Consider the following 57671-nt stretch of genomic DNA (forward strand, 5'->3'; position numbering starts at 1 on the left):
GGTTGGGGGGGGGGGTTGGGGGTGCGGGGGGGGGGGGGGGGGGGGAGGGGGGGGGGGGGAGGGGGGAGGGGGGGGGGGGGCCCCCCCCCCCCCCCCCCTCTTGCCATGTCTCGACTAGTACGTGCGCATGGGGGCGCCGAACATCTGCGCCTCAATGGAGGTCGGGGAGCACCACAGGTAGCGCTCCTTCTGGCCCTTGCGGAGCATGGCGATCATGTCGTCGTGCAGCATCTGGAGCCATTGCAGCACTTCCTGGTTGACGCGGATCGCCGAGCGGGCGATCTGGGCCTCTTCGGCGGTGAGCCGCTGCAGGACGGTCATGTGGGCCTCGCCGGTGAGCTCGTCGGCGTAGTTGGTGAGGCGGGGCAGGACGGTGAGCTGGGTGCGCCAGGGGCCGAGGACCGGCTTGGTCTGAGAGCCGCGCTCGCCCACGTCGTAGACGTACAGGGCCGGGGAGTGCTGGCTGGCCTCGACGGTGACGGGCTGGTCGCCGTGGAGGACGGCGAGGCGGTCGTTGCGGCCGGTCGCGGTCTCGCCCAGGCCCTGCCATTCCTGCGGGCGGGTCGTGCAGACCGCGACGCGGGTGCCGATCGCCAGGGCGCGGAAGACGAGGAGGCGGGCGAGGTACACGCCGCCGATGAGGTTGATGCGGGTCTCCTCCGGGCGGAAGAACGGTGCGACGACGGGCACCTGCTCGGCGTCGCGGCCGATCACGAGGCCCGAGGGCGGGCTGGCGGAGGTCATGAGCTCCAGGGCCCGCGCGGTCGGGATGACCGGGGAGGGCTTGATCGCCTCGATGGGGCGGCCCGCGTCGCTGGCGGTCTCGACGGCGCGGTCGGTGACCGGGAGTCCGTAGACGGTGCCTTCGGTGGGTCCGGCCGAGACCGAGCCGACGCCGAACAGGCCGGCGGAGGTCGGCAGGGAGCTGACCGGGCCGCCGGTGATCGGGGCCGCGCCGGAGTACGGCATGCCCGAGTACGGCTGGGCCGAGGCGGGTTGCGCGGAGAACGGCTGGCCCGAGATCGGCTGGCCGGACACGGGCTGCGCCGAGACCGGGGAGACCGAGGGGGCGCTGACGGGCGCGGCGGAGACCGGCGCGACCGACGGTTGGGACGGCATCGGCGGCTGCGACTGCTGGGGCGGCGGCGCGGGCGGCTGGTACTGCGGCTGCTGCGGCCGGGGCGGTTGCGCCACAGGGGGTTGCGGGGCCTGCGGCTGCGGGACCGGAGGCGGGGTCGCCCGGGCCTGCTGCGGCGGCTGGGCCACCGGGCGCTGCGGCTGCTGGTACTGCGGCGGCGAAGACGGTTGCGGCGCTTGGCCTTGCGGGGGCGAGGGCGGGCGCATCTCCGGCGGGCGGGGGGTCTGCTGCTGCGGGGGCACCGGCGGCTGGGCGTGCGGGGGCTGCGCGCCGCCTCGGGCGCTCGGCACCTGCGGCTGCTGGGGCGGGGCGGCCGGGCGGCCTTGCGGCGCGGGCGGCTGCTGGCCCTGGCGCGCGGAGCCGTAGACGGCGGGCTGGCCGGGCTGGCTGCCCGTGGGTCCGCCACCGGGCTGGCCGTAGACGGCGCCTTGCTGCGGGGGCTGCGCGCCGCCGCGGGCGCTCGGCGGCGGTGTGGCCGCACCAGCGGCTCCGGCGCGGCCGATCTTGGCGGTGCCCGACGATTCGTCGTCGACAGCGCGGCGCTTGCCGCCCTGCTGCTCTTCGTCCTCGTCGGAGTGGCGGCCGGAGTTGCCGGCACCGCTGCGGTACGTGCCCCCCTGGTAGGTGCCGCCGCCGTACACGTTGCCGTTGCCGTTGTTGCGGTCGCTCATCGGGGGCCTCCTCCGGTCGGGGCGGATGCGTAGGCGGCGGGGCCGTGCTCGCCGTCGAGTCGCTGCAGGCGGACGCCGAGCTGGTCGGCGACGTTCAGCAGCTGGTTCTGGGCCGACTCCCACGAGGACTGGTCGAGGGCGAGGCGCACGATCCCGTCGACGGCGAGCTGGCGTCCGGTGACGCGGCCGTCGGGGTTGACCTTGCCGTTCGTGCCCGCGGTGACCACGGTCGAGACGGTCACGAACGCGGCGGGCACGCCCGAGAGCGCGTCGCCGGTGCGGTGCAGGGAGGCGGCGTCGGTGGGCCACTTGGTGATCCGGTACGAGACGTGGCGCAGGCCGTCGGCGTACCAGTGGTTCCAGTCCTCGGCGGTGCGCTCGCCCGGGACCGGCGCGAACGCGACACCGAGCGACTGCGAGACCGCTTCGCGCACGCCCTCGGCGTCCAGGATGCGGTTGGGGACGCCGACGTTGCCGAGCAGCTTGCTCACGCGCTGCGAAGTCGAGGCCAGCGCCTTGTACACGCCGTCGACCTCGCCGCCGCGCTCGGCGGTGGCGTCGCGGGCGTCGCGGGCGCCGAGGCGCACGGCGAGCCAGGCCTTGTGGTGGACCACGGCGGGGTAGTCGCCGAGGAGCTCCCGGTAGGAGCGGGAGGCGGGGCTGTTGTCGTAGGCGCTCAAGCCGACCGGGGTGGTGTGGCCGATGAGCTGCACGGCGGTGACGGGCACGGAGGTCTCGTCGAAGAGCCGCTCGAGGCGTTCAAGCGGGATGGCCTTGGTGCCCTCGTCGGTGCTGCCGATCTCGATGACGGAGAACCAGCCGCCGTTGTCGTGGCCGATGCCGACGTTCTCGTCGCGGTCCTCGATGCCGGTGATGCCCAGGTCGGGGGCGATCCGGTGGAGGACCTCGGTGAGCTGCTCGGGGTCGAGGGCGCGGATGCGCCGCTTCATGCGCGACTTGAGCGGCCAGGTCTGGTACCACCAGTAGTCGCCCTTGCGCCAGAACACGATGACGAGCACGATGAGCGCGACGCCGCCGCCTGCGGCGCCGGGGATCATGCCGAACGCGAGGCACGCCAACGCGAGCGTGAGCGCCAGCTCGATCGTGATGAGCTGCGCGACCGTGAGCGGGCCGAGCCTGCCGGTCGAACGGGTCGTGAACACGACCGACTCGCCGGGGGCCGGGCCGTTGCCCTGCTGGGCTTGCACGGACGCGGTGCCGCGAGCTTGCTGTTGGGCCTGCAGCATCGTCATGGGCGACGTCTCCAAGATGAAGGTGAGTGGTCGTATCCATCGTATGCGGACGAGTCCACTGCTTGGTCCCCCGCCCTTGCGGTGTTTCGCGCCGATACGGGTGGACCTGCCCGCTGGTATCGCGGCGTTAGACTGACCGGGTGCGATTCCTCCCGCGTATACCTCTCTATTCCGCTGCTGTCGCGATGGCGACCGCCGGAACCGTCCTGCTGGCCACCACTCCTGTTCAGGCGCAGCAGGACGGGTGGGAAGACCTGCCGATGGCGCTCGAGGACGAGCGCGGCCCGTGCTCGACGGTCACCGAGGGCAGCGAGCCGCTGAACCAGCGGCCCTGGGCGAAGAACTTCATCGGGCTCGAACAGGCGCAGCAGTACAACCGCGGCACGTTCGAGACCGGCGACAAGAAGGGCCAGCCGGTGGTCATCGCGGTGATCGACTCCGGTGTCGAGGCCACCCGCGACGACGTGTTCGGGGGCCGTCTCATGGACGGCTACGACTGGTGGGACGCCGATGCCAAGGGCCAGTGCGATTCGAGCGGCCACGGCACGGCGGTGGCGGCGATCGCGGCGGGGAGCCCGATGGGCACCCCCGGCAACGAGGACTTCATCGGGGTGGCGCCGGAGGCCCAGATCCTGCCGATCCGCGTGTTCAGCGGTGACAGCAAGGAAGGCGGCGACGCCAACAAGAGCAAGGCCGTCGGCCTCGCCATCATGGAGGCGGTGGACCACGGGGCCGACGTCGTCAACGTCTCCTCGGTGATGATCCAGGGCCCGGAGCTCGCCGAGGGCGTCGCGTACGCCATCGAGCACAACGTGGTCGTCGTGGCGGCCTCGGGCAACGAGACCAAGAACATGGACGACGACTCCATCGAAGACGACAAGGAGACGTTCTACCCGGCCAACTACCCGGAGGTCATCGCGGTCGGGGCGCACAACCCGGCCGGGAACTGGTACGAGAAGACCAACTTCGGCAACAACCTCGACCTGCTCGCGCCCGGCGCGGAGGTCGCGTTCCCCTATGCGGCGGGCGACTGGCTGGACGACTCCGGCACCAGTTACGCCGCGCCGTTCGTGGCCGGCGCCGCCGCGCTGCTGAAGGGCCAGTACGGGGCCGAGGCGACTCCGGCGTGGATTCAGCAGCGCCTGCAGGAGACCGCGATCCACCCGCCGAACGAGTTCAACATCTACCAGGGGCACGGCATCCTCAACGTGGCGGCGGCCCTGACCGCTCCTTACGTCGCGTCCGAGGTCACCTCGACGACGGTGACCGAGACTCCGACCGACGAAGCGAGCACCGCCCCCATCGCCGACGAGGACCGCGACTCGATCGCCGGACTCGACCCGGACTTCGACCCGCTGCGCACCGAGAAGGCGATCGCCTGGGCGAGCGTGGGCGCCGCGATCCTGCTCGCCACGCTGGTGCTCGTGCTGAAGAAGATCGTGCCGAAGGGCCGGGGCCGCAAGTGGCGTCCCGGTACCCGCAAGCAGGACATCGTGCCGGTGAAGGCCGCGATCGAATAGCGAGCTGAAGCGTTGAAGGGCGGGACCGGTCCGATCCCGCCCTTTCGCATTGCCGCTCGCACCCCGCGCCGTTCACGGGAATGCAGGGGCATGAAGAAACCCGGGTCGTCCTCGCGGATTACCCGGGTTTCCTGTCGTCTTCGAGCTCGGGGAAGCTGCTACCCGCCGAAACGAGAGGCGTTCGCGGCCTCGGTCTCCTGGTAGCGGTTCTTCGCGTTGTCGACCGCGCGGCCGACGGCTTCGAGGATGTCGTTGATCTTCTCGAAGGACGCGTCCCACTGGGCCTTGGCCTCTTCGTAGGCGGCCTTGTCGGCGCCTTCCCAGTCGAGGGCGTCGAGCTGGGTGCGGAGGTCGGCGAGCGTGCTGGTCATTTCACCAGACTGCGACGCGATCTCAGCAGTTGCCGCCTCGAGCTCCTCGTAGCTCATAGCAATACGAGAACCCATGGTTCACCTCTTTCCTTAACGTTGGGGGAAGTTAGTTAGAGTTCGCCTTCGAAGGAGCTGAAGTCCGACTGCGACTCAGCGTCCTGCTCGGCCTGCTGGGCGGCGGAGGAGTCGAGGCTGTCGGCGATGTCCTGGAGCGCGTCCAGGAGCTTCGCGGCCTCGGTGTCCCACGCCAGCATGACGTTGGCGAACGCGGCGGCGCCCTGGCCGGTCCAGGAAGCGGCGAGCTCGTCGCACAGGGCCTTCAGGCGGTCGAGGTTACCGTCGACCGCGAGCTTGGCGTTGACCGTGTCAGTCGCTGCTTGAGCGACTGTTTCTGTGTCCATTGCGACACCGGCCATATTTCACCTCCAAGTGATTAACCGGGGCTGAGGCGCTAGAGACCTAGGCCTGCAGGGGTATCCCAGTGAGTTTTTGATCGATTCCGCAGTCACCATAACCCGTCCGTGCAAACTCACCGGGTTGGCGGTGCGTCTCTGAGTTTACAAGCATTGCGACCGGCCGTGTATCCCCACTTTGTGCCAGCTCCGCTGGCAGTCTTCCCCCGATCGGGTGAGCTTGTGGGGCCGGTCGTTCGGTTGCGGCGCAAGGGGTGCGCAAACCGGGGCAACCAGGGTGAACGGTCGGTCAGGGGCACGGGTCGCGGATGTCGCCGAAGGCAGGGAACGTCCTGTGGGCGGCGTGTGTCCCGTACTCCCGCTTTCGTGCCATGCGGGACGACCTGTTCGGTCCGGGTGGCCGCAGCTCGGTATGCTGGTCTCAGCACAAATCGAGCGACCGTGCCCGCCGCGCCACGCCGAACGGCTCGGGTCGATATCCCCCCCTGAAAGCCCGATCTGCACCGAGGTGATGACGTTGTTGGATGACGGCGGCTACTCCGCTAGCTACGACGCGAGCGAAGGCCTGTACACGGTCACGAACTCCGCGACCGGCCAGACGACTCAGATGACCGAGGAGTCCTTCGACGAGTTCATCACCAAGATGGGCACGACGATCGACGACCTCGGGCTCTTCCGCAACCGGATTCTCGAGGGCACCGTCGTCACCATCCGCGAGAGCTGGAACCAGGACTACCTCAGCATGGGCGCCATGCAGGAGGTCGACGCCCTCAACCTCAGGCTCGGCGGCTTCGACGACGCGCTCGAGCTGCAGGAGGCGTACCGGACGGTCTTCTACCCTTCGCGCGCAGAGCAACTCGACCGGGTCGTGCACGGCCTGGACACGGGTCGCGTGGTCAGCGAGGACATCAAGACCAGCTATCTGGAGAACGACGGCAACGTCTCGGCGGACGTCGTGAACATCCAGGGCGAGTTCGACAGCAAGGGCAGCAGCATCACGTCCGGCGACGTGGACGAGGCCCGCTCGGAGAACGAGCGCGGCAACGACATGCCGGCCACCGGCAACGAGACCGGTTCCGACTCCGACGAGCAGCCCCGGGTGCTCTAGTCCTCGTTCACCGCTGAAGACCTGACCCCCTAGGAAGGAGTCGAAGATGGTTGCCAAAGGCAAAGGTGTCGACTACTACAAGAGCACCTATACCCACCAGCAGCTCTGGGACATGCTCCACGAAGGCGACGACTACGAAGTCGAGCGTGCGGGCTCGATCTGGGTCTCTGCTGCGAGTGGTATGAAGGCCGCGCGCGAGGAGTTGACCACTCACGTCGACTCCCTTCGCCTGCAGTGGACCGGCCCCGCCTCGGACGAGTTCCACGGCCGCATGGAGCTCGTCAAGCAGTACAGCGTCGAATCTGAAGACGGAATGAAACAGGCTGGGGAGAATAAGATTCCCTACCTCGCCAATGCACTCAAGTCCGCTCAAACGAGCTCCGAGTCGTTGAACCCCGCCTACATCGACGAATACGAAGACTGGGTCGAGAGCAAGAAACAGGTCGATCCGGCTAGCGCTGAGGCACAGTCGAAGAAGACGCAGTGGCAGCAGGAATACCAGAACGACCTGAATGTCAAGCACCAGGAAATGGCTCAGATCGTTGCAGACCTCGGTGACGAGTATGCGCGCGCACGGGAAGAAGACTTCGGTGAGCTCCCGTCTCCGCCTCCGAGCGACATGCCTGGCAACAACACGTACACGAAGCCGACCGGCGGCGTCTTCTCTGAAACCGCGTTGAGCGGGTCGGACTCGACGGGCAGCATGCCTGCGGACCAGGCTGCCGACCTCGACGGCGACGGCTTCGCTGACTCTCCCGACGACCTCGACCCGGTCGACGCCGGTTGGAACCCGGGTTCCTACGACGACGTCGACACGAACGTCACCGGTGGTGGTCTTGCCAGCGGCGGCATCCTTCCGGGTGGCGGCGGTGGCGGGTTCTCGACCGTCGGCGGCACCGGCGGTGTCGGCGGCTCGACCATTCCTGGCGGCGCGGGGCTTTTCGGTCCCTCACAGGGCGGCTCCGGTTCGACCGGTGGCCGCGGCGGTGCCGGTTCCAGCCCCGCGCGTGCGGGTGCGAACGGCAGCAAGACCGGTTCGAGCCCTGCCCGCTCCGGCGCCAACGGCCCGCGCGGCGGGAACACCGGAAACCGGCTCTCTTCGTCCAGCCGCAACGCGATCGGCCGTGGCGGCAGCGGTAATGGCCCTCGTGGTGGCACCCGCTCCGGATACAACGATGATGACGACGAAGAGATCTACACCCGCGAGACCTGGCTGCGGGAGGACGATGTCGACTGGAGCCAGAACAACGTTCGTCGCGAGGAACTCGACGACGACGATGACGAGTAAGAACCCTTAGTCGGGTGAGTGAGGGCGGATGGCTGAGCCATCCGCCCTCACTCATTCGCCCACTAGAGAAGCGGAGGGGCCCATGCGCACAGTGCATGGGCCCCTCCGCTAATGCTCTACTGCCTGTTTGGATCACTCGGTCGCCAAGGTGCGCCCTGGTCAGGACCGCTCGGCGGCGGGTTGAATCCCTGCTGCCCGCGAGGGGGGCTGCTGTAGCCCTGCGGTCCAGGTGGCGGACCGCCATAGCCCTGGCCGCCTCCCATCTGGGGAGGACCTCCGTATTGCTGCTGCATCGCGGGCGGTTGCTGATATCCGCCTGGAGCGGGCCCGTTGTTCGGGTTGAACGCTCCGGGTTGTTCGGCGGCTGCGGCACTCTTTCGGCTGCGACCACGGAGGACGAGCCAGACAGCGATCGCTGCACCGACGAGGACTACCGCTGCTGCGACCACAATGATGGCAGAGAGGTTCGACTCTTTGTTGCCTTCTGCCCCAGTCGATGCCGGACCTCCTGATGCGCCTCCGGCCTCGGTCTCCGCCGGTTCCTCGGAGCCAGCGTCATCCGGTGATGCTCCGCTAGCACCAGGCTCCCCCATCGGGTATCCAAGCGGGTTCTCCGAAACCTCCTCGATGCCTTCGGCATGAACGGCCTGGTCGGCGTTCACAAGCCCGTACCCAACATCTTCGCTTCGGGCGCCACTGCCATCACCAGCAGTCTGGATCATGCGCTGGATTACGTTGCTTGCATCGAGTTCCGGATGAGCCGACCATGTCAGAGCCGCAACGCCTCCGACAATCCCCGCACCCATCGAGGTTCCGCCGACCACATCAGCGTAGAGCTCAGTGTTTCCCAAAGTGGGGTCCTGCGGTACCGGCGCAGTCATCTCATCGGCAGGGGCCGCTAGAACAACCTCTGGACCGGTGGTCGTGTTCTCGTACCAGATCTCACCGCCGCGAGTTGTGCCGGTAACGGCGACAACACCCGGGATCGCTGCGGGGAACGCCACTTCCTCGGCAGGATCGTTACCTGCGGATGCAACAATGATTGCGCCTTTGTCGATGACGTACTGAATGAGTTCACGGTCATCGTCAAATACAGTGCCGTAGAGACTCCATGGAACAACTAGAACATCGGCGCCGTTGTCAACTGCCCATCTGAAGGCATCGGCATCATAGACACCGACAAGATCGTTTGCGCCCGTGCTCTCACGCACTGGCATGATCGTGGCCTCAGGAGCTGCCAGCAATACTCCGGCTGCGACAGCGGATCCGTGGCCATCCGTGTCGCTGCGCCCGTCCGTTTCGTCGGAGAAGCCGGTGTAGCCAGGCAGGATGTCTTTGTCATCGAAGTACGGGTGGTCGCCGATCCCTGTGTCGACGACCGCAACGGTGATGCCTTTGCCCTTGGTGGTGTCCCAAGCCGCAGGTGCCTGGACAAGCTCGGGAACCCAGGCGTTGTCGGCTGCATAGGTGTCGTCCTGGGCGAGAGCCGAGCCGGGGGTGGCTGCGATGACGGCGGCCGTGGCGATGGCGGCGAATCCGGCGCCGAGGGTCAAGCGGGAGCTGGATCTGCGTAGCGCTGGTTGGGGTTTCGGAGGGATTGGCGTGAGAGGTATGGCCATAGGGTGAGACCCCTTCCGTGTGCCGGTCGTTACAGCGCGGTCCGCACTGTCCCACAAGATACCGGACCAACCCCAAGCCCACGAGACCGGTTGATCTGGGCACTTGCTGCGGTCTCCCCGGCCGCTAGCAGGCAATGCCTTCACATCAAGCTAGAGCTCAGCCTGGCGTAGCGCCTCTTCGTACTGCTTCCGCTCGAAGACGAAGGGCCCCAGGTCTGAGAGATCCCAGGTCGGCCGATGCCCGTTCCGGAACCGGCTCCATGTCACCGAAGTCCCGGTCACCTCTGCATCAGCGACGAGCGGCCAGCAACCCCAGTCGCCGCACCCACAGCCGAGCAGAACCGTGTCGCCGTCATCGAAGTTCGAGAGTGTCGGCTCGCCGATGAAGTGGCGACTCGGCCAGAGGATGTCGTCCGCCGCGACCAGACCCTCGTACGAACCCGCTAGGTCTGGGTTTCCATCCGCAGTAGCGAACGGCAGCTCAACTCGCCGGGCACACTGTTCAAGCGGCACACCGTCAACCCAGATCCCCACCACCCGAGACGGCTCATCGGCAAGCAGCCGCTCAACTACCTTGAACTCGACGACGTTCATGTGCGCATCATATGAGCAGCAGATGTGCCACAGCAGCACCCGTGCGTGCGGGGGCCGGCCCCATGAACTGCCGGAGGGCTAACTCTGGAAGCAGCTCTGCGTCGTAGAGCCGCTGGAGCGTTGATGGAAGCAGGTCTGTCTCAATCCAAGCCGCAACAGACTCAGGCGGGATTACACAACCGCTCGCCAAGCCTCCCGTGCAGAGCTCGGCGGATCCCTTGAGGCTCATGGTGATGTGGTAGAAGACGATCACTTCTCCCGCGCGCATCATGACCTTGAACTGTGGGACGTGGTCCCACTCCGGGTCCGCGACCATGATGGCTTCATCCCAATCTCCGTTGAGATCACTCGCCTGCTCGGATTCGGGGAACGGAAGGCGCAGACGATAGGAGTCGGCACCAGCGTCGTTCCAGTACTGGAATGCGCCTTCGGCATCGTCAGCTGAGGTCCAGGTATCCGCGGTCGAGAGGACCGTGATCGTTTCCTTCTCTGCGTCGTTCTCGAACCGTGTGAGGTACTGGGCACAAGATCCTGGCTCAGACTGCTGAGCGGTTCCAGCGTCATAGCCGTGATCAGTGGCAAGTTGCCCTGCGGAGCCTGAACCGAGAATCTGGCATAGATCCTCATGCTCAACTGGGCTACCGAAGTCCACTGGCCCCACGCTGTCCGACGATTCCGTGGCCCCGTCGTCCGGGTCGACTGTCGGCTGGCAGCCAACCAGACTCGCGATGATCAATGCGGCGCCAGGCAGGATCAGGGCTGCCTTGAGAGTCGATCGTTCAATGAATCGCATTGTCAGTCAACGTACCCGGGGATGAGCTGGCAGGTGATCTGACTGCTCCAGTCTTGTGCGGCCTCATCGAGGTAGTCGGAGGCCGTCAGGTTGCGCATGTCGTAAAGGTTGTTCAGCAGGTCGTCTGCTGCGGTCAGGAGGTCGTCCCGCACCTCGGTCACGAGCTGGGTCGTAGGGATAGTGCCGTAAGTCGGCCAGATCTTGTCCATCAGCCAGTCGATCGGTCCATTGCTCTTGTCGACTACCTTCCCGTCTGAAGTGACCTCGAAGTAGAAGTCATGCACAGCGAGAGCGTCACCCAGGTACGGAACACGGCCCACCAGGATCTTCCCGATGAAGCGCTTGGTCGCCTCCGTCGCATAGTCCTCGCGGGAAGTGGCCACCTGAATGCCTTCGTGAGCCTGGGCGATGGCGTTGTTCAGAGATGACATGGCCTTGCCCTGCTCGATCGCTTCTTCGTGTGCGCTTCGAACCAGGTCTGCGAGGATCTGCCGGTGATTCGCGGCGGCTGGATTGAGCTGCTGGCCGAATACTTCGTAGCAGGCATCAGCGTCGTCGCCTTCCCAGTTGTCGAAGAGTTCAGCCACTTCCGCGAACTCCTTGTCTTCGTGCGCTTCGATCAGGTTGTCGATCCCCTCGGAAAGCTTGTTGAGATGCGGCAGGGCGGCAGCAATCTTCCAAGTCTGGCACTGCTCGAAGACAAGCTCGTATGCCTCTTTGACTGCGTCAAGGTCAGCTCGTGTTGCCTCCTTGGCATACGACTCGATGAAGTCGTCATCGGCAGAAGTCGAGACCGTCCACCCATCTCGGACCTCTGACGGGCAGTAGGCATCGGTATCTTGGGAGATCTCGGTCGGCATGTAAAGCTCAAGTGCACCCGACCATCGGAAATAGCCACTGACCTGCTGGGCGGCGGAACCGGGCATGGTTCGACTCTCCCACCCACCTCCGTGCTCAGTGAAGGTGCCGTCCTCCTTGTCCGCGCTGATCTCCTTGGGATTCTTTAGCAGCGTGTAGGCATTCGGGAAGAGCTCCACCCCTTTCGAACGGCGGTGGGCCTCAAGGAAAATCGGCTCAAGTGACTCGATGGCGTTGAGGATCTCCGGCCGGTTCGGTACATCGTCGAACGAGTAATCGCCTGCCATTGGGTATGTACTCCGTTTCAGACCGGTTCAGGGGCATCGTCGTTGGCCGCGGACTGCTGCGCTTGCTCGAGGATTTGCGCTTCTTCCTCAGCCTTCTGGTCGATGATGGTCTCGCGGTTGGCTTCGAAGTTCGTTTCGAGGTCATCCAGGGCCGCATTCAAGTCGACAACAGCGTCCTGCTCGTCTTCCTCGTAGCCATCGGCGATGGTCACGAGTGCCTGGCCCATCGCGTTGATGCTAATTGGCGTTTCATCGACCGCGCTCTTGAAAAGGTCGAAGAGTTCGGCCCAGGTCGCGCCGTTCGGGTGGGTACCGAAGAGGTCATCCTTGAAGGTAGACAACGACTTGGCGGAGGGGCCAAGGACCTCATAGCTGGCGGCGATCGCCGGGCATGCTTGTGATCCGATCACACGGATGTCTTCAGGGGTGTATTCGCGACTCATCCTGTTCTTTCATGTAGGCGGGCGACCCTTTACGGGGGTATGGCAGCTCTGCCAGGATTGTGAATTTTGATCATGCTACAAGACAAACGCTCTCGATGAGGTACACGTGAACCAACCACCAGGATCGCAATCGGCGAGCCCCCGCGAGGCAGTTGGGGACACGCCGGGGGGTTGGGGTTGACATTTGCCGGGTAAGGGCCTCAACATGAAGTTCGCGGGCATGTCGAATGTTCGACAGCCCGCGAGCCAAGTTCATATGGAAGTTTTCGCAAGCCGCCCGGTGGCCGAAAGTTTGGTCACCGAAAGCCACCGGGCGGCCCCTTGTACCGAAGGAGTCGCCTCCTATGGCGTTTACGACCATACCTTCTTCCGGGCTGTCTGGGAACAGGCATTCCGGGGCTATTTCCGGGCGCTGGCCTGGGGATTCACCCTGCCCTGCTTCCGTTGAGGCGGTGGGTTCGCCGTCTCCTGGGGCCTACCGGTACGACCCTTCGAGCTACGACCCGACCATCCCGGATTCGGATCCCCGATCGCCCCGATACGAGCCGCCGCACCTGCGGCACCAGCCCGGGGATACCTGGGTCATCGATCGGAACCGACCGCATGATCCGCTCGATCCCGGGCCTTACGGCTCGCCTGGGTGGTACCCGGATGAGCGGACCGGGCGGCACCGGCGCGGGGAGTTGCCCGATGCCCCAGAAGCTCAAGCGCCGCAACCAACTAGGGTGCCCGCGGGCGCGAAGCCGGTTCGGCCACCATCGGCGACTAATGAGGAACCACGACCCATCCGGCCGGTGTTCAGGCCCACCCCGGAGCGCAAGTCCGTACCACCTGGGTTCTCGGCCGACCCCTCCCCCGAGGAGGCCGAGCCGGAACCGTCCGAGCCGCCGCGCAGGTACCGGTGGCAGGGCTCTGCCGAACAAGACCAGTACAACTTCGGGAAGCTGCGGGAGGATGCCTGGGCCGAGTTCCTTGAAAGGTCCCAAGAACTCCACGATGCGCACTTCGAGCCCTCGACCTTCCTCCGGGAACGGCTCGCGCTGGCGTTCCAGCGGATCGGGAGGTTCTTCCTGCGGGTCTTCGGGGTTGTCGGGCGGTCGGCGGATTGGGAAGAGCCGGGGGCAGGCATCAAACCCATCTCGCACCGGCTTGCCGGTCGGCCGAAGCGTAAGCCGTCGCCTGGGCCTGGGCTTGGCGGGAACCCACGGCAGGGGGCGCGGCGGACGCTTCCGATGAGCGAGTTCGTGCTCGACTGGGAGCGGCATTTCGATGCTGCCCAGGCGTTCCGTGAGGCGGTGACGCCGTGAGCTTCGTTGCGTACACCGCGACGGTGCAGGTCGACGGGCGGCGGCTGCATTACGAGGTGATGGTGCCGCAGGCGCGGCTGAGGGTCACGCTCGCTGATCCGTGGGAGGAGTCCGAGGTCATCGGGTCGGTGATCTACCTCGATAGTGACGCGCCGGGCCTGCGGGTCGCGGCTCCTCTGCAGATCGAGTGGGCGACTGCGCATTCGGAGACGATCGTTGCTGAGGCGGTTCGGGTTTGGGCCGCTGTGACCAGGGCTTGCAACGGGTAGTGGTCCGGGCGGGCGGTGGCACCGCCCGCCCGGGTCAGACTGTCTCGCACCAGGAGTCGTAGCCGTCGCGCCAGAGGGTGTCTTCCGGGTCGGTGGGGGCGTTCGGGTCTTGGTTGGGCCCGATCATGTAGTCGCCTGCTTCGTTGACGACCAGGTAGAGGCCGCTGGTGGTGAGCGGGCATTCGAGGACGACTTCCGCCCCCGAGGATGCGTCCACGGCCGTCACGCGGGCGAGGCCGACGTGGCGGGTCAGCAGGGCGGTCTCGATCGCGGAGTAGATGGCGGGCCCGTAGGACGAGACGGCGGCCTGCGGGTATTCGATGATCTCCCAGCGGTTGTCGTCGCCCAGGGTGAAGCCTTCAACGTCGATGTCGTACTTGCGCAGGCCGAACGGGCAGCCGAAGGTTTCAGGGCCGTCCGGGTTCGCCATGCACTCGTCGAGGTAGGCGGTGAGGCGCTCATTGAGTTCCGGCTCGGAGCCTTCGGCGGGCGTGAAGCCTTCGAAGGCGGCGGGGAGGTGCGGGAAGTCGGTGCCGTCCTCGCTGACCAGGCGTTCCCCTAGGGCGAGCAGCGGTTCGGCGTCGTAGGCGAAGGGTGCGGGGGGATCGGGGTAGAGCTGGTAGAGCCCGGGGAGCAGCGCGAAGTCCCGGCTTTGGTAGGGGTTCAGTTCGAGGGGGACGGTTGCGCCGTTGACCTCTAGGTAGGGGACGGGCAGCGCGTCGATGGAGAGGGTGGCGAAGGGGTCCTCTATCTTCCATCCGTCCTGGTGCTCTTCGAGGTCGAACCAGGTCGTGAGCTCGGTGCCGTTGGGTCCTTCGACGGTGGCCCAGACGTTCGCGGTCTGGACGAACGGCGACCAGGAGTGCAGGCCGAGGTCCAGGATCTCCCAGTCCGAGCTCATCGCCTCGGGGACGAGGAAGTCCTTCGCGCCGTTGGGATCGCCGGTCGTCCAGTCGAGCGCCGCTTCAACCTCGCCGGATCGGGAGGCTTCGAGGAAGGCGCGGACGGCCTCGACCGGTTCGGCCGCTTGGCCGTCGGTGTTGATCCACCGCACCGTGTAGATGCCCGCAGCGAGGGCGAGGATCAGGGGGACGGCGATCGTGATCCGGCGGCGGGTGCGGGCCTTCATCGGCACGTCGGGCCAGCTCTGGGCGGCGCGAGGATCGGGCGGGACTCGGCGGACGACCATTGGGATTCCTTGAGCGGGTGGGGTTTTCGGGGACTGCGACTCACCGTACTGCGGCGCATCCACCCGGTTGCGGACGGTTTTTACGATGAGGCGGTGAACCCCTCGCCCGAGCCCGTTGCACCCGCGCGTCGCCGCCTTCCCGACTGGGCGTTCGCCGTCGGGCTGGTCCTTGCTTCGCTAATCTTTCTTCTTTCTCCCCTGTGGACTGTTGAGCCTTCGTGGTTTCAGGAGCCGAAATCGAGGGAGACGTCCGAGCCGGAGCAGCCTGCGGAGCTCGCGAACTTCCTGCCGCTGGCGGACGTGCGGCCCGGGGAGGAGCCGCCGGAGGCGTCGGCGGTCGCCGTCGAGGAGTTCGGGTATGACGCCTCGCTCGACGGCAGCGGACTGGTCTGGGGTGCGGCGCTTCGGAACACGCACGTCGAGTACGCCGTGAGGTTCAGTCTGCGGGTAACGGTCAGCGGGGCGGGCACCAACGAGTACGACCCGATGTACACCTCCATGGTGCCGCCCGGCGGCGAGGTGCTGGCGGGCGACTCGGTCTACATGGAGGGCGGTGTGCCCTCGGATGCGGTCGCCGAGGTCGAGGTCGTGGGGCTGGAGTGGTTCGCCCTCGACGGGGGCGGTCCGGTCGCCGCTGCCGAGCCGCTGGTGAGCGGCCGCATCGACGCGGTCGACCTGCCGGGCGAGCCGCGCGGGGAGGTGCGTTTCGCAACGACGATCACGAACACCGCCGGTTATGCGGTCGATCCCGAAGTGACTGCGGTCTTCCGCCGCGCCGACGGCACGCTGGTGGGTTGCGGGGCGGTGATCCAGGTGCTGGCGGTGCCGCCCGGGGAGTCGACTCGGGAGATCTGGCTGTGGGGCGAGGACGTTCCTGCCGATGCGGATCTGTCGCTGACCGAGTTCGCGCCGACCTGGTAGCTAGTCGCGGCAGGTGATGCCCCTGATGGTGTCCCGGGTCGGGTCGCCTTGGGGGAGGACGCACTCGGTGGGTTCAGTGACGCGTTCGACGCAGGGGCTCTCGAGGTGGAGGGCGGCGGTCGCGGTTTCGGTGTAGGCGAGGGTGATGGCGTGGGCGCCGGTGGCCGTGGGGTAGGCGGCGTCGGTGATGGGGAAGGCTCGTTCGGCGGTGATGGTGCGGATGCCGTCGAGGGTGGCGCCGTCGTAGACGAGGGTGAACTCGGGCTCGGACCAGCGGGCGGCGACCGCTTCGGAGGCGGGCTCGCGGAGTTCGTAGGTGAGCTCGTAGCGGTAGGTGGGATTGCCGGCGGGGGTGAGGTAGTCGCAGGGGACGACGTCGAGGGTGCGGGTGGTGAACCCGGTGAAGCCGGGGATGGCGTCGGTGGTCTCGGTGACGGCCTGTTCGAGGCCCGCCCAGGTGCCGGGCTCGCGGTACTCGCCGCCGGGGGCCTGGGGCTCGGTGGCGGCGTTGGTCCATTGGCGCACTTCGGTTCCCATGGCGAGCGCGCTGGCGAGGGCGAGGCACCAGACGGCCGTCTCGAGGCCGAGGACGCGGCGGGGCCGGGGCGGGGCGCCGAGCCATTCGCGGGCGCGGGCCGTGGTGGTGATCCAGGCGCCGACGAAGAGGATCGGGCCGATGGTGACGAGGTGGCGGAAGCCGACGAGGTTGGAGCCGTCGCTCATGGTCGCGGCCAGGGGCATTGCTTCGGGGGTGAGCAGGAGCACGGTTTGGACTACCGCGAGGGCCGCTGCCGCTGCCAGGTAGAGGCCCGCTCGGCGGCCGCCGCGGGCGAGGCGGATCGCGGCGATGAGGTTGACCGGGACGGCGGGGGCGAGGATGAGGAGGTAGGCGAGGCCGCGTTCGGTGAGGTCGTTGTCGATGCCGGGCCAGGCGTAGGCCTGGACGCCCTGCCACGCGAAGAGCCAGGTGGCGACGACGGAGGCGGTGGCGGCGAGGAGGAGGACGCGTATGGATTGGATCGCGATCGGGGCTTTGGTGCGGCCCAGCGCCTTTTCGGCCTTGCCGTCGGGGACGGTGGCGAGGCCGGGCGGGGTGAGCAGCGGTTTCATGCGGGGCCTTGGTCTCCAGTGGCGCGAGCGGAGTTCGCGTCCGTTCTGACACTAATACGCCGCAGGGCCGCCGACCGGTTGCGGTCGGCGGCCCTGCGATCTGCGTCAAACCCGGGCGTCTAGGCGCTGCCGTTCGGAGGGAGCAGCGCCGTCTGGATGAGCTGCTCGCCGTCCTTGCGGCGCACCAGGGTGCCGCGGCCCGGAGGCTGCGGGCTCGGGCGGAGCTTGCCGAAGATGGCGCCCTCTTCCTTGCGGCCGTTCAGGAGCAGACCAGGCGATTCGAGCTGCTTGATCTGGCCGACGATCGGGTCCATCATCGCGCGGGACGCACCGGAGGCGCGGCGGGCGATGATGACGTGGAAGCCGATGTCGCGGCCCTGCGGGATCAGTTCGGCGAGCGGCGCGAGCGGGTTCACGCGCTGCGCGACCATCTCGTAGTCGTCGACGATCAGGTACAGGTCCGGGCCGGTCCACCAGGAGCGGTCGCGAAGCTGCGCCGGGGAGACGTCGTCTCCGGGGAGCCGCTTCTCGATCGGGCCCTTGAGGTTCTTGACCGAGTTCTCGAACTGCTTGCCCGACATGGCGTAGTCCAGCAGGGTCGGCTTCGAGATCTCCTCGAGCATGCCGCGCCGGTAGTCCGCCATGATGACCTTGGCTTCCTTCGGCGTGTACGTCGCCTGGATCTGCCGGGCGATGTGGCGCAGGAGGTTGGTCTTGCCGGACTCGGAGTCGCCGAACACGAGCAGGTGCGGCTCGGCCTGGAAGTCGAGGTACACCGGCTTGAGCCCGGCCTCGTTGAGGCCGATCGGGATGCCCGGCTTCGAGCGGTCGACCGCCTGGAGGAAGTCGGCCACGTGGAGCTGGCGCGGCAGCAGCCGCACCTTCGGGCAGGGCGGGAAGCGCCAGGCCTGCTTGACCTTCTTGACGAAGTCCTCGACACCGCCCTGCAGGTCGTCGCCGTCGCGGACGCCGTCGATGCGGGGCACGCCGGAGAGGAAGTGCAGCTTCTGCAGCGAGAGGCCGCGGCCGGGGCGGTTCTTCGGCACGTTCGCCGCCGCCTTGCGGTCGATCTCGGACTCCATGTTGTCCGAGAGCTTCAGCTCCAGCTTGAGGCCGAACATGTCGCGCATGTTCATGCGGATGTCGCCCCAGCGGGTGCAGGTGACCATGACGTGCACGCCGAAGGCCAGACCCCGGTTGCCGATGGCGCGGACCTGGTCGACGAACGGCTCGAAGTCCTCGCGCAGCGTCATCCAGTTGTCGATGACCAGGAAGATGTCCCCGTACGGGTCCTCCTGGAACCGGCCTTCGGCCTTCATGCGCCGGTAGGAGCCCATGCCGTCGATCTTGTTGGCCGTGAAGAACGCCTCGCGCTCGTCGAGGATCGACGTGACCTCCTGGATCGTGCGGCGCACGCCCTCTTCCTCCTGGCGGCCGAAGACGCCCGCGACGTGCGGGAGGTCCTCGATGCCGCGGAGGGTACCGCCACCGAAGTCGAGGCAGAAGAACTGCACTTCGCGCGGCGTGTGGAGCAGCGCGAGCGAGCCGATCATGCCGCGGAGCATCGTGGACTTGCCCGACTGGGCGCCGCCGGCGATGGCCACGGTGCCCTGGGCGCCGGAGAGGTCGACGACGAACGGGCTGCGGCGCTGCTCGAACGGCCGGTCCTCTTCGCCGAGGACGGCGTGGAGCTTCGCGTTGAGCGAGAAGCCCTTCGGGGACAGGCCGCGGACCGGGTCCGCTTCGAGCGGGGGCAGCAGCTGGTCGAGCGTCGGCGGCTCGAGGAGCGGCGGGAGCCACACCTCGTGGGCCGGGCGGCCCATGCCGAGGCAGTTGTTGACCATGACCTCGAGTTCGGAGAGCTTCTCGTTCTCGTCCTCGGTCTCGGCCTCCACCACTTCCTCTTCGGGCTCTTCCTCGACCTCGGGCTCCGGGGGGAGCTCGACGAAGCCGGGGAGGAAGCGCTGCACCTTGTGCTGCACGGCCGCGATGCGCTCGGCGCGCGAGGCGACGCGTTTCGGCGGCTTGTAAGGGCCACCGACATAAGCGGCGCGGAAGCGCACGAGGTCCTGCGTGCCGACCTGGAGGTACCCGTGGCCGGGGGCCTGGGGCAGCTCGTAGGCCGCGCCCGAGCCGATCACGGTGCGCGACTCCTGCGCCGAGAAGGTGCGGAGCGCGACGCGGTACGACAGGAACGTGTCGAGGCCCTTGAGCTTGCCTTCCTCGAGCCGCTGCGAGGCGAGCAGCATGTGCACGCCGATCGAGCGGCCGATGCGGCCGATCTGGAGGAACAGGTTGATGAACTCCGGCTTGGCGACCAGCATCTCGGAGAACTCGTCCGCGATGATGAGCAGCGTCGGCATGGGGTCCATGGCCTGCCCGGCCTTGCGGGCCTTCTCGTACTCCCAGCGGTTCGTGAAGTTGCCTGCGGCGCGCAGGACTTCCTGGCGGCGCACGAGCTCGCCTTCGAGCGCGTCGGCCATGCGGTCGACCAGCTCGATCTCGTCGGCGAGGTTCGTGATGACCGCGGAGACGTGCGGCAGGTCGTCGAGGGCGGCGAACGTGGCGCCGCCCTTGAAGTCGACGAGGATGAAGTTGAGCTCTTCGGAAGAGTGCGTGGCGATCAGGGAGCCGATGATGGTGCGGAGCACCTCGGACTTACCGGAACCGGTCGCGCCGATGAGCAGGCCGTGCGGGCCCATGCCGCCGACCGCGGACTCCTTGAAGTCGATGTCGACGATGCCGCCGTCCGGGCCGGGCCCGATCGGGACCTTCAGGTAGTCCTTGACGGGCTTCTCGCGCCAGTGCACGGCCGGGTCGAGCGCCGCGGCGTCGTTGAAGCCGAGCATCTCGGGCAGCGACGACGGGTTCGCCAGCGGCGACTGGTCCTCGTCCCCCGACTCGGCCTTGCCCGAGGCGCCCTTGAGCGTCAGGCGCCAGGGCGCGAGCGAGCGGGCCACGCCCTCGGCCTGGTTGTAGGACATGCGGTCGGGCCTGCCGAGCACGCGGCGGCGCCCGGCCTGGTCGGTGTAGATCTCCTCGGGCGTGACGTCGTACAGCTTGATCTGCGGCCCGGGCTTGCGCGGCAGGTAGCCGGAGAAGTCGAACACGGTGACCCCGGCCATGCCGTCGGCGGCGATGATGCCCGTCGGGTCGACCTCGCCGCCGTCGAGGATGACGACCAGGTGCGCCTGGCCCTCCCCGGCGGTCGCGCCGGGCGACCACGCGCCGCGGCTCGAGAGCTGCTCGCGCAGCGAGTTCTCCAGCTGCGAGGACTTGGTGTAGAACATGCGGACCGGTCCGGCCCCGTCCTCGGCGGACGGGTGCTGGAGGTGCGGCAGCCACTTCATCCAGTGCCACTCGGGCATCCGCTGGTCGTCCGCGACGACCGCGACGATGAAGTCGTCGGGCGAGTGCAGGACGGCGGCCTGGACGAGCTGGGCGCGGATGTTGTCGACGACGAGCGCCCGGTCGCCGCGCAGGACCACGCGGGCGGCCTCGGTGTACTTCATCGAACGCGGGATGTCGATGACGTTCGAGTGCGCTGCCACGAAGCGGCGCAGCGCCATCGAGGTCATCGGCTCCAGGTCCTCGACCGGCTTGGTCTCCGGCGGGACGAGCTTCATCGTCATGCGCTGCTTGCCGATGCCCACGCGGATGTCCAGCGCGTCGTCGTCCTTCGCGCGCCGCTCCCACATGCGGCGGGAGCCCACGAGCGACCACAGGGCCTTCGGGTCGGGGTGGCGCCACCGGGCCGCGCGCCACTGCCGCTCGGCGCCCTTGCGGGCACGGCGGCGCACCTGGTTGAGGTAGCGCATGTAGTCGCGCCGGTCGGCGTTGAACTCGGCCTTCTTCTGGGCGCGGTTGCCGCCCATGCTGGTGGCCATCATGCCGACCATGGAGATGCCCATCATGGCGCCCATGGCGATGCGCATGGTGTTGTTGCCCGAGTTCTGGGTCGCGCCCGTGCCGACGCGGGACATCATCATCATGGCCATCGCCGCGGCCCCCGCGAGCATCGGCAGGATCATCAGATACTGCGAGATGTTCTTGGGCTGCGGGTCGGGCATGTCCGGCGGCGACTCCAGGAGGATGTCACCGCGGGGGGCCTGCGGTCCGCGCTTGCGCGGAGGCCTGCGGAAGAGTTTGGTCGTCACAGAGGGTCCTTGTGCTCACCGGGGGATGCGCCTACCACGGGGACGCTTGCTGGCCGTAACTTAGCGCTGTCGTATAAAAGTTGTTAGTGCGCTCTGTCGAGTATCGCACTTATCAGGGTAGAACCTGACCGCCACTCGGCCGGTACACCCGCCGTTGCATGAGGCATTTATCCTTGAACGGTCCCCCCGATCACCGACCCGACCCGGAGGTTCGCACGGTGAGCACCAAGTCGGCCACTCTCTCAAGGGTGACGATCGTCAGTCCTCGCACGAGGATCGACCTCGCACTGCCCTCAGACGTCCCCCTTTCCGACCTGCTGCCGACGATCCTGCACCAGGCCGGGGAGTACTACATCGACGAGGCCGGCGACAACGGCGGCTGGATTCTGACCCGCCTGGGCGAGGAGGCGATCGACACCGGTCACTCCTGCTCCCAGCTGGGGATCAACGACGGCGAGATGCTGTATCTCAACCCCGCCGACGCCGCCAAGCCCGAGGTGGTCTTCGACGACATCATCGACGCGATCGCCACTGCCACCGAGCAGCGCGGCAACCGCTGGGACTACCTGGCGACCAAGCGCTTCAGCGTGGGCGTCGGCACCGCGGCCCTGGCCGTGGGCGCCGTCGCGCTCCTGCTCACGGTCCACCTGGCCTCCGCGATCGTGGCCCTGTCGGTCGCGGGCATCCTGGTCGGCGCCTCGGCGCTGCTCTCGCGCGCCGTCGGCGACTCGCGCGCGGCCACGTACTTCGGCGTCACCGCCGTCTTCTACGCCGGTGTGGGCGGCCTGCTCATCGCCAACACCGACGACCTGGGCCTGTTCGACCTCGAAGGCCAGCACGTGATCATCGCGGCCTCGGCGATCCTGCTGTTCAGCGTCCTGTCGATGGTCGCGGTGGGCGACATGGCCTCTGCGCCGGTGTTCATCGTGACGATCCTCGGCGCCGTGGTGCTGGGCGTCTCGACGGGCCTGATGCTGGTCATCCCGCACTCGACGGCCGCGACCGCCGCCGGTATCGCCGCGCCGCTGGCGCTGGTGATCCTGCCGTTCGCGCCGAGCCTGTCGCTGACGATGGCGATGGTGCCCACGCCGCAGCTGCCGACGACCACGGAGGAGCTCAAAGAGGGCGACGCCGAGGCCATCGACGGCAAGCGGATCCTCAAGCTCTCCGAGCACGCCGGGAACTACCTCGAGGCCCTGTACTCGTTCGCGGCCGTCGTCGGCCTGATCTCCTCGATCGCGCTCGCGTTCTCGGGCGAGATCCCCGGCCTCATCCTCGCCACGATCATCTCGCTGGTGCTGCTCAGCCGGTCCCGCACGGTCGAGGACCGCGCGGCCCGCATCGTGATGCTCACCGGCGGCATGGGCGGCCTGGCCGCGACGCTCGCCGCGGTCTTCGTCGCGAGCGCCGACAACATCCTGGTGCGCCTGACGGTGATCCTCGGCGCGCTCACGCTGCTCACGCTTATCGCGATGGTCTACGGCCTCGCCGTGGCGGGCAAGAAGATCGCCCCCACCTGGGGCCGCGCCCTCGACATCATCGAGGCGCTGCTCATCGTGTCGATCCTGCCGCTCGTCGGCTGGGTCTGCGACCTGTACACGATCGCCCTGTCGCTGCGCGGCTAGCGCCCACCCCCTGACCTCGACTCCCGAGAGAGGCGAAACCGAATGGCCCAGATGCGCTCCCGCCGCGAACAGGTGGAGGCCCACAAGTTCATCACTTCGCGCATGAACCAGGCGCTGGTGCTGGCCAACCCCGACTCGATCGAGCGTCCGCTGCGGCGCATCGGCGTCTCGATCTTCGCTTCGGTGATGGTGCTGGCGCTGGTGTTCGGCGGGTTCGCGATCGCGACCCTGTTCAACAAGGGCAACGCGCTCCCGGTCGAGGGCAACATCATCACGATCAAGGGCTCCAACGCCGTCTACGTGTACATCACGAAGGACGGCAAGGAGGGCACGAAGGAAGAGCCCGCGCGGCTGTGGCAGGTCGCCAACTACACGTCGGCCCTGCTGCTCGCCAAGCCCGGCTCGACCGGCATGCCCGAGGTCCAGGACCTCAAGCCCGACTCGCTCAAGGACATCCCGCGCGGGTCGTTCACGATCGGCATCCAGGGCATCCCGTCGCAGCCGCCGGACAAGGAGGAACTGCTGCAGAAGGTCAACTGGAACGCCTGCTCGATGCCGCGCGAGGACGGCGGCACGGCGCAGTTCCAGCTGACGCAGCTCGTCGTCGGGGACCTGGAGGACCCGGCGAAGTGGCTCGGCGACGACACCTGGCTCCTGGCGAAGACCGCCGTCCCCGAGGGCAGCGAGGACGCGCCCGACTACTTCCTGCTGTGGAACGGCGGCAAGTACGAGATCGGGTCCGACGACTACGACGCCAATCAGCTCATCGGCGACCTGGGGTTGAACGCCAGCCAGGCGATGACCCTGAACGAGAGCATGCTGAACACGATCCCGCCGGTCGCGCCGATCGCGCCGCCGCACCGGTCGGAGTTCACCACTGAGTCGCAGGTGGACACGGCCAGCGGCGGGAAGGTCGTCTACGGCGCCCCCGTCAAGGCCGGCGGCGAGACGTACGTGCTCATCCAGGAGAACGGGACCGACAGGTTCGCGCGGATCTCCGACACGATGGCGAAGCTGCTCGGCGCCCACTACCACGAGGAGCAGGAGGTCGCCACGACCACGGCCTCCGCCGTCGGCACGCAGGCGATCTACGAGCCCGAGCGGTACCCGGGCGCGGACCTGAGCGAGACCCTGTGGAGCTCGGACAAGGCCCGCCCGGCGGTGTGCGCGGTGTACGACCCGCGCAACCAGGAGGCGGAGTCGACGACCATCCGGATCGCGATGTACGACGTGGCGCCGAAGGACCTCACCAAGGCCGCGGAGTCGGTCGAGTTCCTCGAGGACGGCACGATCTTCTCCGACACCGTTGGGCTGCAGGCGCAGACGGTGCTCCCGCAGGGCCGGGCGGCGCTGATCGACAGCCGCACCGACCAGGGCGCGACGATCTCGGGCATCACGTTCATGATCAGCGACCAGGGCGTCAGGCTCGGCATCGCCGACCAGGGCAAGACGGACACGACGCAGAACATGCTCGGGTACGGCGGGGTCGAGCCGGTCTCGGTGCCGGACACCATGATCAACCTGATCCCCCGCGGCCCCGACCTCGACCCCGACGAGGCGCGCAAGCAGATGAGCTCGAACACCGACGACATCCAGGTCTACGAGACCGCGCCTGAGGAAGAGGGCAGCGGCGGCTGATAGCCGCAGAGCGCAAGGGCGACGCCGGGACCTGGACGGTCCCGGCGTCGTTCGTTCTCCGGCCAGATCGGAGGAACGCGGGTGTGGCGTCTGCGTGTTAACCTGGCGCAACCCACTCCCGACAATCCGAGGACTCGTCATGGCCTACCCGCCCCAGCAGCCGGGGTTCGACCCGAACCAGCAACCGTCCCAGCCCGGCTACGGCCAGCAGCCGGGGTACGGTCAGCAGCCCGGTTACGGGCAGCAGCCGCCGCAGCAGCCCGGCTACGGGGTGCCGCAGCAACCCGGATACGGTGCGCCCCAGCAGCCCGGCTACGGCCAGCAGCCGCCCGGCGCGTACGGCCAGCCGCCGCAGCAGCCCGGCTACGGCGCCCAGCCCGGTTTCGGTGCGCCCGGCGGGGCCCTGCCCCCGGCCCCGAAGAAGTCGAAGACCGGCCTGATCGTCGGCGTCGGCGCGGGTGTGCTCGTGCTCGTCGTCGCGATCGTCTTCCTGGTGGCCAACCCCTTCGGCGGCGGCCCGTCGAAGTCCGACTCCCCCTCCGAAGTCGCCCAGGGCTACCTGGACGTGCAGGTCGACCTCGTGTCCAACGGCGACCTCACCGACATCCAGGGCATGGCCGACAAGCTGAGCCCCTACATGTGCGCTGAGATGGTTGAGGAGATGGAAGCCGGCCTCGACGACGCCGAGGTGAGCGAAGAGGACATGGCCGACTACGAGGAGATGATGGCCGACGCCGAGTTCACCATCTCGTACGAAGTCGGCGAGGAGACCATCGACGGCGACAACGCCACCGTGCCCGTCACGGTCACGGGCGAGATGTCGCACCCCGACTACGGCTCCACGCCGCTCGACGAGGAGTACGACCTCGAACTCGTCAAGGAAGACGGCGCCTGGAAGGTCTGCGGCGACGGCAACAGCCTCATCTAAGACGTTAAAGCTTGAAGGGCCCCACCGGATTCCGGTGGGGCCCTTCCTTGTTGCGCGGGTCAGACGAGGTCGTTGAGGAGTTCGTAGTAGCCGTCCTTCTGGCCGGCCTTGTTGGGGTGGTAGGACTCGTTGATGGGGTAGGAGATGCCGTTGAGCCATTCGGTGTCGTCGCAGACGGCGTGGTTGTCGAAGGCGGCGCGGACGTCGGCGTACTGGAAGCCGTGGCTGGCGGCGACGGTGCCGATGACGTCGCCGAGGAGGTCGGCGGCGTCGTTGAGGGCGGCCTGCTCACCGGGGCTGATGCGGGTGATGGCGTTGCACTCCTCGCCGTTGAACAGGAGCGGGTAGCCGACCACGATCACCTGGGCGTTCGGGGCGGCGTCCTCGATCGCGTTGTAGACGGTGTGGAGCTTGGCGGGCAGCTGGTCGCGGACGAAGGCCTCGGCCGCGGCGATCTCCTTGGTGCAGGTCCAGGGGTAGGGGTAGGCGCACTTCTGGACGACGCTGGTCCAGCCGGTGTCGTTGCCGCCGATGGTGATGGTGACGAGGTCGGTGGTGGAGGAGAGCCCGCCGAGCTGGTTGTTGAGGACGTCGCCGGTCTTCGCGCCCGAGCAGGCGGCGAAGGTGAGATCGGCGCCGAGGTCGGCGGCGATGAGCGAGGGGTAGGCGGAGTCGGAACGGCGGCAGGAGGAGTCGTCGATGTAGTCGCGGGTGCCCACGCCGGAGGCGTAGGAGTCGCCGAGGGCGACGTACTCGATGGTCTGGGCCTGGGCGGCACCGCTGGTGAGAGCCGTGACGGACACGAAGGCGGCGAGGAGCGCCGCCGCCATTGTGGAGATTCGTCGGGGGTAGGACATTTTGGGCTCCGTCTCGAATTTTGTCCGGGGTCGGGGCCCTATTTATATAGGTTTCGTAACGGACGGTCCACCAACGGACCGTGAATTGTCGGAATATTGACAAACGTCGTTCCCGCTTGCGTGCCAACGGGTCGCGCGAGCGGGCCGGGTGAACGTCAGAGGCCCTCGGGGAGGTCGAGGCGGTCGAGCGGCTGCGGCTCGTCCGGGGTCTCGGCCAGGAGCCGGTCGGCGTCGTCCTCTTTGGCCGCTTCGGGCTCGGCGAGCAGGCGGCGGACCTCGGCGTCGAGGTGGGCGCACATCAGCGACTCGAACCGGTCGGCGTCCTCGGCGGCCAGCGCCTCGACGAAGGCGGCGTGCTCGGGGACGAGGTCGACGGCGACCTCGAAGTGCTCGTACATGGAGAAGGTGCACAGGCGCGTCTCGATGAGGAGCGTGCCCATCATGCGCGCCAGGCGGATCGAGCCGCCCCAGGCGGCGAGGCCGCGGTGGAAGTCGAGGTAGGCGTCGCCGAGGGCGCGGGCGTCGTCCTTCTTGAGGGCGCGCTGCATGCGTTTGACCTCGGCGCCGAGTTCGGCGAGCACCGTGCGGCGTTCGGCGAGGGGGCGGGTGAGGATGCGGCGGCCGAGTTCGGGTTCGATGCGGGCGCGGAGCCAGTGGATGTCGCGGACGTCTTCAGGCGTCATGGTGCGCACGGCGAGGCCGCGGCGCCTCGGGATGACGAGGAGGCCTTCGGCGGTGAGGCGCTGCATGGCTTCGCGGAGGGGGCCGCGGCTGACGCCGAGCTGGTAGGCGAGTTCGGCTTCGCCGAGCGAGGCGCCGGGCGGGAGGGACCCGTCGACGACCGCTTCGCGGAGCCGGTCGGCGATGAGGTCCACCGTCGAGGTGCGTCGCACCGGGGCCAGGCGCCCCACCTGGCGGGCGCTTGTGGGCCCGCTTGATCCGCTGCTGCGCGTCGACACGTCTGCCTGCTCCCCCTCTGTCGCTTCTGGGCAGCATCTTAGCGCTGCCGGTACATCACGCTCAGGTGCAAGCTCCGGTTGCATCAGGTGCGACAGCGGCTTCCGTTTCCGGCGGCAGCGAGTGGTCCGCGATTGAGGTGTGCGGACATTGCGCCTGTCTGCCATAGTGATTCGATGAGCATTCACGACGAATTCGATGCAACAGTCGCGAAGCGGGGTGTGGAGCTCACGGCGTACCTCGTCAACGAGTCACGCGCCCGGAAGCCCGACCTCACCGGAGACCGGACCGCACGGGAGTGGATCCCCGAACGCGACCGGCCCCCGGTGCAAACGCTCTGGGAGGAGTTCGCCGAGACCGTCTACCCGCATGACGACCTGGTCGTCGCGCTGCGTAGGAGGCGCATCGCCGAGATCCTCTCGGAGGCCCTGAGCCGGGATCCGGAGACGGTGCTCGTCGAATGCGGCGCCGGCTTCTCCTCCTATCCGTGGCAGCTCCCTTTCGCAGCCTCTCTTGAGATCGACCTCCCGCACGTCGTGGAGGCGAAGCGGCGCCGTGCCGAGGAGCTGGTGGCCGCCGGCGTCCTGCCCGACCGCAAGGTGCGCTTCCATGCCGCCGACCTGGGGTTGCAGCAGTCCCTTGACGAGCTCGTCGAGACGGTCCGCGAGTTCTCCGCCGGGCGCCCGGTGGCCTTGGTTATCGAGGGAATGCTCTATTACCTGGAACCGGAGGCCGCGCGGGCGCTCGCGGGTCTGGGCGCGGCGCTGGCGACGCACGCGCTCACGGTCATCACCTATTGGCCCGTCGACACCGCGGACAACCGGGTGCTCGCCAAGCAACGCGATTGGTTCCGCGCCAGGGGGGTCCCTGAGGAGGCGACGTACTTCTCCCACGAGGAGCTGCCCGGCCTGCTGGGGGCCGAGGTCGACGACCTCGGCCCCGACGAGTTGCAGCGGAGGTACACGGGCGGTGTGGCGGTCGCGGAGGCCGACCTGATTCCCGAGTACGTCGCCGTCGCCCCGGTCTTCGGAGCGTCGGAGTGACCGGTGTGCTCCACGTCCAGACCAGAGCCTATCCCCTGCATTTCAACTCCCCCGAGTTCATTCCGGAGGAGATCAGGGTGCCCGGTTCCGACCCGCTGCGTCCGGAACAGGGTTCGCTCGGGTCGCTGGCCTACAACCCCGAGAGCACTGTCGAGATCGACTTGACCGAGCTCATCAAGGATCGGATCTCCCTGCCCGGCGTGGAGGTCGTCGCCTGCATCGCCCGGATCCTCGAAGGCGGCAGCGTCCTGCTCAGCTACGCGCTGCGTCACGAGGCCGACCTGCTGCGGCTCCCTCTGGAGGCCATCGACGCGATCGACTCCAGGGTCAACAACAAGCTCCGCGACCTCGACACCCCGATCCTCGCGAAGGTGCTGGCCGCGGCGGTGCGGAGCGGTCTGCTGAGCGGCCTGGTCCTCCGTCCGGACCGGAGCCTTCAAGGCGATGAGTCTCCTATGGACCGCCGTTCAGTGCGCTACAACTGCCATTTCGTCACCGAGGAGGAACCGTGGCACTCAGACCCGCGTGTGGCCTCGCTCGCGACGGGATCGGACTGCCGGTTCCTACTGCCTTACACCTACGCCTGGAGGCGGAATCCGGACACGCCGGTCCGCGAGCTGCTGACAATGATGGAGCCCACCGATATCGCCGTCGCCCAGCAGTCGCTGCTCATCGGCGCGCTCCTGGGCGGGCGGCGGATCCTCGTCGACCTCTCCCAAGTGGATTCGACGCCGGCGGACGTGGACGCGTTCCGCAGCTTCCTCGACCGGGTCTGGGCCGACTACTACCACCTCGACAACTACCGGATCGAGTCCGGCCAGCAGCCTCGCACCGTCTATCTGGCCGCACGCGAGGCGATCGGGTTGGACGCCACTCAGGAACGTGCCGACCAAATGCTCGGCTACGTCGGCACCTCCCTGGCCGCGGCAGCGTCGAACCGGGCCGCGAAACTGGACCAGCGACTCAACCGCGTCGCCGCCGGACTCACGGTGGTGGCGTCGGCGGCGTTCGGTCTCGACGTCGCGGGTTTCCTGCTGCCGCAGCAGGTCTCCATCGATGCCCGCATCAGTGTCGTCAGCGGCCTGCTCGGTCTCGTCGCCGTCGGACTGCTCGCCATGATCCGCCCCCGGATCACCCGAAACGCGTCGACCTCGCGTTCGAAGGCGCCGCCCGTCGCGCGGGCGGGGCGCGTCGTCCGGCCGCGCGCGCCCCTCGAAACCGGCGCCGCCCCTGCGAGACTCGCATCGATCCGTGAGCACGAGGTGCTCGATCCCGATGCCGACGGCAGCCCGGCGGCCTGAGACAGCGGTTGCGACGAGCCCCAAGAAGCGCGCACGCGGGACTTCCTCCGGGCCGTGCCCGCGGAGTAGACTTGGGGTTCTCCTCCATCCTTGGAGAGTGTTAGGGGTGTTCGAGGGGGGCGGCCATGAGGGGTTATCGGCCGCCCCCCTCTTCCTTTTCCCCTCCGAAGTAGACGCATGTTCCGCCTCCGCGGGTACGGGCCGCCGCCGCGCCCGGCGGGTGGCACAATCATGGATCGTGTCGGCACCTACTGAGGAAGCGATCGATGAACCTGTTCGGTAAGGGCGAAAGCACCGTCGAGGAGACCGTGGCGGTGATCGGCCTGGGCCGCTTCGGTTCCGCGGTCGCCGAATCGCTGACCCGCCTCGGCCATGAAGTCCTCGCGATCGACGAGCGCCCCGAGATCGTCCAGCGCGCCTCCGAGACCCTCACGCACGTCGTGCAGGCCGACTCGACCGAGTCGACGGTGCTCTCGCAGCTGGGCATCGGCGAGTTCGACCACGTCGTTGTCGCGATCGGCACCGACATCGAGGCGAGCGTCCTCACCGTCCTCGCCTGCGAGGAGGTCGGGGTCCGCGAGATCTGGGCGAAGGCCATCAACGCCAAGCACGGCCAGATCCTCCACCGCACCGGCGCCCACCACGTGGTCTACCCCGAGGCGGCCATGGGCGAGCGGGTCGCGCACCTGGTGAGCGGCAAGATGCTCGACTTCATCGAGTTCGACGACGGCTTCGCGATCGTCAAGACCAAGGCCCCCGCCGAAGCGGTCGGCAAGACCCTCGGCGAGTCGCGCCTGCGCAGCAAGTACGGGGTCACCGTCGTCGGGGTGAAGCAGTCCGGCGAGGACTTCACCTACGCCACGCCGGACACCGTGATCGCCGCGGCCGACACCCTCATCGTCTCCGGGGCCACCACCAAGGTCGAGCACTTCGCGTCCACGACCTGACATGACCCGAGTCCAGGCCTTCTTCCGGCACCCCACCCGGCTCATCCCGCTGATCTTCCTGGCCACGATCACGGCCGGGACGCTCCTGCTGATGCTGCCGATCTCGCATCTCGACGGGTACGTCACGCACTTCACCGACGCGTTCTTCACCGCGACCTCGGCGGTGTCGGTGACCGGCCTGGCCGTCGTGGACACGCCGTTCCACTGGAGCTGGTTCGGGCAGTTCGTCATCATGCTGCTGTTCCAGGTCGGCGGCCTGGGCATCATGACCAGCGCCGTGCTCGTCGGGCTGCTCGTCTCCAGCAAGCTCGGGCTGCGCACGAAGCTCATGACCCGCACGGAGATCAGCCAGGCCCTGAGCCTCGGCGACGTCAAAGCGGTGCTGCAGCGCACGGTCGCGCTCTCGTTGATCGTCGAGGCCGCGACCGCGCTGGTGCTCGCGGTCCGCTTCTCCACCTACGGGTTCGGGCCGGGCGACGCGATCTGGTACGGGATCTTCCACGCTGTGAGCGCGTTCAACAGCGCCGGGTTCGCGCTGTTCTCCGACTCGCTCATGAGCTACGCGACCGACTGGTGGATCTGCCTGCCGCTGTGCCTGAGCACCATCATCGGCGGCCTCGGCATGCCCGTGATCTTCGAGGTGACGCGCCGCCGCTGGGGCCGCAGGCAGTGGTCGGTCCACACCAAGCTCACCCTTGTCGGCTCCGGCATCCTCCTCGTCGGCGGCTGGGTCGCGTTCCTGGCGTTCGAGTGGTCGAACCCGGCCACGTTCGGGCAGTGGCCCTGGTACGACCGCTTCCTGCCCGCGTTCTTCCAGACCTCGATGGTGCGCGCGGCGGGCCTGAACTCGGTCGACATCGGTGCGATGCACCAGGACTCGCAGCTCGCGTCGATCATCCTCATGTTCATCGGCGGCGGCTCCGCGTCCACTGCGGGCGGCATCAAGGTGGGCACGTTCTTCGTGCTGCTCCTGGTCATCTGGGCCGAGGTGCGCGGCGAACCGGACGTGACGGTCTTCAGGCACCGCATCAACCCGTCGGTGATCCGCGAGGCCCTCACCGTGGCGCTCGTGTACGTGGCGTGCAACGCCTTCGGCGTGTTCCTCATGCAGCGCTTCGAACCGGACCTGGACATGATGTCGATCATGTTCGAGGTGACGAGCGCGCTGGCGACCCTCGGCCAGTCCACGGGCGTCACCTACGACCTGTCCCAGGCCTCCAAGTGGCTCTTGGCGGTCGCGATGTTCACCGGCCGCGTCGGCCCGGTACTGTTCGCCGCATCCCTCGCGCTGCGCTCGCGCCACCGCCTGTACCGCTACCCGGAAGGGCGGCCGCTCGTGGGCTGAACGGCAGCCGTGCGGACAGCCCGGCAATGGAGTGAGCCCCGCCTCATGCAGCCCTGAAAGCACAAGCGAAGATGGTCACCAGCAACGTCGCAGCGCTTTCGCCCCCTCAGAAAGGACGCCCCCCGATGGCTCGTAAAAGCCGGCGCACCAGCCGCCTCCCGATTCGGATGCAGTTGATGCTGCCGATCGCGGCGGCGCTCATGGGGATGCTGGTGCTCGGGCTGTTCCAGACGGTCACGGTGTGGGACGAATACCAGAACGCCACCGACGCCGAGGTCCTCGCCGAGCTCTCCGAAGGCCTCAACAAGGCCCTGGACCAGCATCAGCGCGAGGCCGAACCGGTCATGATGTCCGTCATCAACTCCGGCGGCGGCCAGTTCGACTCCGCGGTCGCCCGCCGCAACACCGACAGCGCCTTCGAAGCGCTGCAAGGGACCTCGGACGCCGCCGTCGCCCGCTTCCCCGAGCTCGACGACGACATGCAGGACCTGTTCGACAAGGTCGCCCAGCTCGGGTCCGCGCGCGTCGCGTTCGACGAGGTCGCGAGCGGCGACGCCGAGCACACCGACAAGTCGTTCACCGACGCGCTCGTCGTCTACGGCGACGTCGCCGACCAGATCGTGGCGATCGCCGCGATCCTCCCCCGCCTGGTGAACGACTCGGAGATCTCCGCGCACCTGGACTCCCTCGCCGCCGTCATGCACGCCGGGCAGATCGCCGCCGAGATCCAGTTCGCCGTCACCTCGGACCTGGCGGCGCTGAAGGAGGCCGGGACCGACCTGGTCAACCGCGACACCCTCGGGGACGTCGCGTTCCTGTCGGGCCAGTTCGACCAGCAGATCGCCGAGTTCCGCGCGAACGCCTCGAGCACGACCGCCGCGGTCTACAAGAACGCCATGGAGTCCCAGGACGCCAAGGACGCCCGGACCGCGATCGGCGTGTACCTCAACGGGAACGTCCCGACCCTCACCGCCGCCGAGTTCGCCGTCGCGCAGCGGGCCGTCATCGCCTCCCTGGACACGACCCAGGTCACCGTCCTCGGGTTCATGGGCGACGACGTGAACCTCATGCGCGAGGCCGCTTCGCGCACGCTCCTGACGACGTTCGCGCTCGTCCTCGTGCTGGCGCTGACCTCGATCATCTCCGCGGCGATGCTCGCGCGCCGCATCAGCCTCCGCGTCGACGGCGTCCGCGAGGCGACCCTGACCGCCGCGTACGACACGCTGCCGAAGACCGTCGCCGCGGTCTCCCAGGCCGCCAACGCGAACGAAGTGGACCGGCTCCTGCAGGCCGCGAAGCAGCAGACGGCGGTGCAGACCGACTCGCGCTACTCCGACGAGCTCGACAGCCTCGCCGAGGCGTTCAGCGCCGCCCACCACCAGGCGCTGCGCCAGACCGCGAACCAGGCCCTGCTGCGCATCGACGTCGAGGCGATGATGAAGACCCTCGCCCGCCGCGGCCAGTCCCTCATCCGCCGCCAGCAGCAGACCATGGAGGCCCTCGTCGAGGGCACCCCGGCCGCCTCGATCCCCGACGAGTGGCGCAGCGTCTACCACCTCCTGGCCCGCATGCGCCGCAACGAGGAGAACCTGCTGCTGCTCGCGGGCGGCGACCCGCAGCGCCGGTACAACCACCCGGCCGGGCTGGAGGCGATCATCCGCGACGCCGTGGCCGAGATCGAGGACGCCGGGCGCGTCGTCGTCGAGAACCAGGTCGGGGCGCGCCTGGAGACGAAGCCCGCCGGTGACCTCGTGCGCATCCTCGCCGAACTGCTCGACAACGCCGCGTCGTACTCGCCGCCGACCCAGTCGGTGCGGGTCACTTCGCGCCGTTCGGGTTCGGAGATCGTCATCTCCATCGCCGACGACGGCATCGGCCTCGCCCCCGAGCCGATGGCCGCGATCAACCGCCGCCTCGCCGAGCCGACCCAGCTGAACTCCGAGCTGACCGCGACGATGGGCCTCCTGGTCGTCGGGCGGCTCGCGGCCGAGCACTCCATCAGCGTCCAGCTGCACTCCACGATGGGCAAGGGCACGCTCGCGCTCGTGCGCATCCCCGCGAGCGCGCACGCCGAGGACCCGGTCGGCCTCGCGCCCTCGGACCGCTCCGGGACGGCCGCGCAGCTCGCGCTCTCGGCGCGCGCCGCGAACCTGCCGGTGACCGGGACGGGCGCCGAGTCGGGCGCGCCGAGCGCCGTCGAGCCGATCGTGCCGCGTCCGCGCCGCGCCGGATCGACCCCTGAACCACTGCCTGTAGCAGGTACGACACTCAACGGCGGGAACGGATCGCACGGCCCTGCGGGGCCTGCGCCCGAGACGCTGGATGTTACCTTCAGGAAGGTGAACCGAGCACTCGAAACCTCCGGCAGGGTCAACGGCGCGGAACTGCCCCGCCGCGCACCCGGTTCCCGGCTGCTCCCCGGCTCCGTGCCCAGCGCCCGTTCGGGCGGCGGCGGAACCGACCTCGACCCTGCCGAGATCAGGGACCGGCTCGCCGGTTTCGCTTCCGGCATCGCGGCGGCCGCCGCGCACGAACAACGCCAATAGAAAGCAGCGAGATGGACAACAAGGACAAGAACGTCGGTGAACTCGACTGGCTCCTGACCTCCTTCGTGGAGAAGGTCCCGGACGTCTCCGAGGCACTCACGGTCTCCGTCGACGGCCTCGCCATCGCCGCCTCGCGCGGCCTGTCGACCGACCGGGCCGACCAGCTCGCCGCGATCACCTCGGGGCTCGCGAGCCTGACGACGGGGGCCGCGAAGGTCCTCGACGCCGGCCGCATCCGCCAGTCCGTCATCGACATGGACGAGGGCGTGCTCCTGCTCATGGCCGTCGGCGACCGCGCCCAGCTCGCCGTGCTCGCCAACGCGGGCTGCGACCTCGGCCAGGTCGGCTACGAGACCGCCCTGCTGGTCAAGCGCGTCTTCGCCGCGCTCGAGCCCGACGCCCGCGGCAGCCTGTAGCGCTGTAGGAGATTGCTCACCCGCGGGCGCCGGTCCCATCCGGCGGCCCGCGGGCACCACTCCTTCTTAATAGCCGCGGGTACACGCGACCTGCGACAACCTCGATGACCGCAGTACCCGAACACGCTCCGCCACGCCGCTAGCGCAATCCCCCTCCGCGTCGGCGGCCCTTCCCGGGGCTATGCTGCGTTCGCTACCTGGAAATGAATGATGGAGGCCCACAGGTGACCACGGTTGAGCCGAAGCTTGAGCCAACGCCTATCGTCGCGCGCCCCTGGCCGGTACGCCGGGAGCCCAACGGTTCCTGGCTCGCCCGCACGCTCCGCACGACGGACGCGAAGCAGATCGGTCTGCTCTACTTCGTGACCTCCTTCGCGTTCTTCGCGATCGGCGGCATCCTCGCACTGCTGATCCGCGCGGAGCTGTTCCACCCGGGCCTCCAGATCGTGTCCTCCGAGCAGTTCAACCAGCTGTTCACGATGCACGGCACGATCATGCTGCTGATGTTCGCGACCCCGATCGTGTTCGCGTTCGGCAACTACCTGGTGCCCTTGCAGATCGGCGCGCCCGACGTCGCGTTCCCGCGCCTGAACGCCTTCGCGTACTGGCTGTACCTGCTCGGCTCGATCCTCGCGGTCGCGGGCTTCATCACGCCGGGCGGCGCGGCCTCCTTCGGGTGGTTCGCCTACCAACCGCTGTCGAACGCGGTCAACTCGCCGGGCATCGGCGCCGACATGTGGTTCGTCGGCCTCGCGATCTCCGGTATCGGCACCATCCTCGGCGCGGTCAACATGATCACCACGATCATCACGATGCGCGCCCCGGGCATGCTCATGTTCCGCATGCCGATCTTCACCTGGAACATCCTCATCACGGCCCTCCTGGTGATCCTGGTCTTCCCGATCCTGTTCGCCGCGCTCCTCGCCGTCATGGCCGACCGCCAGCTCGGCGCGCACGTCTTCGACACCGAGACCGGCGGCGCGATCCTGTGGCAGCACCTGTTCTGGTTCTTCGGCCACCCCGAGGTTTACATCGTGGCGCTGCCGTTCTTCGGCATCGTCTCCGAGATCTTCCCGGTGTTCAGCCGCAAGCCGATCTTCGGCTACAAGACCCTCGTCGCCGCGACGCTGTCGATCGCGGGCCTGTCGATGGCCGTGTGGGCCCACCACATGTACGCCACCGGCTCGGTCATGCTGCCGTTCTTCTCGCTGATGACGTTCCTGATCGCGGTCCCGACCGGTGTGAAGTTCTTCAACTGGATCGGCACCATGTGGAAGGGCCAGCTGACCTTCGAGACCCCGATGCTGTTCAGCATCGGCTTCCTGGTCACGTTCCTCCTCGGCGGCCTCTCGGGCGTCCTGCTCGCCAGCCCGCCGGTCGACTTCCACGTCTCGGACTCCTACTTCGTGGTGGCGCACTTCCACTACGTCCTGTTCGGCACCATCGTGTTCGCCGTCTACGCCGGCGTCTACTTCTGGTTCCCGAAGGTCTCGGGCCGCATGTACGACGAGCGGCTCGGCAAGGTCCACTTCTGGCTGACCTTCATCGGCTTCCACACCACGTTCCTGGTGCAGCACTGGCTCGGCGCCGAGGGCATGCCCCGCCGGTACGCCGACTACCTGGAGACCGACGGGTTCACGACCCTGAACATGATCTCGACGATCGGCGCGTTCATCCTGGGCCTGTCGACCCTGCCGTTCATCTGGAACCTGTTCAAGTCTTGGAAGGCCGGGCGCGTGGTCGAGACCAACGACCCGTGGGGCTACGGCGGCTCGCTCGAGTGGGCGACCAGCTGCCCGCCGCCGCTGCGCAACTTCGACCGCCTCCCGCGCATCCGCTCGGAGCGCCCCGTCTTCGACGAGAAGTGGGGCCACCTGGTCAAGGAAGTCAAGGGGCACTAAAGCACGCATGAGGAAACCCGGAGCCGTTCGGCTCCGGGTTTTTTCGTCTACCGGGCCTTCCACTGCTCCGGCCCCCTCACTAGGATCGGGAGTATGAGCCGGGCATTGATCGTGGTGGACGTCCAGAACGACTTCTGTGAGGGCGGGTCGCTCGCCGTCGCGGGCGGCGCTGCCGTCGCGTCGGCGGTCACCGAACTCATCGGCGCCGCGCCGGGCCGCTGGGACCACATCGTCGCCACCCGCGACTGGCACATCGACCCGGGTCTGCACTTCTCGGCCGAACCGGACTTCCGCGACTCGTGGCCCCCGCACTGCGTGGTCGGCACCGCGGGCGCGGGCTTCCACCCCGGCTTCGACCACACTGTCGCCGAAGCCGTGTTCGACAAGGGCGCGTACGAGGCCGCGTACTCGGGCTTCGAGGGCTCCGCCGGTGAGACGGGCCTGGCCGAGTGGCTGCGCGAACGCGGCGTGGACGCGGTCGACGTCGTCGGCATCGCCACCGACCACTGCGTCCGCGCCACCGCACTGGACGCCGCCGCCGAGGGCTTCGCGACCACCGTGCTCCTGGAGTACACGGCCGCTGTCGCCGAGGAGACGAAGGCCAAGGCCCTCAAGGAACTCGAAGCGGCGGGCGTGACCCTCGCCTAGAACGCGGTGAAGCCCCCGCGAGCGGTGCTCGCGGGGGCTTCACCATACGGGGCCTACTCGGTGAACTCGTAGAAGACCGTGTTGTCGGCGTCGGTGCGGTCGCGGGCGATCGCTCCCGAGCCGCTCGTGTCCGGCGCGACCTCGAACCGGAGGAGCGCGCCGTCGACCCACTCGCTGCTGGGGGCCACTGTCACCTGCACCTCGACGGTGCGGGTGTCGCCGGGCTCGAGCGGTTCGACCGTCTCGAGGCGGTACGCACCCCCCGCGAAGCAGTCCACGACCTCGAACTCGGCCTGGATCTCGGCCGGGTCGGCGCACACGGTCAGGAAGTACTCGCCCGAGGCGGCGTCGCCCTCGTTCTCGATCTCGGCCGTGACGGTCCAGACGCCTTCCTGCGCAGCGTCCTCGACCGCGTTCACGGTGACCGCGAGGTCGGGCAGCGAACCCTCGTCGAGGCGGTCGCTCACCGGCTCGAAGTCGCCGTCGAGCGTGATCTTCTCGACCCAGTAGCCGACGTCGTCGGGGCTCGTGCCGCAGCACGGGAACTGCTCGGCGACGCCGACCAGGACGCCGAAGCCGGAGGCGGCCGCGATGTCGTAAGGCGTGTCCCCGTTGGGCTTCGAGGCGATGAGCTGCGCGGCGGCGTACCAGCTGCCGTCGCCCTCGCTCTGGTCGAGGACCACCGCCTGGTGGGCGACGACCTCGCCGAGGCGGCAGCCCAGGAACAGGACCGGCAGCTCGCGTCCGCCTTCCGTCATCGGGACGTGGAGGACTTCCACGAGGCCGACCGTGCCGCCGTCCTTGTAGGCGCCGGTGCGGCCGTCTTCGAGGACCGCCCCGTCGACCTGGCAGGCCTCGTCGGCCGAGCTGCTGCCGGGCCAGAACGAGGGCAGATCGAGGGTGGTGCCGACCAGGTCGTCGAAACTGGGGAGGACCGGAGCGGCCTCCTCTTCCTCGGCCTCGGTCGTCGCCGCTTCCGCAGGCGTCGTCGGCGCCTCGGTGGGCGTCGCCTCGACGACCGCGGCGGTGGTCTTGTCGTCGGCGGCGGGCGCCTCCTGCTCTTCAGCGGTCGCGGCCTGCTGCAGCATCCAGGAGGTCGGGGCGGCCAGCGCGACCGCGGCGACGGCCGCGACGGTGACGCGGGTGACGCGGCGGCGGCGGACCTTGCGGCGGATCACTGCGGTGGCGGGCGGTTCGACCATGAGCTCGGCGGCCTCGCCGAACTCGTCGAAGGCCTGCGCGAAGCGGGTCTCTTCCTCGGGGGTGTTCATCGCTGCTCCTTCTCGTCCTGCACGCTGAGTCGTTGTGCCAGTGCGGCCTTGCCCCGGAAGAGCCAGGACCTGACGGTGGTTTCGGGGACGCCTTCCTGTTCGGCGATCTCGGTGACGGTGAGACCGGCCATGTAGCGGAGGATGACGGCCTTGCGGTGGTTGGGGGTGATCCCGGCGAGGGCCCGCATGAGGTCGACGCGGTCGCCGTCGGGCGCGGTCTCGTGGGTCTCCCGCTGCCGGTTGAGGAAGCGCTGCACGACGGTGCGGCGGCGCAGCTGGCTCGTGGCGAGGTTCCAGGCGACGCGGCGGACCCAGGCGGTGGGGTTCTGGTACTCGCGCACCTTCTTCCAGCGGTCGAGGGCCCGGCAGAAGGCCTCGGCGACGAGGTCCTCGGCTTCGGCCTTGTTGCCGGTGTAGGCGAGCAGCTGGCTGGTGAGGGCGCGGACGTTGGCGGCGTAGAAGTCGTCGAACTCCTGGTTCGCGCGCAGGGCGGGGCTCTGGTCCGCCGGCCCGCCCTCCACTGTGGGGGACGGCCTGTCTCGGGTAGGCATCATCGGGGCTCCTCAAGTCGGGTATCGCGGGGGTCCGCACTAGATACACGAGCGGTGAGCGCAAAGTAATGCACCGGATTTCGCGTTCGGTGAGAGTGGCCTCGCCCACTGTGGTCGGGGGACGCGGAGAAGGCCCCCGCGGGCGGCTGCTCGCGGGGGCCTTGCGGTGCTTGCGATCAGGGAGTGGACTCTTCCGAGGGGTCCTCCTCGGTCGGCTCCTCGCTGGGGGTGGGCTCTTCGGACTCGTGGGTGGGTTCCTCGCCCGCGTCGGTGGGCTCTTCGCCTACGTCGGTCGGCTCCTCTGAGGCGTCGGTGGGTTCTTCGCCGACTTCGGTAGACGACTCCTCCGTGGGCTCCTCGCTCTGGTCGGTGGGCTCCTCGGTCGGCTCCTCCGCGCAGGGTTCCTCGCCGACCTCGGTTGACGACTCCTCCGTGGGCTCCTCGCTCTCGGCGGAGGGCTCCCAGGTCGGGGTCACGTACCCTGACGGGTCCTCGCTCTCGTCGGTCGGCTCCTCGCCGGGACCGCCGCCCGCGTCCTCGGTGGGGTCTTCGGGTACGAGCGTCGCGGTCGGCTCGTACTCGGTCGGCTCCTCGACCGGGCAGGAGACCTCCTCGGTCGGGCCGCCGTCGGCCGGGCCGGGGCCCTGGTCGGCGGCGCCGGCCTGCTGGAGCGCCCAGCCGCCGGGGACGACGAGGACGGCGGCGGCGACTCCGGCCGCGGCGACGCGGACCCTTCGGTGGCGGCGCATCCGGGTGCGCAGCTGCCCGGTGGTGGGCGGGGAGGTCTCGGCGGCGGTCGCGGCCGCGTACTGGTCGAACATGGCGCCCAACGGGTCTCGGTAAGGGGTGTTCATCGGTTCTCCTCGAAGGTGTCGATGCGCAGGCGCTCGGCGAGCGCCGCTTTGCCGCGGGTCAGCCAGGAGCGGACGGTCGTCTCGGCGACGCCCTCCTGCTCGGCGATCTCGGCGGTGGTCATGCCGGCCATGTAGCGGAGGATGACGGCTTTGCGGTGGCGCTCGTTCAGCTCGGACAGGGCCCGTTCCAGGTCGAGCCGGTCGGGGCCGGGCCCGGCGGCCGTCGCGGGGCGCTGGCGGCGCAGGAACCGGCGCAGGACGGCGGCGCGGCGCAGCCGCGAGGTCGCCAGGTTCCAGGCGACCCGGCGCACCCACGTGGCGGGGTTGTCGTACGAGCTGATCGAGTTCCAGCGGGCGAGCGCCCGGCAGAAGGCCTCCGCGACCAGGTCCTCGGCCTCGTTCAGGTCGCCCACGTAGGCGCGGATCTGCGCGGTGATCTGGGCGACGTTGGCGGCGTAGAAGCCGTTGAAGTCCGCGTGCGCGGCGGACGAGGCATGGGACACAGTGGACTGTTGCACCATGGGGCTCGCAGTCATCCGGTTCCTCGATTCCAGGGATTGACGTGCAGTCGGTTTGATCGCACTCTCCACACGAAGGACCCCGCCGGAATGACGCAGCCGGTCTTGAAGTTTTTTCGGGAGTTTCCGGGCTACTTGCCGTAGCGGCGGTCGCGGATCGCGAAGGACCGCACCGCGCGCAGGAAGTCGACCCGGCGGAAGTCGGGCCAGTTCGAGTCGCAGAAGTAGAACTCGGAATAGGCCGACTGCCACAGGAGGAACCCGGAGATCCGCTGCTCGCCGCTCGTGCGGATCACGAGGTCCGGGTCGGGCTGGCCGGTCATGTACAGGTGGCGGGCGATCGCGTCGGCGTCGATGGACTCGGCGACCTGCTCCAGGCTGGCGCCGGTGGCGGCCTGCTCGAGGATGAAGGAGCGCACGGCGTCGGCGATCTCGCGCTGGCCGCCGTAGCAGACGGCGAGGTTGACCTGCATGCCGCGTTTATCGGCGGTGCGCTGCTGGGCGCTCTTGAGGGCGGCCTGGTGTTCTTCGGGGAGGAGGTCGAGGGCGCCGACCATGCGCAGCTGCCATGGCTGTGAGTCGTCGGCGAGTTCCCCGGCGAGCTCGTCGATGATGTCGAGGAGCGGGTCGAGCTGCTCCTTTGGGCGCGAGAGGTTCTCGGTGGAGAGGAGCCAGATCGTCACGTGCTCGACGCCGAGCTCGTCGCACCAGCCGAGGAACCGCTCGATGTGCTTGGCTCCGGCGCGGTGGCCGTCGTTGGGGTCGGTCAGGCCCATGTCGCGGGCCCAGCGACGGTTGCCGTCGACCATGACACCGATGTGCCTGGGCAGCGGCTGGCCGGTCAGCTCGCGCGCGAGCCGACGCTCGTAGATCCGGTAAAGCAGGTTCGAGATCGCCACAACCGGCAATTGTAGGCGCTGCGAAAATTTACGGCTCGCAAGCTTCGCCGTGGGAGGGAAATTACGGCTCGCACGCTTCGCCTGCGGAGGGTCACGACTCGCAGGGAAAAGCCCGCGCACCGGTGCCGGTGCGCGGGCCGCTTTGCCGCCCCCTACTGCAGGTCGAGGCGGTTCTTCAGGGCGTCGAGCTCGCTCCAGAGCACGGTCGGGAGCCGGTCGCCGAAGCGCGCGAACCAGCTTTCGACCAGCGGGATCTCGGCGGTCCACTCGTCGCGGTCGACGTCGAGCGCGGCCGCGAGGTCGGCCTCGGTGAGGTCGAGCCCGTCCACGTCGATGGCCTCCGGGGTCGGGCAGTACCCGATCGGGGTCTCGACGGCCGCGCCGCGCCCTTCGAGGCGTTCGACGACCCACTTGAGGACGCGGGAGTTCTCGCCGAACCCGGGCCACAGGAAGCGGCCGTCCTCGGAGCGGCGGAACCAGTTCACGTAGAACACGGCGGGCATGAGGTCCTCGCTGGCGGCGGACTTGCCCATCTCGATCCAGTGCCCGAAGTAGTCGGCGGCGTTGTAGCCGATGAACGGCAGCATCGCCATCGGGTCGCGCCGCACGACGCCGACCTGGCCGACGGCGGCGGCCGTGGTCTCCGAGGAGAGGGTCGCGCCCATGTACACGCCGTGGACCCAGTCGCGGGCCTGCGTGACGAGCGGGATCGTGGTGGCGCGGCGGCCGCCGAAGAGGATCGCGTCGATCGGGACGCCGCGCGGGTCGTCGTACTGCTCGGCGAGGACCGGGCACTGCTTGATCGGCGTGCAGAAGCGGCTGTTGGGGTGGCTGGAGGGCTCCTCGGAGTCCGGGGTCCAGTCCCGGCCCTTCCAGTCGATCGCGTGACCGGGCGCCTCGCCCATGCCCTCCCACCACACGTCGCCGTCGTCGGTGAGCGCGACGTTCGTGAAGAGCGTGTGGCCCTTCTCGATGGTGCGCATGGCGTTCGGGTTGGTCTTGTAGTCGGTGCCGGGCGCGACGCCGAAGAAGCCGTACTCGGGGTTGGAGGCCCACAGGCGGCCGTCCTCGCCGAAGCGGAGCCAGGCGATGTCGTCGCCGAGGGTCTCGACCTTCCAGCCGGGGATGGTCGGCTCGAGCATCGCGAGGTTGGTCTTGCCGCACGCGGAGGGGAACGCGCCGGTCACGTGGTAGACCTTCCCTTCCGGGGAGGTCAGGCGCAGGATGAGCATGTGCTCGGCGAGCCAGCCCTCGTCGCGGCCCATCGCGGAGCCGATGCGCAGGGCGTAGCACTTCTTGCCGAGCAGGGAGTTGCCGCCGTAGCCGGAGCCGTAGGACCAGATCTCGCGGTCCTCGGGGAAGTGCGAGATGTACTTGGTCTGGTTGCAGGGCCAGGGCACGTCGGTCTGGCCGGGCGCGAGCGGCGCGCCGACGGAGTGGAGGCACTTGACGAAGTCGCCGTCCTTGCCCATCGCCTCGAGCACCTCGGTGCCCATGCGGGTCATGATGTGCATCGAGACCGCCACGTACGCGGAGTCGGTGAGCTCCACGCCGAACATCGGCTTCTCGGCGTCGAGCGAGCCCATGCAGAACGGCACGACGTACATGGTGCGCCCGCGCATCGAGCCGCGGTAGAGGCCGGTCATGGTCTCGCGCATGTAGTCGGGCGCGGTCCAGTTGTTGGTGGGCCCGGCGTCCTCGGGGTCCTGGGAGCAGATGAAGGTGCGCTCCTCGACGCGGGCGACGTCGTTCGGGTCGGTGCGGGCGAGGAACGAGTCGGGCTTGGCCGGGACCGGTTCGAGGGTCCCGAACGCGACGAGCTCGGCGGTCAGGCGCTCCCATTCGGCGGGGCTGCCGTCGCACCACACGATCTGGTCGGGGTCGGTCAGCTCGGCCACCTCGCCGACCCAGGCGAGCAGCCGGTGGTGGCGGGTGGGCGGATCGGTGAGTCCGATCGAGGCTGTATTGGTTTCAACGACGCTGGCGGTGGAGACTTCGATGCTCACGGTGGCTCCTTCGGTGCTGTTCTCATGCACGGCGCGCGCTGTGCCTGCTTGTGGCGGGCCTGCGACAGGCCGTGCCTCAAGGCCGGAGCTCGGACGCTCCGGCCGGGACCGGTCATTCGGACGCTACGGGAATACCGGGGCACCCGCAGGCAGTCGTGCGCGATCGGTCCGGGCCTGAACAGGGGCTCCATTCATGAAACTTGATCTTGTGCGCATTCGAGCTCGAAATAAGCACAACTACCCGCACTTTCTGCGCGACCGCGCAGAACCGATCATCCCGGACTGAATTTGACCGATCCTCAAAACTAATGCGATCGGTTTCGATCATGGAACGAGCGCGTTAGCTCGCGGTCGCGATCGTGTTTCGCGCGCGGGTCGGAGCGTTTTGGCCCGAATCGCCGCATGATGCGCCGTCCTGGGTGAAGATGCAGGTCTGCATGCCCGCATCCGAGTGTCGAAGCGTTGGAGAGGTCCATGGCGCACCGGGAACCGGAACCGCAGTCGAGCCGCGCCAGGGGCGCGACGATCGGCTTCGTGATCGCGATCGTCATAGTCCTGGCGGTCGTCTTCGCTTACTTCATCCTCACCTGAGCACGCAAAAGAAGGCGGGAACGCGAACGCTCCCGCCCTTGAAACCTGTTGTCAGCCCTAGACCGAGGGCCCCCGGCGGCGCAGCTCGTCGACGCTCACCATCGCCTCGCGCAGCTCCTTGAGCCAGTCCTCCGCGTGCTGCTCGACCAGGCGCACGCACCACGCGAGCGCGTCCGAGCGCGAAGCGGCCACGCCCGAGCCCACGAGCGTGTCGAGCACGAGCCGCTCGGGCTGGCGCAGACGCGTCGTCACCGGCAGCGACTGGTGCGTGAACACCATCGTCGTCGAACCGCACCGCGCGCCCCACGAGGCCTGCCGGTGGTACCGGTACTGCAGCTGCTGCGCGATCTGCACGCGCATGTCCCGCGTCGCCTCCCGGAAGCGCGAGATCCGGCCCTCCTCGGTCGCGGCCCGGTCGGACTCGGTCGCGTCGGCGGGGTGGTCCGGTGTCGGGAGCGGGCAGATGATGATCATCTCGTCGCGGTCCACGGTCACATCGGGCATGCCGGCGATCCAGCCGTCCGGGACGATCCCGTAGATCCAGGCGGGGGCGTCGTCAGTGGACGGCAGGGGGCCGTAATGCCACGAGCCGGTGTCGTCGATGGCGGCCATTGACGGGACTCCTCACGTTTCGTTGACGCATCAGGTGTACCCCATGGCGTCAACAGCCCCGTTAAAGCCCCCTCATGAACAGCCCCGCCAGCGCGCACACGGCGACGATCGCCGCGCCCACGCACACCAGCGTCTGGCCCGGGCGCGGACGCACCCGGTACTGCCAGGACAGCCACGCGCCCAACACGATCGGGCCCGTCCCGATGCCCGCGAACAGGGTCAGCGCGGCCAGGGCCTCAGCGAACCGCAGGCCGCCGCCGAGGAGCCCGAGGGCCGCCCAGACCGCGAGCGCGCCGAGCGCGAGCCCGATCGCGGCCGCCGTGATCTCGGTGTGCCTGGGCGCCTCGATCGGGAGTTCACCCTGCCGGGCGAGCGAGAGCAGCCGCTCGGAGCGCTCGAGCCGGTCCCGCACGCGCTCGGGATCGGGGTCCGGGTCGGGCTCGCCCGCCGACGGCGTGGGGCCGGTGCGGCGGTGGCCCACGAAGTCGCCGAGGGAGCGCCACAGGACCGCGACGGTCTTGTCGGTCTCGGCCACGAGCGTCGCGGCGTTCACCGAGGCGGTGTTGGCTTCCTCGCGGGCGGTGCGGGCGGCTTCGACGGCGGCGGCGAGCCGGTCGGCCTCGCTGCGGTAGGCGGCGACGGCGGCGCCGATCTCGGCGTCGGCGTCGGCGCGTTCCTTCAGGTAGGCGGCGACGGCGTTCGTGTAGTCGGTGTCGATCGGCATGGCGCTCCTTTACGGCAGGTCGAGGACGGCCTCGGGCCGCGGGAGCTGGGCGGTCGTCGAATAGGGGATCACGACCTGCGGGGTCCGGTGCCTCGCGCGGTCGAAGTAGAGGCCGCGCCGCTCGCGCGGGTACCAGGCCGGGCCGCCGCTGGCGGGCGAGAGCGGGGCGAGCTCGGGGCCCTGCACGTCGAGGGCGAGCCAGGCGTCGACGGCGTCGAACCGGGCCGAGAAGCCGCCGAGGTCTTCGCGCAGGCGCGGCACGGACCGCCACCAGCCGAGGGTGTGGAGGTGGCGTTCGGGGCCGTCGATGAGCATGGCGCGCAAGGCGGCCGACCCGGCGGCGTCGAGGCGGGCGGACCCGGCGTCGACGGCGTAGACCAGGTTGAGGCGCAGGGTGCCGTCGCAGCGGCGGTCCCAGTCCTTGCAGACCTCGTCGAGGCTGTCGTGCCAGTCGACTTCGGCGCCTTCGGTTTCGAGCGCGGACGCGAGGGCGAGCGCGGAGGAGGCGGCGTCGGGTTCGAGGCAGCAGATGTCGACGCCGATGCGCTGGCCCTGCTTGTGTGTGCCGAGCGCTGCGGTGAGGGCGGCAGCCGCGAGGATGTCGGCGGCTTCGGCGCTCCGGGTGCCGAGGATGGCGAGGTTGCGGCCGGGCGCGCGGTGGAGGGCGAGTTCGGCGCCGCGGGAGGCGACGTCGATGGTCTGGCCGAGGAGCGCGGTCTCGGGCGGCGGTGCGACGTTGTGGAGGTCGGGGACGTGGTCGCCGTCGAAGAGCGCGGGCGGTTCGTTGCCGCCGGGGCGGGCTTCCCAGAGGCGCTTCTGGAGCGGTTCCCAGGCGTCGGCGTGCCCGGCGTTGGGGACGGCGACGGTCTTGTTGGCGTTCGTGTGCCCGGATTCGTCGTTGACGACGGCGTGGAAGCGGGCGACGGTGTCGGCGGCGTGGTTGTTCTCGGCGAGGACCCTGCGGGCCTTGGGGAGTGCGACGCGCAGCGTGAACTGGGCGACGAGGCTGGGGCGGCCCCACAGGGCCTCGATCCCGGCGATGTCCTGGGAGGCGAGCACGAGGTGGATGCCCTGGCTGCGGCCGCGCCGGGCGAGGTCTTCGAGGAGCTGGACGGCTTCGTCGGTGACGGCGTCGCGGGCTTCGAGGAGGACCTGGAACTCGTCGACGATCGCGACGATGCGGGGCCAGTGGCCTGCGGGGTCGGCGGCGCGGAGCTCTTCGAGCTTGGTGGCCTCGTGGGCTTTGGCGGCTTCGGCGCGGCGGCGCAGCTCTTCTTTGAGATGGCGAAGCAGCGCGAGGCCGAACTCGCGGTCGTCATTGATGTTGACGCCGACGAGGCGCACGTGGGGAAGCCAGGTGGGGTCTCGGCGGCCGGAGGCGAAGCGCGCGAAGGAGACGCCCTCTTTGAAGTCGAGGAGGTACAGCTCCAGTTCGCTGGGACTGTAGTTCGAAGCGAGCCCGGCGATCCACGCGTAGAGCAGATTCGTCTTGCCCGAACCTGAAGGGCCGCCGACGAGCGCGTGGGGCGGGTTGTCGCCGAGGGCGAGGCGGGCGACGTCGCCCGCGGCGGTCTCGCCGATGGCGGCGTAGAGGCCGGTGGCGGAGGAGGCGGCCCAGAGGCGCTGCGGGAGGAGGTCGACGAGGCGGGCGGGTTCCCTTCCGGCGCTGTGCTTCTCGGCGATGGCCTTGGCGGCGTTGGTGATGGCGCTCAGGGGCGGCGGGCCGTCGAGTTTGAGGGCGGCGCCGGGCAGGCCGGTGTAGGCGGTCGCGGTGAGGCGGGGCAGGTCGGCGGGTCCGGCGGTGTCGTCGCCGACGACGAGGAGGTGGACCCCGGCGGCGACGCCCGTGCGGCGCAAACGCGCGAGTTGTGCTTGATCGTGCGCGGGCCAGGCGGCGAGGTCGGCGTTGAGGAGTACGAGCACGCGCCACGGCTCGGGCCGCCGCCCGGTGGCGGCGGCGAGGTCGGCGAGCGAGGCATGTTCGCCCGCAAGGACTTCGGCGTTGACGCGCCGCACGGTCTCGACGAGCGAATCGAGCGTCTCGCGCAGCCCCGAGGGCCCGACGAACGAGAGCAGCCCGGCCTTCCCGAGCGCGGCGAAAGCGGAGAGCGACCCGCCGAGACGCTCGGGGTCGTACACGTGGAGCCGCACGAGCCCGGCGGGCACGGCCCCCACGGCCCGCAGCAAGAGACCGGGAAGCGCCTGCGCCGCATCGGAATCGATCCGCAGATGCGAACGGTCGAGCAACGGCACGAGCGCGGGAAGGTCCGCGAGGTCGCCGATGCGGAGCATCGGGGCCGCGCCGCGGTCGAGGCCCGATTCGACCTGCCACCCTTTCCATTTCGCCCCGGCTGCCGCCGGGGCCGCCCGGCGGGCCGCGTCCAATGCGGCCTCCTGGCCGTCCTGCACCGCAGCGGCTTTCCGCGCCTGAAGGGTCGCGAGCATCTTCTCGTGGATGCTCTTCAGCTGCGTCTGCTTGCGGCTCGCGTCGGTGATCGCCTGCTCGGCCCTGCCCCGCTCGACCTCCGCCTCGGTCGCCGTCCGCTCGGCGAGGAACCGGGCCTCGCCGCGCGCGCGCCCGAGCTCGTCGCCCATGGCCGTCACCAGTCGTCGCCGCCAGCTGCTCATGGTCAGGCCTTCCGCTCGCTCTTGCTCAACCGGTGCAGGGCCGCGACCAGTGCCGGGCCCATCAGTGCGGTCCGCGCCGCGTCGCCTTCGTCATCAGTCCCCTTGCGCCCCAGCGTGCAGGCCGAGGCGAGCGCGGCGCCGATGTGGTCGGGCTCGGCCTTGGGGACGAGCGACCGCACCTTGTCGGCGCACTTGTCGCGCAGGCCCGCCACGTCGCGCGCGGTCGGGGTCCGTCCCAAGTGCTCGGCGGCGAGGGTGCGCACGAGCGGCCAGGCCAGGCCCGGGAGCTTCACGCCGGTCTGCGGTCCGGCGTCGCGCAGGCGCTTGCAGTAGGCCTCGGCGTTGCCGTCGCCCGCGGCTTTCAATAGCTCGTTGAACAGCCGCGTGGGCGGGACCTGCTGCGGGTCGGCCGCGCCGGTGCGGTCGCACAGCTCGTTGACGCGGTCGGTCCACCACTGGCGCGGGTCGACCGGCGGCGGCTTGACGGCCTTCCCTTTCGGCGCGGCGGCGACCGGGGCCGCACCGGCTCCCGCGCCGATGCCGTCGAGGTAGTCGTCGATCGCGGTGGCGGCCTCGGCGAGGCGGACGCGCGCGGCGTCGAGCCTCTCGCGGGCGGCGCCGAGCTTGTGGAGCCCGATCTCGCCGGTCGACTCGCGCGAGGCCTCCTTCAGTTCCGCCTGTGCGGCTTCGAGGCACTGGTCGGCGGTGGCGAGGTCCGGCAGCGGGAGGTCGGCGGCCAGGGCCTTGAGGCGCCCGGCGAGGGCGGCGACGTCCAAAGGGGCTCCGTTCTGCAAGGGCTAGAGGGTCGCGGCGTAGGCCTCCGCCTGCTCGGCGGCGGCGAACGTGGCGGCGAGGGACTGTTCGAGTTCGGCGGCCGCCTGGGCGAGCGCGGCCTGCGCGGTGGCGACCGAGTCGTGGCCCGACCCCGCGGTGACGGCGGTGAGGCTCCCTTGGGCGGCTTCGATGTTCTGGCTGGCGGAGGAAATGGCGGCCTGGCCGTCGCGCACCTGCTGGAGCGCGGCGGCGATGGCGGACTTGAGTTCGGCGACGCTCACGGTGGACACAGGCTCATTCTCACCGAGAAAACGTCCACTTTCAGTGATCGGGCGATAACCCGGCGTGTCTGCTTTGTCGGATTTCCGACTGCCCAGTGACACCCAGTGTTGCTTTCGATGCATTTAACGGTGGCGGAGTGACGTACCTCCCAACTACAGTGTGAGTACCAACGGGGCCCGCCCCTACACATCGACACCCGGGAGGCGACCGTGCCAGTGCAACGCACTTACGTCCTCGACACCTCGGTTCTGCTATCAGACCCTGGTGCGTTCTCACGGTTCGACGAACACCACGTGGTCATTCCGCTCGTCGTAGTAAGCGAACTGGAGGCCAAACGCCACCACCCCGAACTGGGCTGGTTCGCCCGGGAGTGCCTCAGGCGCCTCGACGAACTCCGCATCAGGCACGGGCGCCTCGACCAGCCGATCCCCGTCGGGGACCACGGCGGTTCCATCCGGGTCGAGCTCAACCACGTCGACACCTCCGGCCTGCCGGCCGGGTTCGCCGTGGACACCAACGACTCGCGCATCATCGCCGTCACCCGGGCACTGGGGCTCGAAGGCGCCGACGCCGTGCTGGTCACCAAAGACATGCCGCTGCGGGTCAAGGCCTCCGCGGTCGGCATCCCCACCGAGGAGTACCGCCACGGGCAGGCCGTGGACCCCACCTGGTCGGGCATGGCCGAGCTCGCCGTCGCCGACGACGTGATCGACCGGCTCTTCGACGGCGGCGACGTGGACCTGCCGCACGACGTGGAGCTGCCCTGCCACACGGGCCTCGTCCTCAACGGCAACAGCTCGAAGGCGCTGGGCCGGGTCACTGTGGACAAGAAGATCCGCCTGATCCGGGGCCGGGACGCGTTCGGCGTCCACGGCCGCTCCGCCGAGCAGCGGGTCGCGCTCGACCTGCTGCTCGACCCGGACATCGGGATCGTCTCGCTCGGCGGCAAGGCCGGCACCGGCAAGTCCGCGATGGCGCTGTGCGCCGGGCTGGAGCAGGTGCTCGAACGCGAGCTGTTCAAGAAGGTCATCGTGTTCCGCCCGCTCTACGCGGTCGGCGGCCAGCAGCTCGGGTACCTGCCCGGCTCCGAGGGCGAGAAGATGAGCCCGTGGGGCCAGGCCGTGTTCGACACGCTCGGGGCCGTCACCAACGACGTGGTGATCTCGGAGGTGCTGGAGCGCGGGATGCTCGAGGTCCTGCCGCTCACGCACATCCGCGGCCGCTCCCTGCACGACGCGTTCGTCATCGTCGACGAGGCGCAGTCGCTCGAACGCGGCGTGCTGCTCACGGTGCTCTCGCGCATCGGCCAGGGCTCCAAAGTGGTGCTCACCCACGACGTCGCGCAGCGCGACAACCTGCGGGTGGGCCGCCACGACGGGGTCGCGTCGGTGATCGACGTGCTCAAGGGCCACCCACTCTTCGCTCACGTCACGCTTACGCGCAGTGAGCGTTCAGAGATCGCGGAGATGGTCACCAACCTGCTCGAAGGCTAGGAATACAGCTCTGGCATGCTGTGTCCCGGGCGTCTGTGGACAGTCGCCCGGGACACAGGAGTAGAGCGAATGATCCCACTGCTGACCCGCTACGGGGCGAAGATCGCCGCCGTGCTCGTCCTCGCACTCGGGGCCGTGGTAGCCGTGAGCGCCGCCAGCGACGAACTCTGGAAGCGCGACTCCGAGCACCCCAGCCAGGCCGCCGCCGAGCAGCAGGCCGAAGCTGAGGAAGCGTACGACGAGGTCCGCTACCAGCACGTCAACTACATCGCCGAGACCGCCGGGGCCGACGTCAACGTCAAGGCCGAGGGCGTCTTCCAGTACGCCGAGGACAAGGCGAACAGCCTCAACGAGGCCCAGAAGGACGCCGACGAGGCCGAGCAGGCGGCCGCGGACGCCGCCGAGGAGGCCGCGAACGCGGGCCGGACCGATGTGGATATTCCGGGCAGCTGCAGCGACTACTCGGGCAACAAGGCCACCGGCTGCGCGCTCGCGCAGGAGCACGGCTTCGGGCTCGACGAGATCGGCTGCCTCGTGGCCCTCTGGGACCGCGAGTCGGGCTGGAACGAACTGGCCGCCAACGGCATCGGCGCCTACGGCATCCCGCAGGCCCTCCCCGGTTCGAAGATGGAGAGCGAGGGCTCCGACTGGGAGACCAACCCGGTCACCCAGATCGAGTGGGGCCTGGGCTACATCGAGGGCCGCTACGGCACGCCCTGCGAAGCCTGGAACCACTCCGAAGACGTCGGCTGGTACTAGACCTCACGACCGCCGCCCGGCCCCCCGGGCGGCGGTCTTCTTCCTTTGGAGCCACCCCATGATCCCGAAGCTGACCCGCTACGGGGCCCGGATCGCCGCCCTCGTGGTGCTCGCGGTCGCCGCCCTCGTCGCCGTCTCCGCCATCACCGACGACCCCGCGAAGATCGACGCCGACCACCCCGGACAGGCCGCCGCCGAGCAGCAGGCCGAGGCCGAGGCGGCGTATGAGGAGGCCCGCGGGCACCACCGCGACTACATCGCCGCGACCGCCGGGGCCGACGTCAACGTCAAAGCCGCCGCGGTCTACGAGTACGCGGAGGACAAGGCGAACGGCCTCAACGACGCCCAGGAGGACGCCGACGAGGCCGCCGCGATGAACACGAACCCTACGTCAGTCGACATCCCGTCCAGCTGCGACGAGTTCAGCGGGAACAAGGCGACCGGCTGCGCGCTCACCCTCGAGGCCGGGTACGACCTGGAGCAGTTCGCGTGCCTGGAACTGCTGTGGGACAAGGAGTCCGGCTGGAACGAACTGGCCGAGAACTCGATCGGCGCCTACGGCATCCCGCAGTCCTACCCCGGGAGCAAGATGGCGTCCTTCGGCGACGACTGGCGCACCAACGCCGTCACGCAGATCCTCTGGGGCCTGGACTACATCGAGCGGCGCTACGATGCCCCCTGCGGCGCCTGGGCCGAATCCGAGGCCCAGGGCTCCTACTGAGCCCTTGAGCCAGGCGCCCACGAACACCAGCGCCACCAGCTCCATGCCCACGGTCGTGCGCTGCAGCAGGCCCGCGGCGAACGCGCCGGGCTCGCGCGGCACGCCGAACCACTCGGCGACGTACGGGGCCGAGCAGGCGACGAGGGCGACGACCGCGATCCAGCTGGACGCGAGGACCGCCTTCCGGGTCTTCGCGGAGCAGTCGGAGTGCTTTTTCGCCCAGCGGGCGAAGGCGAGGCCCATGACGGCCATGGTGCTGAACGCGCAGAACGCGGCGTAGCGGTGGATCGCGGAGATCAGCGAGACCTCGGGGAGGCCGGGCGGGTCGGTCGGGAAGACCGCGACGAGCGCGAGAAATGAGGCCCAGACCAGGAGCATCGGGCTGAGCCAGCGGGGGGCCTCGACGCGGCGGGCGACGGCGGCGAACGCGGCCGCGCCGAGGCCGAAGAGCACGAGCGCGACGGGCAGGAGCCAGCCGAGCGGGGTGTAGAGGTGGAGGCTGATGACGACCTCGACGGGGTTGAGGCCGGAGGTCGCGTGGAGGACGACCATCGCGGCGAACCCGGCGCCGAGCGCGGTGAAACCGGCCGTCGTCAGTCCCTTGAGGGTGGTCGCAGTGTCGGCACTGTCGCCAAGGGGCGCATGAATGATCATGCATTAAGGCTCGCGAAATCGGGGCTTGAAATCAGTGACGAAGGCACCCGAATCCCTCCCCCCGCCAGCACCCGGCCGGTGGTACCGCAGGCCCTACCTTCACGGTCGCGCTCGCTTCACTGCCGGGTGTGCGAGGCTTGAGGGGTGAACGAGTTGGCGGGAGCCCTGTCCCCGTATCTGCGTCAGCACGCCGCGAACCCGGTGGCGTGGCGCCAGTGGAGCGCGGCGGCGCTCGCGGAGGCCGCCGAGCGCGACGTCCCGGTCCTCATCTCGATCGGGTACTCCACGTGCCACTGGTGCCATGTGATGGCGCACGAGTCGTTCGAGGACAAGACGGTGGCGGACGCGGTCAACTCGCGGTTCGTGGCCGTGAAGGTGGACCGGGAGGAGCGCCCGGACCTCGACGCGGTGTACATGCAGGCGACGATGGCGATCACGGGCCAGGGCGGGTGGCCGATGACGGTGTTCGCGTTCCCTGACGGGACGCCGTTCTTCGCGGGCACGTACTTCCCGAAATCGCATTTCCTGCGGCTGCTCGATGCGGTGCACACGGCGTGGACCCAGCAGCGTGAGGAGCTGACGAGCCAGGGCGCGGCGATCGTCGAGGCGAGCGCGCGCTCGGGCCCGGCGTTCGCGGACGTGACGGTGGCGTGCCCGCTGGACGGGCCGTGCCCGCCCGCGCCGCCGATCCGCACGGAGCTGCTGGACCAGGCGGCCGCGGCGACGCTCGCGTCGGCCGACACCGTGAACGGCGGGTTCGGGGCCGCGCCGAAGTTCCCGAGCGTGCCGGCGCTGCGGTTCCTGTGCGACGCGTACGTGCGCACCGGCGATGAGCGGCTGCTGGGGCATGTGAGGCTGACGGCCGAGCGGATGGCGCGCGGCGGGATCTACGACCAGCTCGAAGGCGGTTTCGCGCGGTACAGCGTCGACGCGGGGTGGACGGTGCCGCACTTCGAGAAGATGCTGTACGACAACGCCGAGCTCTTGTGGCTGTACGCGCGGCTCTATGGCGAGGGCGAGCTGTTCGCGCGGGTCGCCGACGAGACCGCGGTGTTCCTGCTGGACCGGTTCTCGACCGCCGAGGGCGGGTTCGCGGCGGCGTTCGACGCGGACACCGACGGCGTCGAGGGCCTGACGTACGTGTGGACCATGGAGGAACTCGAAGCGGTGCTCGGCGACGACGCCGCGTGGGCCGCCGAGGTCTTCGGGATCGACCCCTCGAACCCGAACTTCGAGCACGGCGCGAACGTCCTCGAACTGCCGCACGACCCGAGCGACAGTGCCCAGTTCAAGGACAGCGCCCGGTTCGAGGCGGTGCGGCACCGGCTGCTCGCGGCCCGGCGGCTGCGCACCCAGCCCGGCCGGGACGACAAGGTCGTCGCGGCCTGGAACGGCCTCGCGATCGCGGCGCTCGCCGAGTACGCCTCGCGCACCGGCCACCGCGACTCGCTCCTCGCGGCCGGGAAGGCCGCTGAGCTGCTGCTGCGCGTGCACATCGGCGCTGACGGGCGCCTGGCGCGGGCCTCGCTCGACGGGACGGCGTCGGAGGCTCCGGGCATCCTGGAGGACTACGCGGCGGTCGCGCTCGGGTTCCTGCGGCTCGGCGGCGAGTGGACGCAGCGCGCGCAGGGGCTCATCGAGCAGATCCGCGAGCACTTCACGGACTTCGAGGGCGGGTTCTACGACACGGCCGCCGACGCGGAGGCCCTGGTGACGCGCCCGGCGGACGTGCACGACGGCCCGACCGCGTCGGGGTGGGCGCTGGCGGCGGCCGCGATGCTGGAGGCGTTCCAGGTCACGGGCGACGAGACGTACAAGGACGACGCGTGGCGGGCGGTGGCCCGCGCCGAACCGGTGATGGCCGCGAACCCGCGGTTCACGGCGGGGCTGCACGCGGCGGCGGAGGCGCTGGTCCGGGCGCAGCGCTGAACCGCTAGTCGGCGTGCAAGAACTTGCAGGCCAAGCGGGTTGTGAATCACACTGCGCTTCGTCGTATATCTGCTTGCCGCCCGGCAAGGGCCGTGCCTACGTTTGTGAGTTGTGAAGCCCAACCCTCTGCGTCCCCCCGCCTTGTCCCCCGCGGACATCCCGGCCGACCCGTGGAAGTACCTCTGGTACGTCGCCCGCGCCCAGACCGGCCTGGTCGCGCTCGGGTTCGTGCTGCTCAGCGTCTCCGGCGCGGCCTGGATCCTGCTGCCGTGGACGATCGCGAAGATCATCGACGAGGTGCTGCTGGCGGGCTCGGCCGAGCCGCTCGCGCAGTGGTCGGTCGTGCTCGTCGTCGTCGCGATCGCGTCCTCGTGGGTGTTCGTGGCCGGGTACCGGTCGCTGTTCATGGCCGAGTCGCACGCGCGCGTGCGCACGGTCCGCAACCTCACCGACCACCTGAACCGGGCCGGGACGGGCGTGCGCGGCGCGATCTCCCCCGGCGAGATGGTGAACCTCTCCACTGAGGACGCCCACAAGACCGGTTCGTTCATCTTCCAGCTCGGCTTCGGCTGGATGGGCCTGGTCATGACGGCCGTCGGCGCGGTCCTGCTGTGGCGGGCCAGCCCGCTGCTGGGTCTGACCACGCTCGTCGGCGTGCTCCTCATCGGGTTCGTGGTCGGGCCGGTCCTCGGCCGCCTGCAGCACCACCAGATCGCGTACCGGTCCTCGGTCGCCACCCTCACGGGCCAGGCGAGCGACGTCGTGGGCGGCCTGCGCGTGCTGCGCGGCGTCGGCGGCGAGGCCCAGTTCTCGCAGCGGTACCGGGCGGCGTCAAGCGAGCTGCGCGAGGCCGGGTACGGCGTCGCGACCGCCGACTCGTGGGTGCAGGGCCTCCGGGCGAGCCTGCCGCTCGCGCTCATCGCGGCCGTCACGTGGGTCGGCGCGCGCCTGGCGCTGAACGGGACCATCAGCATCGGCGAGCTCTCGGCCGCGTTCGGCATGACCGCGCTCGTCGCCCAGCACTCCGGTGCGATGATCGGCATGGCGCAGGCCGTGATCGCCGCGCAGGTCGCCTCCCGGCGGCTCACCGCGTTCTTCAACACCGAGAGCGACATCGCCGACGAGGGCACCGCCACCGGCGCCTCGGGCGCGCTGCGCGACCCCGAGTCGGGCCTCGCGATCGAACCGGGCCGCCTCACCGTCGTCGTCAGCGCCGAGGCGAAGCCCGCCGAGGCCGCGATGGAGCGCCTGGCCCGCTACCGCGAGTCCGGAGCCGAATGGGGCACCGCGAACCTCGCCGACCTCGCGCTCGACGAGGTGCGCGAGCGCGTGCTGCTCCTGCGCGACGACTACCTGTTCGCCCAGACCCTCGGCGAGACCCTGCGGGTCCCAGAGGAACGCGCGCTCATCGCGATCAGCGCGGCGGGCGCGGGCGACGTGCACTCCAGCCTCGGCTCGACCATGGACGGCGAGGTCCATAACGGCGGCAGGAACCTCTCGGGCGGCCAGCGCCAGCGCCTGCGCCTCGCGCGGGCCCTCGCGGCCGACGCGGAGGTCCTGCTCGCGGTCGAGCCGACGTCCGCAGTTGACGCGCACACCGAGTCGCTGATCGCCGAGCGGGTCGCCGCGGCCCGCACCGGGCGGACCACGGCGGTCGTGACGGCGTCGCCGCTGTGGCTCGCGCGCGCCGACCAGGTGGCCTGGCTCGTGGACGGCAAGGTCCGCGCCACCGGCAGCCACGCCGAGCTCTCGCTGCGAGACGAGTACCGGTCCCTCACCTCTAGGCAGGAGTCCTGATGAGCGCCAAAGCAACTGCCGGCCGCCTGCCGGTGGCGGACCGGGCCGCGATGGTCGGGGCGATCAAGCGGCTGGTCCTCGCGGACAAGCGCGCGTTCGCCGGGGTCGTCGCCCTGTACGTGCTCGCGGCCGGTGCGGGCGCGGCCCTGCCGGTGATGCTCGGCGCGGTCATCGACGGCATCGGGACGGGCTGGACGGCGTCCCGGGTCGACCTGGTGTGCGGCGTGATCGCGGCGTGCGTGGTCCTGCAGCTGGTGCTCATGCGCACCGGCCGCCGCCTGGGCTACCGGCTCGGCGAGCGCGCGGCCGCGCGCCTGCGGGAGTCGTTCATCGACCGGGTGCTGCGGCTGCCGCTGGGCACGGTGGAGCGCGCCGGGACCGGCGACCTCGCGACCCGCACGTCCGGGGACGTGGGCGCGGTGGCGGAGCTGCTGCGCAAGACCGCCCCTGAGGTGGCGGTCGCGATGATCGAGGGCACCGTGATCATCGTGGCGGCGTTCGTCGTGAACCCGCTGCTGGGCCTGTTGTTCGTGGTCGGCATGCCGATGCTGTTCATCGCCGGGCGCCGGTACCTGCGCAAGGCGAGCCCGGTGTTCCTGTCTGAACGTGCGGCCATGAGCGAGATCGCCGAGACCGCGACGGCCTCGGCCGCCGGGGCGCAGACGGTGGCGGCGTACCGGATGCAGGAGGAGCGCGGCGAGGCCGGGTACGCGCGCGCCGCGACGCACATGGAGCGGCTCAAGGGGATCGTGCGGCTCCAGACCTGGTTCTTCCCCGCGACCGACCTGACGTTCCTGACCCCGGCCGTGGTCGTCACGATCGTGGGCGCGTTCTGGTACCTCAACGACTGGGTGACGGTGGGCGAGGTGGTCGCGGTGGCGATGCTGACGCTGCGCCTGGACGGCCCGGTGTTCCGGTCCATGATGTCGCTCAGCGAGTTCCAGATGGGCGGGGCCGCGATGGCCCGCGTCGAGGGCGTGCACCTCATGCCCGACGAGGTCCGCGAGGCCGAGCCCGACGGCGCCGAAGTGCGCCTCGACGACGTGACGTTCGGGTACGGCGACGGCCCTGATGTGCTGCACGGATTGCGCCTGCACCCCAAGCGCGGCGAACGCCTCGTCGTGGTCGGGCCCTCGGGCGCCGGGAA

The 57671-nt window shown here is 69.3% G+C and carries 48 protein-coding genes and 1 pseudogene (1 of these 49 running past the window's edge); 23 read left to right on the forward strand and 26 right to left on the reverse strand.

Going from position 1 to position 57671, the window contains the following annotated elements:
* Positions 1 to 114: 114 nt before the first annotated feature.
* Positions 115 to 1809, reverse strand: a complete 1695-nt coding sequence (locus ACZ60M_RS14110) for a hypothetical protein (RefSeq protein ID WP_465418068.1) — start codon at positions 1807 to 1809, stop codon at positions 115 to 117.
* Entirely contained in the window at positions 1806 to 3062 is a 1257-nt protein-coding gene (gene eccE, locus ACZ60M_RS14115) for a type VII secretion protein EccE (RefSeq protein WP_465418069.1), read from the reverse strand. The genes ACZ60M_RS14110 and eccE overlap by 4 nt, the downstream gene beginning before the upstream one ends.
* Before the next feature lie 185 nt (positions 3063 to 3247).
* Between eccE and ACZ60M_RS14120 the strand changes: the two genes are divergently transcribed.
* Positions 3248 to 4582, forward strand: a complete 1335-nt coding sequence (locus ACZ60M_RS14120; protein WP_465418071.1) for a S8 family serine peptidase — start codon at positions 3248 to 3250, stop codon at positions 4580 to 4582.
* Between the two features lie 158 nt (positions 4583 to 4740).
* Here the strand turns inward: ACZ60M_RS14120 and ACZ60M_RS14125 are convergent, their stop codons facing one another.
* Both ACZ60M_RS14125 and ACZ60M_RS14130 read right to left on the reverse strand, forming a co-directional pair.
* A complete protein-coding gene (locus tag ACZ60M_RS14125; protein ID WP_465418073.1) occupies positions 4741 to 5028 on the reverse strand; it encodes a WXG100 family type VII secretion target in 288 nt (95 codons plus the stop codon).
* A gap of 35 nt (positions 5029 to 5063) precedes the next feature.
* Positions 5064 to 5354, reverse strand: coding sequence for a WXG100 family type VII secretion target (locus ACZ60M_RS14130; protein WP_465418075.1), 291 nt, complete (start codon positions 5352 to 5354; stop codon positions 5064 to 5066).
* A 523-nt stretch (positions 5355 to 5877) separates the two neighbouring features.
* On the opposite strand from ACZ60M_RS14130, the gene ACZ60M_RS14135 reads away from it, so the two are divergent.
* Positions 5878 to 6474 (forward strand): hypothetical protein, encoded by a 597-nt coding sequence (locus tag ACZ60M_RS14135; protein ID WP_465418077.1) that lies wholly within the window; start codon positions 5878 to 5880, stop codon positions 6472 to 6474.
* A 46-nt stretch (positions 6475 to 6520) separates the two neighbouring features.
* Complete coding sequence (locus ACZ60M_RS14140) at positions 6521 to 7762, forward strand: hypothetical protein (protein WP_465418079.1); 1242 nt, start codon at positions 6521 to 6523, stop codon at positions 7760 to 7762.
* Positions 7763 to 7878: 116 nt separating this feature from the next.
* On the opposite strand, the gene ACZ60M_RS14145 is transcribed toward ACZ60M_RS14140, so the two are convergent.
* The 5 genes from ACZ60M_RS14145 to ACZ60M_RS14165 form a co-directional block, all read right to left on the reverse strand.
* Positions 7879 to 9315: a S8 family serine peptidase gene (locus tag ACZ60M_RS14145; RefSeq protein WP_465418080.1), complete on the reverse strand. Its 1437-nt coding sequence runs from the start codon at positions 9313 to 9315 to the stop codon at positions 7879 to 7881.
* A gap of 216 nt (positions 9316 to 9531) precedes the next feature.
* Positions 9532 to 9975 carry a hypothetical protein gene (locus ACZ60M_RS14150; RefSeq protein ID WP_465418081.1) on the reverse strand — a complete coding sequence of 148 codons (444 nt, stop codon included), beginning with the start codon at positions 9973 to 9975 and terminating at the stop codon, positions 9532 to 9534.
* 7 nt (positions 9976 to 9982) lie between these two features.
* The gene (locus tag ACZ60M_RS14155; protein WP_465418082.1) at positions 9983 to 10768 is read right to left on the reverse strand and encodes a hypothetical protein; all 786 of its coding nucleotides are present in this window, start codon (positions 10766 to 10768) and stop codon (positions 9983 to 9985) included.
* A gap of 2 nt (positions 10769 to 10770) precedes the next feature.
* The gene (locus tag ACZ60M_RS14160) at positions 10771 to 11913 is read right to left on the reverse strand and encodes a WXG100 family type VII secretion target (protein ID WP_465418083.1); all 1143 of its coding nucleotides are present in this window, start codon (positions 11911 to 11913) and stop codon (positions 10771 to 10773) included.
* A gap of 17 nt (positions 11914 to 11930) precedes the next feature.
* Positions 11931 to 12356, reverse strand: coding sequence for a hypothetical protein (locus ACZ60M_RS14165; RefSeq protein ID WP_465418084.1), 426 nt, complete (start codon positions 12354 to 12356; stop codon positions 11931 to 11933).
* A gap of 794 nt (positions 12357 to 13150) precedes the next feature.
* On the opposite strand from ACZ60M_RS14165, the gene ACZ60M_RS14170 reads away from it, so the two are divergent.
* Both ACZ60M_RS14170 and ACZ60M_RS14175 read left to right on the forward strand, forming a co-directional pair.
* Positions 13151 to 13663 carry a hypothetical protein gene (locus ACZ60M_RS14170; protein ID WP_465418086.1) on the forward strand — a complete coding sequence of 171 codons (513 nt, stop codon included), beginning with the start codon at positions 13151 to 13153 and terminating at the stop codon, positions 13661 to 13663.
* Entirely contained in the window at positions 13660 to 13932 is a 273-nt protein-coding gene (locus ACZ60M_RS14175; RefSeq protein ID WP_465418087.1) for a hypothetical protein, read from the forward strand. The genes ACZ60M_RS14170 and ACZ60M_RS14175 overlap by 4 nt, the downstream gene beginning before the upstream one ends.
* A gap of 34 nt (positions 13933 to 13966) precedes the next feature.
* Here the strand turns inward: ACZ60M_RS14175 and ACZ60M_RS14180 are convergent, their stop codons facing one another.
* A complete protein-coding gene (locus tag ACZ60M_RS14180; protein ID WP_465418089.1) occupies positions 13967 to 15121 on the reverse strand; it encodes a hypothetical protein in 1155 nt (384 codons plus the stop codon).
* A gap of 93 nt (positions 15122 to 15214) precedes the next feature.
* Here ACZ60M_RS14180 and ACZ60M_RS14185 point away from each other — a divergent pair, with 93 nt between their 5' ends.
* Positions 15215 to 16042, forward strand: a complete 828-nt coding sequence (locus ACZ60M_RS14185) for a hypothetical protein (RefSeq protein ID WP_465418091.1) — start codon at positions 15215 to 15217, stop codon at positions 16040 to 16042.
* Here ACZ60M_RS14185 and ACZ60M_RS14190 read toward each other — a convergent pair whose 3' ends face one another.
* On the reverse strand, positions 16043 to 17152 hold the full coding sequence (locus tag ACZ60M_RS14190; protein WP_465418093.1) for a hypothetical protein: 1110 nt from the start codon (positions 17150 to 17152) through the stop codon (positions 16043 to 16045).
* A gap of 119 nt (positions 17153 to 17271) precedes the next feature.
* Positions 17272 to 21309: a type VII secretion protein EccCa gene (eccCa, locus tag ACZ60M_RS14195; RefSeq protein WP_465418095.1), complete on the reverse strand. Its 4038-nt coding sequence runs from the start codon at positions 21307 to 21309 to the stop codon at positions 17272 to 17274.
* A 218-nt stretch (positions 21310 to 21527) separates the two neighbouring features.
* Here eccCa and eccD point away from each other — a divergent pair, with 218 nt between their 5' ends.
* From eccD to ACZ60M_RS14210, 3 genes are all read left to right on the forward strand, one after another.
* Positions 21528 to 22934: a type VII secretion integral membrane protein EccD gene (gene eccD, locus ACZ60M_RS14200; protein WP_465418097.1), complete on the forward strand. Its 1407-nt coding sequence runs from the start codon at positions 21528 to 21530 to the stop codon at positions 22932 to 22934.
* Positions 22935 to 22976: 42 nt separating this feature from the next.
* Positions 22977 to 24572, forward strand: coding sequence for a type VII secretion protein EccB (gene eccB, locus ACZ60M_RS14205; protein WP_465418098.1), 1596 nt, complete (start codon positions 22977 to 22979; stop codon positions 24570 to 24572).
* 139 nt (positions 24573 to 24711) lie between these two features.
* Positions 24712 to 25500 (forward strand): Rv0361 family membrane protein, encoded by a 789-nt coding sequence (locus ACZ60M_RS14210; protein WP_465418100.1) that lies wholly within the window; start codon positions 24712 to 24714, stop codon positions 25498 to 25500.
* 59 nt (positions 25501 to 25559) lie between these two features.
* Here ACZ60M_RS14210 and ACZ60M_RS14215 read toward each other — a convergent pair whose 3' ends face one another.
* The gene (locus tag ACZ60M_RS14215; protein WP_465418102.1) at positions 25560 to 26357 is read right to left on the reverse strand and encodes an SGNH/GDSL hydrolase family protein; all 798 of its coding nucleotides are present in this window, start codon (positions 26355 to 26357) and stop codon (positions 25560 to 25562) included.
* A gap of 155 nt (positions 26358 to 26512) precedes the next feature.
* A complete protein-coding gene (locus ACZ60M_RS14220; RefSeq protein WP_465418104.1) occupies positions 26513 to 27250 on the reverse strand; it encodes a GntR family transcriptional regulator in 738 nt (245 codons plus the stop codon).
* A 240-nt stretch (positions 27251 to 27490) separates the two neighbouring features.
* Here ACZ60M_RS14220 and ACZ60M_RS14225 point away from each other — a divergent pair, with 240 nt between their 5' ends.
* The 8 genes from ACZ60M_RS14225 to ACZ60M_RS14260 all read left to right on the forward strand — a co-directional run bounded on the left by ACZ60M_RS14225 (position 27491) and on the right by ACZ60M_RS14260 (position 37461).
* A complete protein-coding gene (locus ACZ60M_RS14225; protein ID WP_465418106.1) occupies positions 27491 to 28357 on the forward strand; it encodes a class I SAM-dependent methyltransferase in 867 nt (288 codons plus the stop codon).
* A gap of 77 nt (positions 28358 to 28434) precedes the next feature.
* Positions 28435 to 29658 carry a hypothetical protein gene (locus tag ACZ60M_RS14230; RefSeq protein WP_465418108.1) on the forward strand — a complete coding sequence of 408 codons (1224 nt, stop codon included), beginning with the start codon at positions 28435 to 28437 and terminating at the stop codon, positions 29656 to 29658.
* 266 nt (positions 29659 to 29924) lie between these two features.
* Positions 29925 to 30605, forward strand: a complete 681-nt coding sequence (locus tag ACZ60M_RS14235) for a potassium channel family protein (RefSeq protein ID WP_465418109.1) — start codon at positions 29925 to 29927, stop codon at positions 30603 to 30605.
* 1 nt (position 30606) lies between these two features.
* Entirely contained in the window at positions 30607 to 31950 is a 1344-nt protein-coding gene (locus ACZ60M_RS14240) for a TrkH family potassium uptake protein (protein WP_465418111.1), read from the forward strand.
* Between the two features lie 125 nt (positions 31951 to 32075).
* Entirely contained in the window at positions 32076 to 34496 is a 2421-nt protein-coding gene (locus ACZ60M_RS14245) for an ATP-binding protein (RefSeq protein WP_465418113.1), read from the forward strand.
* 11 nt (positions 34497 to 34507) lie between these two features.
* Positions 34508 to 34912, forward strand: coding sequence for a roadblock/LC7 domain-containing protein (locus ACZ60M_RS14250; RefSeq protein WP_465418115.1), 405 nt, complete (start codon positions 34508 to 34510; stop codon positions 34910 to 34912).
* Between the two features lie 224 nt (positions 34913 to 35136).
* Positions 35137 to 36813, forward strand: coding sequence for an aa3-type cytochrome oxidase subunit I (ctaD, locus tag ACZ60M_RS14255; protein WP_465418117.1), 1677 nt, complete (start codon positions 35137 to 35139; stop codon positions 36811 to 36813).
* 93 nt (positions 36814 to 36906) lie between these two features.
* The gene (locus ACZ60M_RS14260; RefSeq protein ID WP_465418119.1) at positions 36907 to 37461 is read left to right on the forward strand and encodes an isochorismatase family protein; all 555 of its coding nucleotides are present in this window, start codon (positions 36907 to 36909) and stop codon (positions 37459 to 37461) included.
* 53 nt (positions 37462 to 37514) lie between these two features.
* Here the strand turns inward: ACZ60M_RS14260 and ACZ60M_RS14265 are convergent, their stop codons facing one another.
* From ACZ60M_RS14265 to ACZ60M_RS14315, 11 genes are all read right to left on the reverse strand, one after another.
* Positions 37515 to 38732 (reverse strand): CARDB domain-containing protein, encoded by a 1218-nt coding sequence (locus tag ACZ60M_RS14265; protein WP_465418120.1) that lies wholly within the window; start codon positions 38730 to 38732, stop codon positions 37515 to 37517.
* The gene (locus ACZ60M_RS14270) at positions 38729 to 39286 is read right to left on the reverse strand and encodes an RNA polymerase sigma factor (RefSeq protein WP_465418122.1); all 558 of its coding nucleotides are present in this window, start codon (positions 39284 to 39286) and stop codon (positions 38729 to 38731) included. Before ACZ60M_RS14270 ends, ACZ60M_RS14265 begins: the two co-directional genes overlap by 4 nt.
* 173 nt (positions 39287 to 39459) lie before the next feature.
* Positions 39460 to 40137, reverse strand: a complete 678-nt coding sequence (locus tag ACZ60M_RS14275) for a hypothetical protein (protein ID WP_465418124.1) — start codon at positions 40135 to 40137, stop codon at positions 39460 to 39462.
* Positions 40134 to 40673 (reverse strand): RNA polymerase sigma factor, encoded by a 540-nt coding sequence (locus tag ACZ60M_RS14280; RefSeq protein ID WP_465418126.1) that lies wholly within the window; start codon positions 40671 to 40673, stop codon positions 40134 to 40136. The genes ACZ60M_RS14275 and ACZ60M_RS14280 overlap by 4 nt, the downstream gene beginning before the upstream one ends.
* Before the next feature lie 113 nt (positions 40674 to 40786).
* Positions 40787 to 41554 (reverse strand): isoprenyl transferase, encoded by a 768-nt coding sequence (locus tag ACZ60M_RS14285; RefSeq protein WP_465418128.1) that lies wholly within the window; start codon positions 41552 to 41554, stop codon positions 40787 to 40789.
* A 152-nt stretch (positions 41555 to 41706) separates the two neighbouring features.
* Positions 41707 to 43509, reverse strand: coding sequence for a phosphoenolpyruvate carboxykinase (GTP) (locus ACZ60M_RS14290; RefSeq protein ID WP_465418198.1), 1803 nt, complete (start codon positions 43507 to 43509; stop codon positions 41707 to 41709).
* A gap of 699 nt (positions 43510 to 44208) precedes the next feature.
* Positions 44209 to 44763, reverse strand: coding sequence for a hypothetical protein (locus ACZ60M_RS14295; RefSeq protein WP_270121886.1), 555 nt, complete (start codon positions 44761 to 44763; stop codon positions 44209 to 44211).
* A gap of 61 nt (positions 44764 to 44824) precedes the next feature.
* Positions 44825 to 45487, reverse strand: a complete 663-nt coding sequence (locus tag ACZ60M_RS14300; protein ID WP_465418130.1) for a hypothetical protein — start codon at positions 45485 to 45487, stop codon at positions 44825 to 44827.
* 9 nt (positions 45488 to 45496) lie between these two features.
* The gene (locus ACZ60M_RS14305; RefSeq protein ID WP_465418132.1) at positions 45497 to 48115 is read right to left on the reverse strand and encodes an FtsK/SpoIIIE domain-containing protein; all 2619 of its coding nucleotides are present in this window, start codon (positions 48113 to 48115) and stop codon (positions 45497 to 45499) included.
* Between the two features lie 2 nt (positions 48116 to 48117).
* Positions 48118 to 48891: a hypothetical protein gene (locus ACZ60M_RS14310; protein ID WP_465418134.1), complete on the reverse strand. Its 774-nt coding sequence runs from the start codon at positions 48889 to 48891 to the stop codon at positions 48118 to 48120.
* 21 nt (positions 48892 to 48912) lie between these two features.
* Positions 48913 to 49179, reverse strand: coding sequence for a hypothetical protein (locus tag ACZ60M_RS14315; protein WP_465418136.1), 267 nt, complete (start codon positions 49177 to 49179; stop codon positions 48913 to 48915).
* A gap of 180 nt (positions 49180 to 49359) precedes the next feature.
* Here ACZ60M_RS14315 and ACZ60M_RS14320 point away from each other — a divergent pair, with 180 nt between their 5' ends.
* From ACZ60M_RS14320 to ACZ60M_RS14330, 3 genes are all read left to right on the forward strand, one after another.
* A complete protein-coding gene (locus tag ACZ60M_RS14320; protein ID WP_465418200.1) occupies positions 49360 to 50664 on the forward strand; it encodes a PhoH family protein in 1305 nt (434 codons plus the stop codon).
* Between the two features lie 69 nt (positions 50665 to 50733).
* Positions 50734 to 51423, forward strand: coding sequence for an aggregation-promoting factor C-terminal-like domain-containing protein (locus ACZ60M_RS14325; protein WP_465418138.1), 690 nt, complete (start codon positions 50734 to 50736; stop codon positions 51421 to 51423).
* Positions 51424 to 51481: 58 nt separating this feature from the next.
* On the forward strand, positions 51482 to 52144 hold the full coding sequence (locus tag ACZ60M_RS14330; protein WP_465418139.1) for an aggregation-promoting factor C-terminal-like domain-containing protein: 663 nt from the start codon (positions 51482 to 51484) through the stop codon (positions 52142 to 52144).
* A 72-nt stretch (positions 52145 to 52216) separates the two neighbouring features.
* On the opposite strand, the pseudogene ACZ60M_RS14335 reads toward ACZ60M_RS14330, so the two are convergent.
* A pseudogene (locus tag ACZ60M_RS14335) lies at positions 52217 to 52798 on the reverse strand (DUF998 domain-containing protein); the annotation flags it as partial.
* 144 nt (positions 52799 to 52942) lie between these two features.
* Between ACZ60M_RS14335 and ACZ60M_RS14340 the strand changes: the two are divergent.
* The 3 genes from ACZ60M_RS14340 to ACZ60M_RS14350 form a co-directional block, all read left to right on the forward strand.
* A complete protein-coding gene (locus tag ACZ60M_RS14340; RefSeq protein WP_465418141.1) occupies positions 52943 to 54727 on the forward strand; it encodes a thioredoxin domain-containing protein in 1785 nt (594 codons plus the stop codon).
* Positions 54728 to 54838: 111 nt separating this feature from the next.
* A complete protein-coding gene (locus ACZ60M_RS14345) occupies positions 54839 to 56524 on the forward strand; it encodes an ABC transporter transmembrane domain-containing protein (RefSeq protein WP_465418143.1) in 1686 nt (561 codons plus the stop codon).
* Positions 56524 to 57671, forward strand: partial view of an ABC transporter ATP-binding protein gene (locus ACZ60M_RS14350; RefSeq protein ID WP_465418144.1) — the 5' portion only. It continues 604 nt past the right edge of the window; 1148 of the gene's 1752 nt are visible here — the first part of the coding sequence; the start codon lies at positions 56524 to 56526; its stop codon lies off the right edge, out of view. The genes ACZ60M_RS14345 and ACZ60M_RS14350 overlap by 1 nt, the downstream gene beginning before the upstream one ends.

It is taken from the genome of Glycomyces sp. NPDC050141, assembly GCF_055586545.1.

Coding starts and splice junctions, on each gene's coding strand:
- ACZ60M_RS14110 (WP_465418068.1), bottom strand. CDS start 1,809: ATGAGCGACCGCAACAACGGCAACGGCAACGTGTACGGCGGCGGCACC.
- eccE (WP_465418069.1), bottom strand. CDS start 3,062: ATGACGATGCTGCAGGCCCAACAGCAAGCTCGCGGCACCGCGTCCGTG.
- ACZ60M_RS14120 (WP_465418071.1), top strand. CDS start 3,248: ATGGCGACCGCCGGAACCGTCCTGCTGGCCACCACTCCTGTTCAGGCG.
- ACZ60M_RS14125 (WP_465418073.1), bottom strand. CDS start 5,028: ATGGGTTCTCGTATTGCTATGAGCTACGAGGAGCTCGAGGCGGCAACT.
- ACZ60M_RS14130 (WP_465418075.1), bottom strand. CDS start 5,354: ATGGACACAGAAACAGTCGCTCAAGCAGCGACTGACACGGTCAACGCC.
- ACZ60M_RS14135 (WP_465418077.1), top strand. CDS start 5,878: ATGACGTTGTTGGATGACGGCGGCTACTCCGCTAGCTACGACGCGAGC.
- ACZ60M_RS14140 (WP_465418079.1), top strand. CDS start 6,521: ATGGTTGCCAAAGGCAAAGGTGTCGACTACTACAAGAGCACCTATACC.
- ACZ60M_RS14150 (WP_465418081.1), bottom strand. CDS start 9,975: ATGAACGTCGTCGAGTTCAAGGTAGTTGAGCGGCTGCTTGCCGATGAG.
- ACZ60M_RS14155 (WP_465418082.1), bottom strand. CDS start 10,768: ATGCGATTCATTGAACGATCGACTCTCAAGGCAGCCCTGATCCTGCCT.
- ACZ60M_RS14160 (WP_465418083.1), bottom strand. CDS start 11,913: ATGGCAGGCGATTACTCGTTCGACGATGTACCGAACCGGCCGGAGATC.
- ACZ60M_RS14165 (WP_465418084.1), bottom strand. CDS start 12,356: ATGAGTCGCGAATACACCCCTGAAGACATCCGTGTGATCGGATCACAA.
- ACZ60M_RS14180 (WP_465418089.1), bottom strand. CDS start 15,121: ATGGTCGTCCGCCGAGTCCCGCCCGATCCTCGCGCCGCCCAGAGCTGG.
- ACZ60M_RS14190 (WP_465418093.1), bottom strand. CDS start 17,152: ATGAAACCGCTGCTCACCCCGCCCGGCCTCGCCACCGTCCCCGACGGC.
- eccB (WP_465418098.1), top strand. CDS start 22,977: ATGGCCCAGATGCGCTCCCGCCGCGAACAGGTGGAGGCCCACAAGTTC.
- ACZ60M_RS14210 (WP_465418100.1), top strand. CDS start 24,712: ATGGCCTACCCGCCCCAGCAGCCGGGGTTCGACCCGAACCAGCAACCG.
- ACZ60M_RS14215 (WP_465418102.1), bottom strand. CDS start 26,357: ATGTCCTACCCCCGACGAATCTCCACAATGGCGGCGGCGCTCCTCGCC.
- ACZ60M_RS14225 (WP_465418106.1), top strand. CDS start 27,491: ATGAGCATTCACGACGAATTCGATGCAACAGTCGCGAAGCGGGGTGTG.
- ACZ60M_RS14235 (WP_465418109.1), top strand. CDS start 29,925: ATGAACCTGTTCGGTAAGGGCGAAAGCACCGTCGAGGAGACCGTGGCG.
- ACZ60M_RS14240 (WP_465418111.1), top strand. CDS start 30,607: ATGACCCGAGTCCAGGCCTTCTTCCGGCACCCCACCCGGCTCATCCCG.
- ACZ60M_RS14245 (WP_465418113.1), top strand. CDS start 32,076: ATGGCTCGTAAAAGCCGGCGCACCAGCCGCCTCCCGATTCGGATGCAG.
- ACZ60M_RS14250 (WP_465418115.1), top strand. CDS start 34,508: ATGGACAACAAGGACAAGAACGTCGGTGAACTCGACTGGCTCCTGACC.
- ACZ60M_RS14260 (WP_465418119.1), top strand. CDS start 36,907: ATGAGCCGGGCATTGATCGTGGTGGACGTCCAGAACGACTTCTGTGAG.
- ACZ60M_RS14265 (WP_465418120.1), bottom strand. CDS start 38,732: ATGAACACCCCCGAGGAAGAGACCCGCTTCGCGCAGGCCTTCGACGAG.
- ACZ60M_RS14270 (WP_465418122.1), bottom strand. CDS start 39,286: ATGATGCCTACCCGAGACAGGCCGTCCCCCACAGTGGAGGGCGGGCCG.
- ACZ60M_RS14275 (WP_465418124.1), bottom strand. CDS start 40,137: ATGAACACCCCTTACCGAGACCCGTTGGGCGCCATGTTCGACCAGTAC.
- ACZ60M_RS14280 (WP_465418126.1), bottom strand. CDS start 40,673: ATGACTGCGAGCCCCATGGTGCAACAGTCCACTGTGTCCCATGCCTCG.
- ACZ60M_RS14295 (WP_270121886.1), bottom strand. CDS start 44,763: ATGGCCGCCATCGACGACACCGGCTCGTGGCATTACGGCCCCCTGCCG.
- ACZ60M_RS14300 (WP_465418130.1), bottom strand. CDS start 45,487: ATGCCGATCGACACCGACTACACGAACGCCGTCGCCGCCTACCTGAAG.
- ACZ60M_RS14305 (WP_465418132.1), bottom strand. CDS start 48,115: ATGAGCAGCTGGCGGCGACGACTGGTGACGGCCATGGGCGACGAGCTC.
- ACZ60M_RS14325 (WP_465418138.1), top strand. CDS start 50,734: ATGATCCCACTGCTGACCCGCTACGGGGCGAAGATCGCCGCCGTGCTC.
- ACZ60M_RS14330 (WP_465418139.1), top strand. CDS start 51,482: ATGATCCCGAAGCTGACCCGCTACGGGGCCCGGATCGCCGCCCTCGTG.